General features: G+C 52.1%; 57 protein-coding genes and 1 pseudogene (1 of these 58 cut by a window edge). 32 read left to right on the top strand and 26 right to left on the bottom strand.

What is annotated here, in order from left to right:
- The first annotated feature begins 320 nt into the window (after positions 1 to 320).
- Both sigZ and ACK3CJ_RS09505 read left to right on the top strand, forming a co-directional pair.
- Complete coding sequence (gene sigZ, locus ACK3CJ_RS09510) at positions 321 to 869, top strand: RNA polymerase sigma factor SigZ (RefSeq protein WP_409526177.1); 549 nt, start codon at positions 321 to 323, stop codon at positions 867 to 869.
- A gap of 98 nt (positions 870 to 967) precedes the next feature.
- On the top strand, positions 968 to 1,177 hold the full coding sequence (locus tag ACK3CJ_RS09505; protein ID WP_409526176.1) for a hypothetical protein: 210 nt from the start codon (positions 968 to 970) through the stop codon (positions 1,175 to 1,177).
- A gap of 167 nt (positions 1,178 to 1,344) precedes the next feature.
- Here the strand turns inward: ACK3CJ_RS09505 and ACK3CJ_RS09500 are convergent, their stop codons facing one another.
- Genes ACK3CJ_RS09500 through coxB form a run of 3 tightly spaced genes read right to left on the bottom strand, consistent with a single transcriptional unit; the run spans position 1,345 to position 5,561 of the window.
- Positions 1,345 to 2,181, bottom strand: coding sequence for a cytochrome c oxidase assembly protein (locus ACK3CJ_RS09500; protein ID WP_409526175.1), 837 nt, complete (start codon positions 2,179 to 2,181; stop codon positions 1,345 to 1,347).
- Positions 2,182 to 2,233: 52 nt separating this feature from the next.
- Positions 2,234 to 4,825: a cytochrome c oxidase subunit I gene (gene ctaD, locus ACK3CJ_RS09495; RefSeq protein ID WP_409526174.1), complete on the bottom strand. Its 2,592-nt coding sequence runs from the start codon at positions 4,823 to 4,825 to the stop codon at positions 2,234 to 2,236.
- Positions 4,818 to 5,561: a cytochrome c oxidase subunit II gene (coxB, locus tag ACK3CJ_RS09490; protein WP_409526173.1), complete on the bottom strand. Its 744-nt coding sequence runs from the start codon at positions 5,559 to 5,561 to the stop codon at positions 4,818 to 4,820. The genes ctaD and coxB overlap by 8 nt, the downstream gene beginning before the upstream one ends.
- A 60-nt stretch (positions 5,562 to 5,621) precedes the next feature.
- Between coxB and ACK3CJ_RS09485 the strand changes: the two genes are divergently transcribed.
- Positions 5,622 to 6,101, top strand: coding sequence for a DUF2231 domain-containing protein (locus ACK3CJ_RS09485; RefSeq protein ID WP_409526172.1), 480 nt, complete (start codon positions 5,622 to 5,624; stop codon positions 6,099 to 6,101).
- A gap of 17 nt (positions 6,102 to 6,118) precedes the next feature.
- Here the strand turns inward: ACK3CJ_RS09485 and ACK3CJ_RS09480 are convergent, their stop codons facing one another.
- The 3 genes from ACK3CJ_RS09480 to ACK3CJ_RS09470 form a co-directional block, all read right to left on the bottom strand.
- A complete protein-coding gene (locus ACK3CJ_RS09480) occupies positions 6,119 to 6,535 on the bottom strand; it encodes a hypothetical protein (RefSeq protein ID WP_409526171.1) in 417 nt (138 codons plus the stop codon).
- A 218-nt stretch (positions 6,536 to 6,753) separates the two neighbouring features.
- A complete protein-coding gene (locus ACK3CJ_RS09475; protein ID WP_409526170.1) occupies positions 6,754 to 7,596 on the bottom strand; it encodes a bifunctional transcriptional activator/DNA repair enzyme AdaA in 843 nt (280 codons plus the stop codon).
- A gap of 11 nt (positions 7,597 to 7,607) precedes the next feature.
- Entirely contained in the window at positions 7,608 to 8,372 is a 765-nt protein-coding gene (locus ACK3CJ_RS09470) for an SDR family oxidoreductase (protein WP_409526169.1), read from the bottom strand.
- A 498-nt stretch (positions 8,373 to 8,870) separates the two neighbouring features.
- On the opposite strand from ACK3CJ_RS09470, the gene tnpA reads away from it, so the two are divergent.
- From tnpA to tnpC (ACK3CJ_RS09455), 3 genes are read left to right on the top strand one after another with little or no spacing between them, the layout of a single operon-like run.
- A complete protein-coding gene (gene tnpA / locus ACK3CJ_RS09465) occupies positions 8,871 to 9,164 on the top strand; it encodes an IS66 family insertion sequence element accessory protein TnpA (protein WP_409526168.1) in 294 nt (97 codons plus the stop codon).
- Positions 9,164 to 9,511, top strand: a complete 348-nt coding sequence (gene tnpB, locus ACK3CJ_RS09460) for an IS66 family insertion sequence element accessory protein TnpB (protein ID WP_409523037.1) — start codon at positions 9,164 to 9,166, stop codon at positions 9,509 to 9,511. Before tnpA ends, tnpB begins: the two co-directional genes overlap by 1 nt.
- A 26-nt stretch (positions 9,512 to 9,537) precedes the next feature.
- Positions 9,538 to 11,133: an IS66 family transposase gene (gene tnpC / locus ACK3CJ_RS09455; protein WP_409526167.1), complete on the top strand. Its 1,596-nt coding sequence runs from the start codon at positions 9,538 to 9,540 to the stop codon at positions 11,131 to 11,133.
- Between the two features lie 305 nt (positions 11,134 to 11,438).
- Here the strand turns inward: tnpC (ACK3CJ_RS09455) and ACK3CJ_RS09450 are convergent, their stop codons facing one another.
- The 10 genes from ACK3CJ_RS09450 to ACK3CJ_RS09405 all read right to left on the bottom strand — a co-directional run bounded on the left by ACK3CJ_RS09450 (position 11,439) and on the right by ACK3CJ_RS09405 (position 19,593).
- A complete protein-coding gene (locus ACK3CJ_RS09450) occupies positions 11,439 to 12,095 on the bottom strand; it encodes an OmpA family protein (RefSeq protein ID WP_409526166.1) in 657 nt (218 codons plus the stop codon).
- A 373-nt stretch (positions 12,096 to 12,468) separates the two neighbouring features.
- Positions 12,469 to 13,449: an NAD(P)-dependent alcohol dehydrogenase gene (locus ACK3CJ_RS09445; RefSeq protein WP_409526165.1), complete on the bottom strand. Its 981-nt coding sequence runs from the start codon at positions 13,447 to 13,449 to the stop codon at positions 12,469 to 12,471.
- Between the two features lie 149 nt (positions 13,450 to 13,598).
- On the bottom strand, positions 13,599 to 13,898 hold the full coding sequence (locus tag ACK3CJ_RS09440) for a helix-turn-helix domain-containing protein (RefSeq protein ID WP_409526164.1): 300 nt from the start codon (positions 13,896 to 13,898) through the stop codon (positions 13,599 to 13,601).
- Positions 13,891 to 14,223, bottom strand: coding sequence for a transcriptional regulator (locus ACK3CJ_RS09435; RefSeq protein WP_409526163.1), 333 nt, complete (start codon positions 14,221 to 14,223; stop codon positions 13,891 to 13,893). Before ACK3CJ_RS09435 ends, ACK3CJ_RS09440 begins: the two co-directional genes overlap by 8 nt.
- A 234-nt stretch (positions 14,224 to 14,457) precedes the next feature.
- Positions 14,458 to 14,877 (bottom strand): GNAT family acetyltransferase, encoded by a 420-nt coding sequence (locus tag ACK3CJ_RS09430; protein ID WP_409526162.1) that lies wholly within the window; start codon positions 14,875 to 14,877, stop codon positions 14,458 to 14,460.
- A gap of 128 nt (positions 14,878 to 15,005) precedes the next feature.
- Complete coding sequence (locus ACK3CJ_RS09425) at positions 15,006 to 15,608, bottom strand: DJ-1/PfpI family protein (RefSeq protein ID WP_409526161.1); 603 nt, start codon at positions 15,606 to 15,608, stop codon at positions 15,006 to 15,008.
- A gap of 40 nt (positions 15,609 to 15,648) precedes the next feature.
- Positions 15,649 to 15,951, bottom strand: coding sequence for an antibiotic biosynthesis monooxygenase family protein (locus ACK3CJ_RS09420; RefSeq protein WP_409526160.1), 303 nt, complete (start codon positions 15,949 to 15,951; stop codon positions 15,649 to 15,651).
- 316 nt (positions 15,952 to 16,267) lie between these two features.
- The gene (tnpC, locus tag ACK3CJ_RS09415; RefSeq protein WP_409524409.1) at positions 16,268 to 17,704 is read right to left on the bottom strand and encodes an IS66 family transposase; all 1,437 of its coding nucleotides are present in this window, start codon (positions 17,702 to 17,704) and stop codon (positions 16,268 to 16,270) included.
- 210 nt (positions 17,705 to 17,914) lie between these two features.
- Complete coding sequence (locus ACK3CJ_RS09410) at positions 17,915 to 18,421, bottom strand: hypothetical protein (RefSeq protein WP_409526159.1); 507 nt, start codon at positions 18,419 to 18,421, stop codon at positions 17,915 to 17,917.
- 392 nt (positions 18,422 to 18,813) lie between these two features.
- Complete coding sequence (locus ACK3CJ_RS09405) at positions 18,814 to 19,593, bottom strand: hypothetical protein (RefSeq protein WP_409526158.1); 780 nt, start codon at positions 19,591 to 19,593, stop codon at positions 18,814 to 18,816.
- Between the two features lie 731 nt (positions 19,594 to 20,324).
- Here ACK3CJ_RS09405 and ACK3CJ_RS09400 point away from each other — a divergent pair.
- The 3 genes and pseudogenes from ACK3CJ_RS09400 to tnpC (ACK3CJ_RS09390) form a co-directional block, all read left to right on the top strand.
- Positions 20,325 to 20,564 carry a hypothetical protein gene (locus ACK3CJ_RS09400; RefSeq protein ID WP_409526157.1) on the top strand — a complete coding sequence of 80 codons (240 nt, stop codon included), beginning with the start codon at positions 20,325 to 20,327 and terminating at the stop codon, positions 20,562 to 20,564.
- Between the two features lie 67 nt (positions 20,565 to 20,631).
- A complete protein-coding gene (locus tag ACK3CJ_RS09395) occupies positions 20,632 to 21,882 on the top strand; it encodes an IS256 family transposase (protein ID WP_409522858.1) in 1,251 nt (416 codons plus the stop codon).
- A 33-nt stretch (positions 21,883 to 21,915) separates the two neighbouring features.
- A pseudogene (gene tnpC, locus ACK3CJ_RS09390) lies at positions 21,916 to 23,157 on the top strand (IS66 family transposase); the annotation flags it as partial.
- 11 nt (positions 23,158 to 23,168) lie between these two features.
- On the opposite strand, the gene ACK3CJ_RS09385 reads toward tnpC (ACK3CJ_RS09390), so the two are convergent.
- Positions 23,169 to 24,044 carry a patatin-like phospholipase family protein gene (locus tag ACK3CJ_RS09385; protein ID WP_409526156.1) on the bottom strand — a complete coding sequence of 292 codons (876 nt, stop codon included), beginning with the start codon at positions 24,042 to 24,044 and terminating at the stop codon, positions 23,169 to 23,171.
- Positions 24,045 to 24,839: 795 nt separating this feature from the next.
- Here ACK3CJ_RS09385 and xthA point away from each other — a divergent pair.
- On the top strand, positions 24,840 to 25,655 hold the full coding sequence (xthA, locus tag ACK3CJ_RS09380; protein ID WP_409526155.1) for an exodeoxyribonuclease III: 816 nt from the start codon (positions 24,840 to 24,842) through the stop codon (positions 25,653 to 25,655).
- Between the two features lie 33 nt (positions 25,656 to 25,688).
- Here the strand turns inward: xthA and ACK3CJ_RS09375 are convergent, their stop codons facing one another.
- The 3 genes from ACK3CJ_RS09375 to ACK3CJ_RS09365 form a co-directional block, all read right to left on the bottom strand.
- Entirely contained in the window at positions 25,689 to 26,609 is a 921-nt protein-coding gene (locus ACK3CJ_RS09375; protein ID WP_409526154.1) for a universal stress protein, read from the bottom strand.
- 36 nt (positions 26,610 to 26,645) lie between these two features.
- Positions 26,646 to 26,933: an acylphosphatase gene (locus tag ACK3CJ_RS09370; protein WP_409526153.1), complete on the bottom strand. Its 288-nt coding sequence runs from the start codon at positions 26,931 to 26,933 to the stop codon at positions 26,646 to 26,648.
- Between the two features lie 444 nt (positions 26,934 to 27,377).
- Entirely contained in the window at positions 27,378 to 28,163 is a 786-nt protein-coding gene (locus tag ACK3CJ_RS09365) for an IS110 family transposase (RefSeq protein ID WP_409526152.1), read from the bottom strand.
- A gap of 58 nt (positions 28,164 to 28,221) precedes the next feature.
- On the opposite strand from ACK3CJ_RS09365, the gene ACK3CJ_RS09360 reads away from it, so the two are divergent.
- From ACK3CJ_RS09360 to ACK3CJ_RS09345, 4 genes are all read left to right on the top strand, one after another.
- Positions 28,222 to 28,440: a hypothetical protein gene (locus tag ACK3CJ_RS09360; protein WP_409526151.1), complete on the top strand. Its 219-nt coding sequence runs from the start codon at positions 28,222 to 28,224 to the stop codon at positions 28,438 to 28,440.
- Positions 28,441 to 29,126: 686 nt separating this feature from the next.
- Complete coding sequence (locus ACK3CJ_RS09355; protein ID WP_409526150.1) at positions 29,127 to 30,296, top strand: methyl-accepting chemotaxis protein; 1,170 nt, start codon at positions 29,127 to 29,129, stop codon at positions 30,294 to 30,296.
- 88 nt (positions 30,297 to 30,384) lie between these two features.
- Positions 30,385 to 31,089 (top strand): substrate-binding periplasmic protein, encoded by a 705-nt coding sequence (locus ACK3CJ_RS09350; RefSeq protein ID WP_409526149.1) that lies wholly within the window; start codon positions 30,385 to 30,387, stop codon positions 31,087 to 31,089.
- A gap of 34 nt (positions 31,090 to 31,123) precedes the next feature.
- Entirely contained in the window at positions 31,124 to 31,858 is a 735-nt protein-coding gene (locus tag ACK3CJ_RS09345) for a substrate-binding periplasmic protein (protein WP_409526148.1), read from the top strand.
- 401 nt (positions 31,859 to 32,259) lie between these two features.
- Here ACK3CJ_RS09345 and ACK3CJ_RS09340 read toward each other — a convergent pair whose 3' ends face one another.
- The 3 genes from ACK3CJ_RS09340 to ACK3CJ_RS09330 form a co-directional block, all read right to left on the bottom strand.
- Complete coding sequence (locus ACK3CJ_RS09340) at positions 32,260 to 32,724, bottom strand: hypothetical protein (RefSeq protein WP_409526147.1); 465 nt, start codon at positions 32,722 to 32,724, stop codon at positions 32,260 to 32,262.
- A gap of 258 nt (positions 32,725 to 32,982) precedes the next feature.
- Positions 32,983 to 34,662 (bottom strand): formate--tetrahydrofolate ligase, encoded by a 1,680-nt coding sequence (locus tag ACK3CJ_RS09335; RefSeq protein ID WP_409526146.1) that lies wholly within the window; start codon positions 34,660 to 34,662, stop codon positions 32,983 to 32,985.
- Between the two features lie 30 nt (positions 34,663 to 34,692).
- A complete protein-coding gene (locus ACK3CJ_RS09330) occupies positions 34,693 to 36,120 on the bottom strand; it encodes a YihY family inner membrane protein (RefSeq protein WP_409526145.1) in 1,428 nt (475 codons plus the stop codon).
- 129 nt (positions 36,121 to 36,249) lie between these two features.
- Here ACK3CJ_RS09330 and arsC point away from each other — a divergent pair, with 129 nt between their 5' ends.
- The 15 genes from arsC (at position 36,250) to ACK3CJ_RS09255 (ending at position 48,066) form a co-directional block, all read left to right on the top strand.
- A complete protein-coding gene (gene arsC, locus ACK3CJ_RS09325; protein WP_409526144.1) occupies positions 36,250 to 36,594 on the top strand; it encodes an arsenate reductase (glutaredoxin) in 345 nt (114 codons plus the stop codon).
- A gap of 53 nt (positions 36,595 to 36,647) precedes the next feature.
- Positions 36,648 to 37,196, top strand: coding sequence for an NAD(P)H:quinone oxidoreductase (gene wrbA / locus ACK3CJ_RS09320; protein ID WP_409526572.1), 549 nt, complete (start codon positions 36,648 to 36,650; stop codon positions 37,194 to 37,196).
- Complete coding sequence (locus tag ACK3CJ_RS09315; RefSeq protein WP_409526143.1) at positions 37,193 to 37,576, top strand: DUF2069 domain-containing protein; 384 nt, start codon at positions 37,193 to 37,195, stop codon at positions 37,574 to 37,576. The genes wrbA and ACK3CJ_RS09315 overlap by 4 nt, the downstream gene beginning before the upstream one ends.
- Positions 37,577 to 37,632: 56 nt before the next feature.
- A complete protein-coding gene (locus ACK3CJ_RS09310) occupies positions 37,633 to 38,625 on the top strand; it encodes a nucleoid-associated protein (RefSeq protein WP_409526142.1) in 993 nt (330 codons plus the stop codon).
- 64 nt (positions 38,626 to 38,689) lie between these two features.
- A complete protein-coding gene (locus ACK3CJ_RS09305) occupies positions 38,690 to 39,928 on the top strand; it encodes a YcjF family protein (protein ID WP_409526141.1) in 1,239 nt (412 codons plus the stop codon).
- An 8-nt stretch (positions 39,929 to 39,936) separates the two neighbouring features.
- Positions 39,937 to 41,475: a GTPase family protein gene (locus tag ACK3CJ_RS09300; protein ID WP_409526140.1), complete on the top strand. Its 1,539-nt coding sequence runs from the start codon at positions 39,937 to 39,939 to the stop codon at positions 41,473 to 41,475.
- Positions 41,476 to 41,519: 44 nt separating this feature from the next.
- A complete protein-coding gene (locus ACK3CJ_RS09295; RefSeq protein WP_409526139.1) occupies positions 41,520 to 41,822 on the top strand; it encodes a Trp family transcriptional regulator in 303 nt (100 codons plus the stop codon).
- 43 nt (positions 41,823 to 41,865) lie between these two features.
- Positions 41,866 to 43,281, top strand: a complete 1,416-nt coding sequence (locus tag ACK3CJ_RS09290) for an anthranilate synthase component I family protein (RefSeq protein WP_409526138.1) — start codon at positions 41,866 to 41,868, stop codon at positions 43,279 to 43,281.
- Entirely contained in the window at positions 43,278 to 43,937 is a 660-nt protein-coding gene (locus ACK3CJ_RS09285) for an anthranilate synthase component II (protein WP_409526137.1), read from the top strand. The genes ACK3CJ_RS09290 and ACK3CJ_RS09285 overlap by 4 nt, the downstream gene beginning before the upstream one ends.
- Before the next feature lie 169 nt (positions 43,938 to 44,106).
- Positions 44,107 to 44,868 (top strand): dienelactone hydrolase family protein, encoded by a 762-nt coding sequence (locus tag ACK3CJ_RS09280; protein ID WP_409526136.1) that lies wholly within the window; start codon positions 44,107 to 44,109, stop codon positions 44,866 to 44,868.
- A 166-nt stretch (positions 44,869 to 45,034) separates the two neighbouring features.
- Entirely contained in the window at positions 45,035 to 46,267 is a 1,233-nt protein-coding gene (kynU, locus tag ACK3CJ_RS09275) for a kynureninase (RefSeq protein ID WP_409526135.1), read from the top strand.
- 144 nt (positions 46,268 to 46,411) lie between these two features.
- Complete coding sequence (locus tag ACK3CJ_RS09270) at positions 46,412 to 46,822, top strand: ketosteroid isomerase-related protein (protein WP_409526134.1); 411 nt, start codon at positions 46,412 to 46,414, stop codon at positions 46,820 to 46,822.
- Positions 46,822 to 47,409 (top strand): GNAT family N-acetyltransferase, encoded by a 588-nt coding sequence (locus tag ACK3CJ_RS09265; RefSeq protein ID WP_409526133.1) that lies wholly within the window; start codon positions 46,822 to 46,824, stop codon positions 47,407 to 47,409. The genes ACK3CJ_RS09270 and ACK3CJ_RS09265 overlap by 1 nt, the downstream gene beginning before the upstream one ends.
- A gap of 208 nt (positions 47,410 to 47,617) precedes the next feature.
- Positions 47,618 to 47,797: a PLDc N-terminal domain-containing protein gene (locus tag ACK3CJ_RS09260; RefSeq protein WP_409526132.1), complete on the top strand. Its 180-nt coding sequence runs from the start codon at positions 47,618 to 47,620 to the stop codon at positions 47,795 to 47,797.
- Positions 47,798 to 47,838: 41 nt separating this feature from the next.
- Positions 47,839 to 48,066: a VF530 family DNA-binding protein gene (locus ACK3CJ_RS09255; protein WP_409526131.1), complete on the top strand. Its 228-nt coding sequence runs from the start codon at positions 47,839 to 47,841 to the stop codon at positions 48,064 to 48,066.
- Between the two features lie 89 nt (positions 48,067 to 48,155).
- Here ACK3CJ_RS09255 and ACK3CJ_RS09250 read toward each other — a convergent pair whose 3' ends face one another.
- Together ACK3CJ_RS09250 and ACK3CJ_RS09245 are read right to left on the bottom strand one after the other, a co-directional pair.
- Positions 48,156 to 48,896 (bottom strand): TrmH family RNA methyltransferase, encoded by a 741-nt coding sequence (locus ACK3CJ_RS09250; protein WP_409526130.1) that lies wholly within the window; start codon positions 48,894 to 48,896, stop codon positions 48,156 to 48,158.
- Positions 48,893 to 50,626, bottom strand: a complete 1,734-nt coding sequence (locus ACK3CJ_RS09245; RefSeq protein WP_409526129.1) for an NAD(P)/FAD-dependent oxidoreductase — start codon at positions 50,624 to 50,626, stop codon at positions 48,893 to 48,895. The genes ACK3CJ_RS09250 and ACK3CJ_RS09245 overlap by 4 nt, the downstream gene beginning before the upstream one ends.
- A gap of 118 nt (positions 50,627 to 50,744) precedes the next feature.
- Between ACK3CJ_RS09245 and rlmE the strand changes: the two genes are divergently transcribed.
- Positions 50,745 to 51,365, top strand: a complete 621-nt coding sequence (gene rlmE, locus ACK3CJ_RS09240; protein WP_409526128.1) for a 23S rRNA (uridine(2552)-2'-O)-methyltransferase RlmE — start codon at positions 50,745 to 50,747, stop codon at positions 51,363 to 51,365.
- The gene (rluF, locus tag ACK3CJ_RS09235) at positions 51,362 to 52,402 is read left to right on the top strand and encodes a 23S rRNA pseudouridine(2604) synthase RluF (RefSeq protein WP_409526127.1); all 1,041 of its coding nucleotides are present in this window, start codon (positions 51,362 to 51,364) and stop codon (positions 52,400 to 52,402) included. Before rlmE ends, rluF begins: the two co-directional genes overlap by 4 nt.
- A 23-nt stretch (positions 52,403 to 52,425) precedes the next feature.
- On the opposite strand, the gene ACK3CJ_RS09230 is transcribed toward rluF, so the two are convergent.
- On the bottom strand, positions 52,426 to 55,692 hold the full coding sequence (locus ACK3CJ_RS09230) for a putative bifunctional diguanylate cyclase/phosphodiesterase (protein WP_409526126.1): 3,267 nt from the start codon (positions 55,690 to 55,692) through the stop codon (positions 52,426 to 52,428).
- 318 nt (positions 55,693 to 56,010) lie between these two features.
- Here ACK3CJ_RS09230 and ACK3CJ_RS09225 point away from each other — a divergent pair, with 318 nt between their 5' ends.
- A protein-coding gene (locus tag ACK3CJ_RS09225) for a sensor domain-containing protein (RefSeq protein ID WP_409526125.1) crosses the window boundary here: on the top strand, positions 56,011 to 56,220 show its 5' portion. Its footprint extends 2,496 nt past the window's final position; only the first 210 of its 2,706 coding nucleotides appear in the window; its start codon is at positions 56,011 to 56,013; its stop codon lies off the right edge, out of view.

Raw genomic sequence — 56,220 nt, 5'->3', positions numbered from 1 at the left:
CACATCCAGTTGGCGTGTTTTTACTGCGGTGATCACGTGTAAGGGAAAAGGCTCGGCGTAATCACAGGTTCCTTAGGCTTGATGCCTGCCTTTGGCAGGTTTGTTTGGTACTTGTAAAATAGACCTATGCACTGTTTGCTCATTGGGCGGTTAATGCTGAAGCCTTTGGTGAATACGATTTTGGGCTTGCCATAGCACTCGCATTCTCTGGAGGAGCGGCACTGGCCAGCGCGTTGCCGATCATCATCCATTGGTGATAGCGTCAGTTTGCGATAATGGTTCATTGATGGCCCAACAAATAACTCATCGGATAAATCAACATGCATTCAACTGAAGACATATGGATTAAGTATCACTCACAACTACTTTCTTTTATACGAAAGCGGGTTGATGACATGACAGCGGCTGAGGATATTCTTCAGGATATCTTTGTTCGCATTCATTCGCGGATCGATACCCTGGAGCGCAGCAGTAAACTGGAAAGCTGGCTCTATCAAATCACAAGAAATTCCATCATTGATTTCTATCGCTCCCACAGGCCAACCGAGGAGTTGCCGGAGTGGCTGACACAGCCGCGTGCCAGCACGGATGAAGCTATCAGACGCGAGTTATCATCGTGCCTTATCCCGATGATTCAACAGTTACCAGAAAAATACCACCATGCGGTTCAGCTCTCCGAAATCGAAGGCAAAACCCAAAAAGAAATAGCGGCACAAGAAAATATGTCGCTTTCTGGAACAAAGTCGAGAGTACAACGTGGAAGAGCGATGTTGAAAAAAATGCTGCACGACTGCTGCAAATTTGAAGTTAACTCGATGAATCAAGTCGTTGACTATGATAAAAAAGATGGCGATTGCAAACACTGTTAAAATATTTCACTCATTTTGCGTCCTTTTCATGATAGCTCCGTCTACCTAAGTGAAAGACAGAAATGTTCTGTTTAACTTACATCATAAAGGGGATACACATGAAAGATCTGAACACCAACGAAATTCGTGAAGCGGTACGTAACCACTATAGCAAAACAGCAGCGGGTTGCTGTGGAGGCCCAGCCGCAGAAGGTACTGATGCCTGCTGCGTGGCGGATGCCGACGCTAAGGCTGAAGGTAAAAGCGGTTGTGGTTGCGGCACAACATCATCCAGTGATGACAACAGTATGCAAGGGGTAGAGCCGTAATCTTCACGCTGTTTCTCCTGCTTCACATAATCCATCAGTAAGTGCCTCTTTAGAGGTCATTGTAGGTTCATCATTGCCAAAGGCTGGAGACCGTTCACCGTCATATGGTTCAAGGTTGACCCAGCTCTGGATAATGTTGATGTCCTTTTCAACGAATATTGTGGTCTTTATTGATATTTACCCTCTTCACTATCCGCAGCGATACCACGTAGCCAGCGATACCCCAGCCAAGCCGCGGCCAACATATATGGCAATCCCCCCGGCACCCACATGAGCAAGCCAGCCAGTTGCTGATCATCGAACTGATGGCTGGGATAATACAACAGGGTGTCGGCGAAGGTCAGAATAGCACCCAGAAAACCGGTGTGCATCAGGGTAAACAATAAGGCGAGCAGCGCCCAGCTACGTGTCCGCTCGGTACAATGCAACACAGCCCACCACAGCATGGCTGCGGTGAGCGCAAAGCAGATATGCTCCACCAAGTGCCACCAGGGATGCTCCAGTGCCAGCACGTAAAAGCGTGGGGTATGCCAGAACCAGACGACAGCCGCATGCAGGTAGCCCAGGCTGAGCGGATAGGCTGCCAGCTTCAGCAGTGGTTGCCAGGCAACACGTCCCCAGCGACCGGTAACAGCTGCAAACTGCGGCAAGGGCAGGCTTAATGCCCACAAAGGGGCGATCACAACCATTAACAACATATGCTGCACCATATGCGCGCTGGCGCTGGTTTCTGCCCAGTCATCCAACGGTCCGGTTACAGCAAACGCACAGATCAGACAGCCCGCATGAAACATCAGCGCACGCCATAACCGCGGCGGCCGCTTAATGCTGCCAAGTGCATACAACAGCCAGAATAGCGCCAGCATCATTGCCGCCAGCAGAGCGGCCCAGAAGCTGGCGCCGTCGCTTTGTAAGGGGTTATGCGCCTGTACCGGCAGACTGATACTGGCCAACACCAGCAAGCCTGGTAGCGGGTTTAGCCATTGCCGCTGTTTTAGCTGCATGGTGACAAAACCAACACCGGCAAGCCCCCTGCCAAGGTGGCGACTGCAGCGATCAGATACAACACAGTGCCCCCCACCCCAGTGGCAACATAAAGAACAGCGCGACACTGATCCAGTACACCGCCAGGTAATAGAACCACAGCGGCTTTATCACCTGCGGCTCATAGGGCAAGCTGGCACTGACGTAGCCGCGCGCAACTCTGAGCGCCTGCATGGCGGTTAACACTGTTGCCAGCCCAGCGTGGCCCAGCAGATACAGTAAAATAACCATCAGCACAGCATCATGAGCACTTTCGGTATAATCCAGAGGCGCCATCATAAACAGCACCAGCAACATCAAAAAATGCAGCAACCCAAAACCGGTGCTCAACCATAACTGACGTTGCAACTGCTGAGCGTCGCCCACTGCCAGACGCTGGCACAAACGATGGAACAGCCACAAGGCAATACTGGCGGGCACCCCACACAGCAACAACAGCCAAAGCGGCAAGGGGCCGGTGTCGGGCGCTGACCATTGCGGTGCGGCCGTCCATAGATAAAACCAACCGAACAGCAGCGACATATACAAAGCGCCATTGGCCAGCATTGTGACGATCATGCCCCAGCGCCCGGGGCCATCGATGGTTCGTGATTCCAGCGGCAACTCCTGCCCGGCACCCTTCTGCACTGGCCCCTTCTGTACTGGCTCCTTCTGTACAGGAATCCTCTGCCCTGGATCCGAGGATTGCAAGGGAGCCGCTGATGGATGGCCACCATTTTCCCAGCTCCAGCGCAGCAACAAGCCAATTGTCAGCACAACGGCCAGCAGGGCCAATACATACCAACGGCTCAGCAAACTGATGCACACCACCGCCAGAGTCATAGCGCTGTAAAGTGGCAGCCAGGAGTTTCCGGGCAGATGGAAAAGTCTCTCCCGCTGAGCAGAGATCGCAGAGGTACCATAGGTTTCGCGCAGACCACTGTTGGCCTCGGCCAAGCCCTCTTGCCCGGCAGCAATCCGTTCAGCCAATTGCGGATCATCCCAGAGCGGATGGCGGCTGCTGACAGTGGGCAAACTGGCAAAGTTATACTGGGCCGGTGGCATATCCAGCGTCCACTCCAGCGTATCGGCCTTCCACGGATTAACGCTGGCTCGCTGGCCAAACCAGAAATGCAGTAATAGATCCAGCAACATCAGCCCAATACCGATCGCCATGACAAAGCTGCCAATCGACGACAACAGATTTAAGCTATCCCAGCCTAATCCGGCTTCATAGGTGTACACCCGCCGTGGCATGCCGAGCAAACCGGTTAGATGCATCAATAAAAAGGTCAGGTTGAATCCACCAAAGGTCAGCCAGAAACCCCAGCGCCCGATCACTGGCGAGGGCATCCGGCCAGAGGCTAAAGGCAACCAGTAATACAGTCCGGCGATCAGTGGAAAAAACATCCCCCCTACCAGCACATAATGCATATGAGCGACCACAAAGTGGGTATCGTGCACCTGCCAGTTAAAGGGCACCAACGCCAGCATCACCCCGGTCAGGCCGCCGCAGACAAAGATGACCAGAAAACCACTGACCCACAGCATCGGCAATTGAAAGTCCACCTTGCCTCGCCACAAAGTCGCCAGCCAGGCAAATACCTGAATAGCAGTCGGTATCGCCACCAGCATGCTGGCCACTGAAAAGAAGGCCTGTGCCAGTTGAGGAATGCCCACGGTGAACATATGGTGCACCCACAGCCCGAAGCTGATAAAGCCGGTGAGAATGACCGCGATAACGATCCAGCGATAACCGACAATAGGCCGACCACTGAACACCGGAATAAGGGTCGAGACGATACCGGCGGCAGGCAGAAAGATGATATACACCTCTGGGTGGCCAAATAACCAGAACAGATGCTGCCACAACAGAGGATCGCCACCCGCCGCCACAGTGAAAAACGGCATACCGGCAGCACGTTCCAGCTCCAGCAGAATACTGGCCAGAATTAACGGCGGAAAACCAAACACGATCATCAGCGCCATCACCAGGATGTACCAGCAGAACAGCGGCATCCGGCTGAGCGTCATGCCCTTGGCGCGGCTGCACAGGATGGACACCGTCAGCTCAATACCGGCAGCCATCGCCGAAATCTCAACAAAAGTGATACCCAGCAGCCAGAAATCAGAGCCCGGCCCGGGTGCAAACTCACTGCTGCTCAGTGGCGTATACATAAACCAGCCGGAGTCTGGCGCGATGCCCAGCAGCAGGCTGGACATTATGATAATACCGCCAAATAAGTAGCAGTAATAACCCAACGCGCTGAGCCTCGGAAAGACTAAATCACGGGCACCAATCATCTTCGGGATCAGATAGATCGCCAGCCCTTCCAGCACCGGAATAGCGAACAGAAACATCATCACGCTGCCGTGCATGGTAAATAGCTGGCCGTAGGTCTCGGCACTGACAATATCCTGCTCCGGCAGCGCCAACTGAGTGCGCAACAGCATCGCCAGCACGCCACCTACCAGGAAAAAAATCATCCCGGTAACCATAAAGCGCAGGCCAATAGTGCCATGGTTTACCGCCGCTAAGCTGCCCCAGCCCGGTAAATTGCCCCACACCCGGGCCAGATGACTGACAGCCTCAGACTGCGATGATGCTGGCTTGGCGTCACTCATCTAGGGTTGCCTCATGCACGGCTGGTTTATGTAAGTCTGCCGCAGGTAAGTCTGGCTCATGTCGTTCCTGCTCCGTGGAATTGTGCTCGTTTAGCCAGTTGGCAAAGGCCGGTTCGTCATATGCTGTTACCGTAAATTGCATATGCGCATGGCCAAGTCCGCAATATTCAGCGCACTGGCCACGATAAACGCCCGCTGCCGAGGCTTCCAGGCGCAATACATTGGTGCGACCGGGTAACATATCCAGCTTGACGCCAAGCCTTGGCACCCAGAAGGAATGGATCACATCTTCGCTGGTCAGGTGCAGGTGCACAGGGGTATTGATCGGTATATGCAGCTCATCAATCATCTGCAGGCCATGTTCAGGATAAGCGACCTGCCAGTACCATTGATGCCCCGTCACCTGAATTTGCAGTGCGTTTTCATCAGGCAGCGGCATCATCCGATGCCCCACCGGCACGCCCACGATAAGTAAAACGATGATACTCACTGTCGGTAACGCCAGCCCACCCCAGATAATCCAACGGCTGGTACCTGTTGCGGGAACATGCTCAGCCCGGCGCTTTATCGCGTAATGCCACAGCACCACAACTGCCAGCAGTACCAGCGTTGCAAAGCCGAACATACCCCACCATAACAGCGCCACCTCAGATGCTGCAGGCCCCTGGGGATCGAGTGCTGAATAGGGTCCAGTGCAACCTGTTTGGCTCAACAGCAGGCCACAGGGCCAGATCACTGCTACACTCTGGCGAAGTGGCTTCTTTAAAGCAGCCGTTAACCGTTCTAGAGGTGTGATATGTCGATGGAACCGATTGCCAGCCAAATCCAGATATTTGGCCACCCTATCCACCCTGGGCTTATCCATTTCCCGGTGGCCGCTCTGATTGCTCTGATCGCATCCGATCTCGCATTTTTGTACACCTCCGACCCCTTCTGGGCCAGAGCCAGTTTGTGGCTGGTCGGGGTTGGTGCTATCGGTGGTTGGATTGCCAGTGTCGCAGGGTTGATGGATATGCTGCTGGTAAGCCAGATAAGGCGCCTGATCACTGGCTGGTGCCATGCGATGCTTGCGGTGATGCTGCTGTCGCTGGCGACCTTCAACTGGTTGCTCCGCCTGCCTGACGCTGCCGCTCAGATCATGCCTCAAGGGCTTTACCTGTCGCTGCTCAGCGGATTGTTGATTGTCGCCACCGGTTACCTGGGTGGACGGCTGGTCTTTGAATATGCAGTCGGCGTCAACATCGATGACATGCTGCAGGACGACGCAAAATCCTGAGCTGGCAACAAGGCTGTTTATAAAAACCACAGCAAAGCCTCCTGCTCAGGCTTCAGCAATACCAATACGATAATGCTCAGCAACAACAACAGGATAACACTGAGCAATGCGGTACATTTGCCCGTTACACCACTCACTTTTGGCCGACTGCTGTACAGGATCAGTAACCCCGCTGCCACATGGCAGATCACCAGACAGGTAACCAGGGTCAGCTTAAGCAACAGCCAACTGTTGAGATTACCATCAAGCGCAAAAACAGCCGTGCCGGAGACAATCGTCATCAAGCCAGCGGGACTCGCCAGGCGGGTAAACCACAGCCGTTCCAGACTATCGCCTTTGCTGGGGATATGCAGGCCAACCGAGGCAACGCGTGAGATAAGCAGTAATAAAATACACAAGGACGCAGCCCAGATCACCAGGCTACATATATGCAAAAACAGCAACCAGACCATTAACATATTCCATTAGTTACAGGCAAAGTCAGCAGAACCGTAGGTAAAATGTTAATCCAATGAACATTTTAAACATTGCTGTTAACTGTAGCAGACGAAAACAGAAGCGGGGCCTTGCGGGGAAAAAAAGACTGATGATGCACAAGACTACCACCAAGTCTCAACTTTAATGAGGCCCCGCCAGAAGAAACTCATAAGTGTTAAAGCGCCACTGGTTCATCACGCATTCTTTCCCATGTTTGTACCATAAGCTTCTTGGTCGCCCCCCAACGATAACCTCCCAGCGCGCCACTTTGCTGTATAACCCTGTGACAGGGGATCAGTAAAGCCACCGGATTTGCCCCAACGGCGTTACCAACTGCTCTAGCAGATCTTGGAACACCCAATGCCTTGGCTACTTGGGCATAGCTGGCCACAGCGCCGGGTGGTATTTTCAGCAGAGCTCGCCACACGGCTATCTGGAAATTTGTCCCTGTCACATGGAGCGACAGCGGGCCTTGCCTGGAGGCTGTGCCACTGCTAAAAAAGGCATCAATAGCATGGCGCGTAGATACCAGGTTTTCTCTGATCGAACTGAGAGGCCAAGCGTTATGCAAGTCATCCAGCAACTCCTCCATGCTATTGAAGTCCATAAACGCAGCTCGACAAACACCACGCCGTGTTACTGCCACAAACATGGGCCCCAGTGGAGTAGGATGTACTCCGTACTCGATCTGTACCTCCTTACCTCGATTTTTATATTCGCCGGGTGTGACTGCTTCCAGCTGCACAAAGTGATCATGCAACCTTGAACTGCCGCTTAACCCAAGCTCATGTGAGACATCAAGCAAGGAGCGAGAATTATCCAGCAATCCTTTGCCCCGCTCCAATGTCAGGACCTGTAAAAAGCGCTTCGGCGTAGTGCCTGCCCAGCGACAAAAAAGCCGCTGAAAGTGATACGGGCTCAGATGCACATGAGCGGCTATCTCCTCTAGACTGGGCTGATCAGCCGCCCTGTCGACCAAATAGGCCATAGCGCTTGCGATCCGGTCGTAGTCTGACATGGGGCGTCCTCTCAAACACGATTTATAGATACACCGCCATCGACCAGCATCGCAGATCCCGTGGTGAAGCTGGAAGCATCGGAGGCCAGGTACAATGCAGACTGGGCAATTTCATCTGGCGTCGCCATACGCTTTAGAGCGTGCAGATTATGCACAAACTCCAATGCTTCTGGCGTATTGGCAAACTCACGTCCTGCCGGCGTATCAGTACCACCTGGCAAAAGGGCATTGACCCGGATATTCTGAGGCCCGTGCTCGGATGCCAGCACTTGAGTCAGTCCAATAAGACCCGCCTTACTGGCTGCGTAGGCAGCCATACCTGGCATACCAACTGTATAACCAACGAAGGTAGAGGTGAAAATTAACGAACCTCCCTTTCGAGCAGCCATGGCGGGCAGTTGATACTTCGCCCCCAAAAAAGCACTGGTTAAGTTCGTCGCAATAACCTGATTCCAGTCCGTGTGCGACATCTCCGGGACAGGGCCCATAGCACCCAGAATGGCCGCATTGTTAAACGCGATATCCAGGCCGCCAAAGTAGCTTACTGCCTTATCTACCAACGCTTTGGCAAAAGTTTCGTCGCCAACGTCGCCCACCAGCGCCAGCGCCTTTCCGCCTTCCGCTTGTATTGAGTCGACCAGGTCATCCAACTCCTTCTGTCGCCTTGCAGCCACCACGACGGCAGCACCTTCTCTCGCAAAAAGCTTCGCGGTTGCATAGCCAATTCCGGTGCTGGCGCCGGTAACAATAGCTACTTTGTTGGCAAGTATAGTCATCGTTATTCCTCTAGGATCTGCTTACTATAAAAGGGCATATGCCCGAACAGATGCTATATTAGGAGGCCTAACGACTACTGCCGACCCGAATCTTGCTGTATTTCAATTGCGCTATGTCGATGGTGTTCAGGCGCTCACAGCCGATCAGTTGCTCCGGCTAAGCAAGCTCGAAGAGCGCGAAGCTTATTGATTTAGTTATACGCTATTCATTTTTTCATCGACCAAATAGCATCCCAATCCTTGCGGCTATGAGCTTGGTAATGAATCTTAACGGATACGATTTGTATTCTGGTATCTCGCTTTCGACAGATCGTTTCTCCGACCTGTACTTGGTTTGAATGCGTACCTGTATTGGTGGCGCGTCATTGCCGAATCTGGCCCGGTAGATAGAGAACCAGTGCCCCTGCTGCTCTATCGTAACCGTTCATTCTAAGGCGTTCTGCCCATCCCATATGTCGCGCGCTAAGCTGGTCTCTTCATCTTTCAGGAGACCATCACATGAAGCAGTACACCCGCCGTACCCCACAACAGTGGCAAGTCATTATCGATCAGTGGCATGATAGTGGCCTGTCTGCCTCCCGCTTTTGTGAAGAGACGGCTGTAGGCTATGCCAGCTTCTGCAACTGGCGCAAACGGCTGGCAGCTGAGCGGCTTCCAGCCCCTCAATACAAGAGACCAGAAGACGCGACCTTCATTGACCTCGGTACCTTGTCAGCCAGTAGCCCAGGGAGTGGCTGGTCGATCGTACTCAGCCTGGGCGAGGGCATCGAACTACGCCTGAGTCGCCCCTGATGTTCGCGCCCGGCAATCTGGCTCGGATCTGGCTCTGCACCCAACCGACCGATATGCGCAAATCGTTTCAGGGGCTGAGCGCACTGGTGAAGAACCAGCTTGATCTCAACCCGCTCAGTGGTCAGTATTTCGTCTTCGTTAATCGGCGTAAGACCCATATGAAGGTGCTCTATTTTGAACCGTCCGGCTATTGCCTATGGAGCAAGCGGCTGGAACAGGGACAGTTCCGCGTGAGTCCCTCATCGAGCGGACAACGTGCCTTGAGCTGGACCGACCTGCAACTGATTCTGGATGGCGTTGAAGTGCAAAAAACCCGTCAATACAAACGCTATCAACACCCGATGTAAGACCGGTTCTGGTATAATCCACCGCCATGAAAATGATGTCGACACCCCTTCAAACAACTTGCTCCGATGACGACCTGACGGTCGCAGAGCTGGCACGCCTGAACGCCGAGAACGGTGTGCTGCGTGATGAAAACGCGGCTTTGAAACGTCGGGTTGCCTGGTTCGAGAAGCAGCTGTTCGGCGAGACATCGGAGAAGCGTCCGGTCGACAATCCTCATCAGCCCAGCCTGCTGGGCGAAGTGCCTCCGCTGACGGAGCCAGAAGGCGAACAGGTCACGATCACCTACCAGCGTGGCACAGCACTCAAACAACGTCCCGACGACTGCGTCAACGACACTGGCCTGCGCTTTAATAGCGAGGTGCCGGTTGAAGTGATCGAACTACCCGCACCAGAACTGGAGAGTGCTGACGCGGAGCAGTTCGAGATCATCGGCACCAAAAGCACCTTCCGACTGGCCCAGCGTCCGGCGAGCTATGTGGTGCTGCAGTACAACCGTCCGGTGGTCAAACGCAAGGGCGCTGATCAGCCACTGCCCAGCCCGGCTCCGAGCAATGTGCTGGATCGTAGCCTGGCAGATGTCAGTCTGCTGTCAGGTCTGCTGGTCGACAAGTTCCTGTATCACCTGCCGTTGCACCGTCAGCACCAACGTATCACTCAGGCTGGTATCACGCTGAGCCGGGCGACCCTGACCACGTTGGTCAAACGCGCCATCGAACTTCTGCGGCCAATCGTGGATGCCCAACTGATCAATGTGCTGCGCAGCCAGGTGTTGGCGATGGATGAAACCCCGATCAAAGCGGGCAAGGCCGCGAAAGGCAAATTGAAGCAGAGCTGGTTCTGGCCATTGTATGGTGATCAGGACGAAGTGGTGTTCACCTTCTCCGCCAGTCGGGGACGACAGCATATCGAGGCCGTCCTGAAGAAACAGTTCACCGGCACACTGATCAGCGACGGCTATGCGGCTTATGCCTGCTATGCTGAACAGAATGCTGGGATCACCCATGCTCAGTGCTGGGTACACAGCCGTCGTCAGTTCCTTGAGGCAGAGCAGGACGAGCCAGCGGCGGTACGCCAGGCGCTGGATCATATCGCTGAACTGTACCGAATCGAGGAGCAGATCCGGTCACAAGGCCTGAGCAGTGAGAAGAAACATCTGTATCGACTGGCGTGCAGCAAACCCGTGGTGGACACCTTCTTCGAGTGGTGTGAGCGCCAGTTACAACGCAACGATCTGACGCCGAAGAATCCGTTGCTGCAAGCGGTTCATTACGTGCTGAAACGGAAGACAGAACTACGGGTATTCCTGGAGGATCCGGAGGTGCCGCTGGATACCAATCATCTGGAGCGAACCCTGCGTCCGATCCCAATGGGGCGTAAAGCCTGGTTGTTCTGTTGGACGGAGCTGGGTGCCGAACATGTGGGTATTATCCAGAGCCTGATCAGCACCTGTAAACTGCACGGAATCGACCCCTATACCTATTTGACTGACGTACTGCTGCGGGTAAATGAGCATCCGGCCAGCCGTGTACTGGAGTTGACACCACGTGTGTGGAAGGAGCGGTTCGCGGAGCAGCCACTGCGGTCGGACCTGTACCGAGCGGTAGAGCGCATCACGGATTGACGGTTCCGCTGCATCCCTGCAGCGCTCGTCTCGTCCTGAAAAGGGACAGAGGCTCTCGTCTTGAGAGTTCGGCCGTCCCTGGCCCCTCTGTCTGATATAACCTTATCGCCTGACTATCTGGGTGTATATAGGAAAAAATCCTAAATGCTCAATCGTCCGTTGATATGAGGCATTGCCGGTTACAGTCGTCACAATGTCAATGACGCCTTAGAATGAACGGTTACGCTCTATCTGCACATAAAAAACCCCGATTTAACCGGGGCCTTTCTCGACACTGAACTTGATGCTCAGGTTAATCAGACGCATTACATCGGACGCAGATTGATCTCGACCCGACGATTCTGCGCACGACCCGCCTCGTTGGCATTGCTGGCGATAGGTTGATTAGGCCCAACTCCGTAAGAAGATATCCTCGACGCAGCTACACCATTGGAAGCCAGATAAGAGGCAACACTCTGCGCACGGCTATTCGACAGGTTCTGATTCAGCTCCATCGAACCTGTGCTATCGGTATGACCGACAATATCGATCCCGTTCTGATCAAACTCATTGAACACTGAGACCATAGAGTTGAGGGTCTGGTAGAAGCTGCTGGAAATATCTGACGAGTTGGTTGCGAAAGTGATGTTACCGGGCATGATCAGCCTCAGGTCATCACCATTGCGTTGTACATCCACGCCAGTACCCTGCAGGGTCTCGCGCAATTTGGCCTCCTGGGTGTCAACGTAGTAACCATAACCACCACCCGCTGCGGCACCCACTGCAGCACCGATTGCTGCTCCTTTGGCTCTGTCCTCCTTACTCGAAGTAGCCGCCCCTATCACAGCGCCAGCCACGGCACCAACACCACCATATACCCCTGCTTTACTGGCTTCACGCTCGCCAGTGTTGGGGTTAGTGGTACAACCCGCCAGAAGAGTAATTCCAATTGCAGCAAATGCGAGATTGCGCCATTTAGTCATGCTCGTGCCTATATTTTTTGTTGTTAAAACAGAAATTTATCTGATAATTAGACACCATGTAAGAAGGTAAGTTTTATGGTTGACGATATGCAGCAGGATATCCCGTTGGCTCATGGAGCCCGAACTGTCACCTGAATCAGTGACTCCACCCACCCCAGCCTGAACATTGCCAAGCAGGCGTTTCCTTTTCGCACTCAGGATTAGGGCATCTCATCTTGCCTACCCAAGGCGCATCAGATGCGTGATGCACTACTTTCATATTGCCTCAACACAGTACTCTGCGGCGGTTTTGGAGGAGCGAATCGACTTCAGGATATGCGATTGGCTACCAGGCATCAGTTGGTGCCACCAGGGTGGTATTCATTCGCACTATTTACACACCCTGCCCCAGTATCAGGCTGACATTGCCTTTCTTGCGCCCCGTATCGACGTAGCGGTGCGCCTCGACAAACTGTTCAAATGGATAGCGTCGATCCATGACTGGTTTGAATTGCCCTGCCTCAGCCAGCTCTGCCAGAAAATGCAAGTCCTCTAACCGCACGGTTGCTGGCCCAGCGATAATCTTTTTGCTACTCGTGATTAACACCCACGGAACTTGCAGCATGTCGGGCAAGTCTGCCAAAACCATTAAAAGGCGTCCCTTATTGGTCAGAGAGTTTTTGGTACGCGAAAACGGTGCGTTACCCACAGTATCGACGATGACATCATAGGTTTTACCGTTTTTCGTAAAATCCTCTTTTGTGTAGTCAATGATATGATCAGCGCCCAGAGACACGACCAGATCCTGATTCGCCGTACTGCACACACCCGTTACATCTGCCCCAAAGTACTTAGCGAGCTGCACAACGGCAGTACCAACTCCCCCGGAAGCGCCATTGATCAGTATTTTTTCACCGCTTTGCAGCTTTCCTCTCCTCAAGAAATCCAACGCGGTCGTTCCGCCGAAGGACAGCGCGGCAGCTTCATCAAAGGACAAACTTGGCGGTTTAAGCGCCACCATGCCATCTTCCGACATACATTTGTATTCAGCATGACAACCCATGCCGGTATCATTGAACGCGAAAACCTGATCGCCGATTTTGAAATTCCTGACGGCTTTGCCCACCGACTCAACGACCCCGGCTAGCTCCGTACCGAGTACAGGTTGCCTGGGTTTCGAGATACCAAATACGAGTCGCATGATGAGCCCGAAGCCGGTAGGAACATTCAGGCTTCGCACCCTCCAGTCGCCTGATGTGATCGTTGTGGCATAAGTCTTTATCAGGACTTCGTTGTCTTTTGGCGTCGGTTTTTCGATATCCCTCAACTGAAGCACTTCAGGCGGACCATATCTCTCATAGATAATTGCTTTCATAGTGTTTGTACCAGAGTCTTTAGTCCTTCATCGCCGCAATAACAAGCAGCCCGAAACGATACACCCGAGAGACTTAATGGTGCTCATCACCAGTAAAGACGGTAATGCTGCATCCAGGACCTAGCGTAAGCGCCCGTCCACACCGCTTGTTAACCTCTGAGTTCGAGGTCTTCCCGAATGACTTCCGGATGACGGAAAGCTATCTCAATCAGAGCCTTTGCCGGCCCAGAGGGCTTACGTCGGCCTTGCTCCCATTCCTGCAAAGTACGCGGAGAAATATGCAATACCTCAGCAAACTCCCTCTGGGTCAAGCCTGTTTTACCACGTGCCTCTGCCACCTCATTAGGCTCCACATGGCTGACTCGTGCGATTTTTCCCGCTTTCATTTCTTTTACGGATTGAAGCAGCTTGTTACCAAGTTCCTCAGCATTCAGAGTCTCGTTACTCATTTTCCAATACCTCACGAATCGACTTCAGGATATGCGCGGGTATATTGTCCTTAACGGCTTTTTTGTAGATCACCAACAACCAGATCTCACCATTTGCCAACCTGGTGAAGTAAATAATCCGCACCCCACCACGCTTCCCTGAACCCGCTACCGACCAACGAACCTTTCTACACCCACCACTACCAGGGATGGGATCACCTACTTCCGGATTGGCTGCCAACCAAGCGAAAAAAGCGCTCCGCTCCTCTTCAGCCCAAATGTTCCTGGCGTCTGCTTCAAATGTAGGGGTTTCGATGATGGTAAACATAACGTCAATATACGTCATTGACGTAGTTTTGCAAGATAAGTATTCAGGTGAAAGACAGCGCGGCAGCTTCCTACATATGCAGGTGGTGGTCGCGAACATCGTTTAGAGACTTACACAGCAATGGTTGGATTCTCTTCCACTTGACACTCCTTGATGAAATATCTTCTCTAACACAGCCAGAACAGATCGGGCGTCAGCGAGTCCAGCCCGAGTATTTTACCAACGTTGTGCCTGATCTTACTTAACACTTTGTTACGAATCATATTCAAGCCGCTTACCCAACCCAACGACATTATCATTGCCGTACCCGATAGCAGAATAGAACTCAATGACAGCCTTGTTAGACGAGCGAACTTGCAGGTTTATTTTTGGGCAGCCTTTCCGCCTGATGAGCGTTTCAACAGCCTGCATGATAGATTGACCATAGCCCTTGCGTTGCTGCGAAGGCTTCACTGCCAAATAATTAATCCAGCCTCGGTGTCCATCGTAGCCACCCATTACTGTCGCTATGATCGTTTCATCGACAAACCCAATAAGAAAAAGATCAGAATCCACTTTCATCTTTCTCTCAATATCCTTGGCTGGATCATTCTGAGGGACAACCAGACCACACTCCCTCCAGAGCTCAACCACATCATCCTTGTATCTGCTTTCAAATGCTTTTATTTCCATTCTGTGTCAGTTGTCCCTATATAGAGTGTTAACAAGCCTGCCGGATCTAATACTGTGAATATCAAAATCCCCGGCATCAACAGCTCGCCCTTGATTCAGATGATTACTCACAGATCAAGCAGACGCGCTCAATCATCCAGATAAGGCTGAATATTCTTCAGCGCATTGGCAACAAAAGACTCTTTCTCGCCCACAGGTGCAACGTAATCCAGCGCGGCAGCTGCGGCGTCCAGCCCTTCCAAGCTGGCGATGATCCACGCAGCTAAATAGGATGAAGCCAGGCACCCGCCTGCAGTTGCGATATTGCCTTTGGCAAAAAACGGCTGATTCAGCACCTCTACGCCTGCTTCCTGCACCCATGGTTTTGTAAGCAGATCGGTACATGCCGGAACAGCGCCTAACAACCCAAGCTTGGCCAGAATCAGCGTACCCGAGCATTGTGCGGCAATCAGTTGTTTGGTGGGATCAAGTGACAGACGACCCATCAAATCAGGATTACTGACGATGTCACGAGTTTGCATGCCGCTACCGACAATCACAGCATCTGCCGTGGTCGCCTCCTCAAGCATCGACTGCGCGTGCACGGTGACACCATTCATCGACGTCACCTCTGCGTCGGGGCAACAGAGCGTCACTCGCCAGTCTGGTTTCTTGATACGGTTCAACACACCCAGAGCAATCAGTGAATCGAGCTCGTTGAACCCCTGAAAAGTAAGAATCGCTATATGCATGATCGGTACACCTTATGAGGGGGCAAAATGACGTGCCTTGTTACAAGGCATTGCTATACACGCTTTGGTAATGCTCCACATCAGGGAACGGATCATAAAAATGATGAAGCAACCGGCGCCATTCCTGATACTCGGCTGACTCTCTGAACCCAACTGTGTGGTCTTCCAGCGCCAGCCAATTGGCGAGCAGTATATACCGGCTGGGCTTTTCCATGCATCTCTGGAGTTGGTAAGAAACGTAGCCGTTCATGCTGGCAATGATATGTTGAGCTTCGCCGAAGCTGGACTCGAATTCAGTTTCGAGACCGGGCTTTATATCGAGTATTGCTACTTCCAGTATCATTGTTGGATCCTTGTTTTGTACTGCAGTTTATCATCCGAAAATCCAGAAATTTTTGTTTAAAACATTACTGGACTTAAGTTTTTCGATAATTTCCACCTAAATGACGACCAAAATTACTTGTTATACACTGGCAAGCCCTCTCACCGTGTATAAAAATCCCAAGCAGGAAGATATTTAGCATTTTTTAACGCAGCAAATCAAAACATGTCTCGCCGCCTTGTATTGTTAGGACATGTGTCCGAATATAGCTCCGTAAACTAACAGTAGGACACCAAAAAATTGAAGTAACTATTCAGCCATTATAGACCCAGCAGGTTTATTTATTATCATCGGCAGCATTCATAAAAGGTAACAGCTCTCCTTTAAAAAGTGATGCCATAGCCTGCGAGCCGCTGACTCCTTGCTTGCGTGCAGTCGATAAATAACTCCGGACACGACAGAAGATATGAGCACCTTCCAGCGACCGGAAGCACCCTGATATTTTCTGCTGCACCTTGAGCATCCGGATATCCCGTTCACCTTGGTTGTTGGTAAAGGGCACATGGGGATCCTCTAAAAATCTAAGCACATCGGCTTCGAAGTTCCTCAGCCTCTCAAGTAGATTTCGTGCCGTTGAGCGCTTAAGGCGACCGCGTTTGCCGTCTCGTTGTACTTCATCGGGTGGCGGACATTCAATATCCGCTTTCTTTAAACAGTCTCTATAAGCTTTACGCCAACCTTCCGCTTGATCGGCAGGTACTGACCCGCCAGCATTGATGACGGCATCATTCATGGTGCACAGTAATGTCTGCATGCGCTGTGCCCAGGCTTGTTTGTCCTGCTCCCAGACGCGTTCAAGTTCACGCAAATGGTGAGCATTACACAGTGCATGCTGGCAATCGGTATAGCGGTAATAGGGTTTCCAGTGATCATGACACAGCGTACCGGTAAAGCGCGGTAAGATGCCGATCTGATCCATGGCTTCACTGCCTCGTTTTGAGTGAGGTGCTAACCACGTGAGTGACTCATTGGATGCACAATGCAGCCAATGACGCTTTCCACCAATATTGATACCGGTTTCATCGGCATGGATCACCTGCGCCTGAGTCAGACGCTGTTTGACCCATGACTCAAACGGCGCGGCTTTATCGAAGGCTTCTTTATTGAAGTTAAATAACGAACCGACACTTAACGGAATACTGAGCTGATCTTCAAAGTACTCACGTACGCGGTCATACGGCAGTAACTGATACAGGGATAAGTAAACCGCATGAGCCTTTAATACAGGGCCATATTGAACTGACGATTTCACACCCTCTGGAAAGGGCGCGGTGACACGATTACCCTGTTCATCTTCAAGGATTTCAGCACGGTACTCTGTGACGAGACGACTGATATCGATATCAAAGACCTGCCGAGTCTCATAGCCAGCGAACGTGTAAGTGCTCCCCTTGGGCAAGGTGCGACGATCGATTTTAACAACGTTGATCTCATCTGGATCATCCACGGGTTGTAATGTTTTCCCGATACGCCCCTGTTGGCCGCCGGGTTTACGATCACTTTTAGCGCGTTCTTTTTTAACGCGATCAGGATCCTGAGACGGGGGTTTGCTGCTATTGCGACTGTTGGTGTTGACGCGTCCTAGCAGGATTGGAATGATTAACAGGAGTATCTCAAACGTTGATCGTAACGATGGAGAAATAGATGCATCATCTTTAAGTTGCTGCCTTGCATTCGCTATGATCGCGTCGACATCAATATCACTGATCTTCATGAGATAGACCTGAATCCTGCTGTTTGATGGCTTATTATCGCACGCTTTTTTCAGATCGGATTTTTCGCTCTGTGATGCGTTCTAAGCGGTTTTAAGCATTCATCCTCGCAGGGAGTGATATCGTCTGATCTGTAACGACTGCGGGGCTAAATGGTGCGCTTGGTAAGTACATATGATGGAAGCCAGGGCGGCGATGAGATCTGGACGTTTTTAGCCAAAAACACTGTCAAGTACTTTTTTAGTTATTTTGGGCTGAATAGATACAAATTGAACTTTTATTCCACCAATAGAAATTTTTTCTACTTTGTATTTTGTTTCATTAATATATTTTTGAAGTTCCACATATCTATCCTGATCATCATTGTAATTATGGTCAACAATTTTATTTAATTCAGTGAACTTTCCGTTAACTTCTTGCCTCAGGTGAGCAACATCTTCCTTGAGATGCTCAATTTCTTCTTGAATCGTTTTGGGGATATTTTTTGTTTCAACCTTTACTGATCCAGATGAATAGCTACTTTCGGTTGAAGAAACATTCATGGTAGTTGGTTTGGTCATCAAGGGAAAAGATTTTATATACACAACAACCTCATTTAATATACCATTGCCTCGCATGATGCCTAAGTTGCTATCAATGGAGTAAAGAACCAGGAGGCCACCGACAATTTGGCTCCCCAATTCAATGATCGAGTTAATTATCTCTGCTATTACAGGCATTAATGTAACAAGCACATAATGTATAATCAGGATCACACAAAATATAAGAATCGGCCATGATTTCCAGAGCCATTTCATGCATCTATAAAGCATAAACACTACTCCTAATAAGCCTGTCTGACTAGAAATTTTAAAATAAAAAACCCAAATAAACAGCCCGTCAAGCTAGGTTCAGGCTACCGCCTAGCAAGCAATTCAGGGCCTTGGTGATCAGTCGCTCTGTCATGCTGGCATCCAAAGGCCAGCCGTCTTTTACTCTGGATATCAGCAACAATTCTATAAGTCCGTAGAGGTCAAACTGAACTGTTGTTGACAGATGGTGTGCTTTCATTACAGTCATTTGGTACTAGGGTAAAAAGTACGATTTAGTCACAAGCTCATTAGGTTTTAGATTAAAAACTCATTTCACTAATATAGTTTATAAACTCAACACCAAGACCATTTAAATTTGTTTTATATATAATCTTTTTATCGGGTAATTCAGAGAAAGGGACTTCAAGACCAACAACTCCAATATCAGTATTTGTAATACTCCCTACTCTAACCACATCAACACCTGTGGTTAGAACCAATTGTATGTCATTAACCAAATTATGATGAGATAAGTCTTGCACTATCTTCTGAAAAAACAACCGTTCACAAGAGAGCTCCGGAAATAGCTCAAACAGTTTTTTCGCTACAAAATACGGATATCTAGATTCGGTAGTTTCTTTATCAACCCCCCACAGAATACCATTATTAATCAAGCGCAACACGTTTAAGTGAGAAACGGTTAGTTCATCGAGAAGGGTCAAAAAAGTGATTTTTTTATCATAACTCAATGATTGATTTGTAATTCCATTAATAACAGCATTTTTGAAATATGATACCTTCTCAGGCTGATGATGCTTTAACACCAATTGATTTGCAGAAATCAGTAAGCTTTGAAACTCTTCTCCCATAACTATATATTCAACACAACCTTGCCTTTCTGCCAACTCATTAAGCGCATCAATAACATCAGCCATCCATTTTTCTGCTCGAGATTCTACAGGAGGCCTCCATAATAAATTGAATGCTTCCAGTATTGTCCCACTTGCTATTGGCGATAAGCCAATAGATGCTCTGATAATTCTATGAATTTTATCACCAGCATCCTCCACGCTCGGCATATGCTCTTCTTTATTCAACATATCCTTCCTATAAACTCAAAAAAAAACTGACAAACCATACTCTTTTTAATAAAACAAAAAAAGCACCAAAAACCCATTTTTTATTATAACAATCAACAGTCGATCAAACTGATTAAAAAATCAGAAACCCTAATAACCTGAATCAACTTATTTAGGATTAAAACAAGCTTATACATGATATTTTTTGCTCCACAAAACCAGTGACTAAGTTAAACTTCCTCACTGAGACACAATCACTGTGATTATGAGTAGAGCTGGGCTCGCCCCTATGGCCCCACACTACTCGATTCTATTCACAGGCATCTCAGTTGGGTCTTCAAACCACGAAAAATAACGTTCAGCTCCGTGAATCCCTTCCTCAATCAATGCTTGCTTCTTATATTCGGAAATATCGAAATCGACTGTGCCAACATCAAGTGTATTTATATAGACAGTCCGCTGCCAGTCGTCGCTATGTAAATGTATATGTATCTATTCAGCCCAAAATAACTAAAAAAGTACTTGACAGTGTTTTTGGCTAAAAACGTCCAGATCTCATCGCCGCCCTGGCTTCCATCATATGTACTTACCAAGCGCACCATTTAGCCCCGCAGTCGTTACAGATCAGACGATATCACTCCCTGCGAGGATGAATGCTTAAAACCGCTTAGAACGCATCACAGAGCGAAAAATCCGATCTGAAAAAAGCGTGCGATAATAAGCCATCAAACAGCAGGATTCAGGTCTATCTCATGAAGATCAGTGATATTGATGTCGACGCGATCATAGCGAATGCAAGGCAGCAACTTAAAGATGATGCATCTATTTCTCCATCGTTACGATCAACGTTTGAGATACTCCTGTTAATCATTCCAATCCTGCTAGGACGCGTCAACACCAACAGTCGCAATAGCAGCAAACCCCCGTCTCAGGATCCTGATCGCGTTAAAAAAGAACGAGTTATAACTGAATCTGGTGTTCGGAAGAGTTGAAAAAAAGCGGCGTATCTGGTTGATTTGTAATCGCCAAAAAACGAATCAACAGAAGAGATACACCGCCATGAACAAGAATACCCTTGTTGAGTTTGCCCGTCGAGATCAGACAAGAGATCCGTTATCTGATCTGTTGCGCCAAGGAGCGCGGGATCTGATCCATCAAGCGATTGAGGCAGAGCTAGCTGTCTTCATGGAGGCGTACCAGGATCGCCGATTGGATGATGGTAGAGCCTCCATCGTCCGTAATGGCTACTTGCCTGAGCGCGAGATCCAAACCGGCATTGGCCCGGTTACAGTGAAAGTGCCCAAGGTTCGCAGCAAGGATGGTGAAGCGGTGACCTTTCGGTCTGCACTGGTGCCGCCGTATGTTCGCAAGACCCGGAGTCTGGAGGCTGCCCTGCCTTGGTTGTACCTGAAAGGAATATCGACTGGTGAGATGGAGGAGGCGCTGTCAGCTCTGGTAGGGCCTGAAGCAAAGGGGCTATCTGCCAACACGGTGTCACGACTGAAGCGCCAGTGGGCCGATGAGTATGAGGCGTGGCGCAAGCGATCGCTGGATAAGGACCGCTGGGTCTACATCTGGGCTGATGGCATCTACAGTGGTCTGCGATCAGAGGAGAGTAAGCTATGCGCGCTGGTAGTGATGGGCGTCAATGAGCGTGGCGAGAAGCACTTCCTGGCCATTGAGGATGGTGCACGCGAGTCGACACTAAGCTGGAAAGCCGTGCTGGAAAGTCTCAAGGGACGCGGGATGAATGCACCCGAGTTGGCCGTAGGCGATGGCGCGATGGGGTTCTGGGCAGCGCTGGAGGACGTGTACCCATCGACACGTCAGCAGCGCTGCTGGGTGCACAAAACGGCCAATGTCTTGAATCGACTGCCGAAGTCAAGTCAGCCTAAAGCCAAGCAGGCGCTGCATGATATCTGGCAGGCTGAGACACGAGCCGATGCTGAAAAGGCGTTCGATACCTTCATCAGAACGTATCAGGCAAAGTACCCTAAGGTGGCTGAGTGTCTGCTAAAGGATCATGAAGAGCTGTTGAGCTTCTTCGACTTCCCGGCCCCGCACTGGCAAAGCATAAGGACGACGAACCCGATTGAGTCAACGTTCGGTACGATACGCCACCGGACCAAGCGCTCAAAAGGTTGCCTGTCGAGAGCGGGCATGCTGCATATGATGTTCAAGCTGGGCATGTGTGCTGAAGGAAAATGGAGAAAACTACGGGGCTTTGACTATCTTGCCAAAGTCATTACCGGAGTAAAGTTCAGGGATGGAGAAGAGGTGCCAACATCCGACCAGAGGAGCGCCGCTTGATCAGGCTGCTGAACACCAGATTTGACAATAACTCAAAAAGAACGCGCTAAAAGTGATCGTAAACCCGGCGGCCAACAGGGGCGTATCGGGAAAACATTACAACCCGTGGATGATCCAGATGAGATCAACGTTGTTAAAATCGATCGTCGCACCTTGCCCAAGGGGAGCACTTACACGTTCGCTGGCTATGAGACTCGGCAGGTCTTTGATATCGATATCAGTCGTCTCGTCACAGAGTACCGTGCTGAAATCCTTGAAGATGAACAGGGTAATCGTGTCACCGCGCCCTTTCCAGAGGGTGTGAAATCGTCAGTTCAATATGGCCCTGTATTAAAGGCTCATGCGGTTTACTTATCCCTGTATCAGTTACTGCCGTATGACCGCGTACGTGAGTACTTTGAAGATCAGCTCAGTATTCCGTTAAGTGTCGGTTCGTTATTTAACTTCAATAAAGAAGCCTTCGATAAAGCCGCGCCGTTTGAGTCATGGGTCAAACAGCGTCTGACTCAGGCGCAGGTGATCCATGCCGATGAAACCGGTATCAATATTGGTGGAAAGCGTCATTGGCTGCATTGTGCATCCAATGAGTCACTCACGTGGTTAGCACCTCACTCAAAACGAGGCAGTGAAGCCATGGATCAGATCGGCATCTTACCGCGCTTTACCGGTACGCTGTGTCATGATCACTGGAAACCCTATTACCGCTATACCGATTGCCAGCATGCACTGTGTAATGCTCACCATTTGCGTGAACTTGAACGCGTCTGGGAGCAGGACAAACAAGCCTGGGCACAGCGCATGCAGACATTACTGTGCACCATGAATGATGCCGTCATCAATGCTGGCGGGTCAGTACCTGCCGATCAAGCGGAAGGTTGGCGTAAAGCTTATAGAGACTGTTTAAAGAAAGCGGATATTGAATGTCCGCCACCCGATGAAGTACAACGAGACGGCAAACGCGGTCGCCTTAAGCGCTCAACGGCACGAAATCTACTTGAGAGGCTGAGGAACTTCGAAGCCGATGTGCTTAGATTTTTAGAGGATCCCCATGTGCCCTTTACCAACAACCAAGGTGAACGGGATATCCGGATGCTCAAGGTGCAGCAGAAAATATCAGGGTGCTTCCGGTCGCTGGAAGGTGCTCATATCTTCTGTCGTGTCCGGAGTTATTTATCGACTGCACGCAAGCAAGGAGTCAGCGGCTCGCAGGCTATGGCATCACTTTTTAAAGGAGAGCTGTTACCTTTTATGAATGCTGCCGATGATAATAAATAAACCTGCTGGGTCTATAATGGCTGAATAGTTACATGTATATTTTCCTGCGTGTTCATTAGTGCAGCGATCAGGGCACGAGCATAATCAGTAAAAGACTTTATCCGCTTTCCAGAAAGTGGCTCATCGTACCGATAAAGGCCGATCTCTTCTTTCGTGTCTAGTCTTAGACCGAGCGTCTGGCGATTGTAGACATACGGGCTTCGATCCGGGCGTTCAAGTTGGAACCGTGCATTCTCCTTATTATAGTACTCAGTCTGTCTTGCCGCTCTGGGCTCATTCATCATGTCGATATACCGTTCGCGATCAAATATTTTTACCGGGTAATTGAGCTGAACACCACCATCGACGTAAACATCTTGACGCGCTCCATGACGCACTGTGGCAAAAAAGAGCGGGATAGACATCGAGATGCGAATGGCCGTAGCGAGCTCCATAGACGAATGCCGCTCTGCGGAGAAAACTTCGGCGTACCCCGTTGATAGATTCGTACCAATGACATAGAGTCCAGGATGGCCTCTATCAAGCAAATCTCGGAACGTTGCTCTCCGGTTGCCAAGCCGCTGTTCTATGATATCTCCAATCCAGTTTGCGAAGTAGTCACCCTTATGCCAACCGAAATCTCGTGCAAGTCGGCGGATATCACGTATTACACCAAATGAGTCATCCATAAAGTTCCGGAACTCAGTTGAGCGAAGTATCTGCTGCTGTTCGGATATGTTATAACCGAGTGCAAAAATGAGGGCATTGATAGCGCCAGCGCTAGTGCCACCTACCCTTATTATCCCTGTTAGGGCACCTCGGGCCTGCAGTATCTGCATAGCGCCAACATATGCTATGCCTTTCACGCCACCTCCCTCGAAAATCAGATTTCGAAATTGTATTGTCATGGACTTTCCTCCCCATGAAGGTGTCTCAATAATGGCTAGCAGGCCACCTTGCACCCAACAAGCCTGTAGAAAAACTGCTGCACAATAAATTTTACTAAGCCATTATGATAGTTATCTCAACCTGGCCCTGTTGCTTTAATTAATTTTGACGTGTTATAGAGATCTGGCGAATATTTGAAAAAAGTAGCGATTATAGTAATTCATATTGGTTTCTCTGCTAAAGCCGAGGCATCTACTGCTCGCCCTTAACTCTGATTATTATTCCCCGCTCGAACCGGTGAACTCAATCACCATTCAAACAAGCTGTATTCAGCATATAATGCAATCAAAACAGCTGCATAAGCGCCAGATGCTCTCCTAGTGCATAAGTACATACTTTGGTATCTGTATTACTTTGGTGGAGTTCTTCGATGTGGCTTTACAGGGACTGTTTTCGGCCCTGGTTTAGGAGATGGTTTCGGTGGAGTCGATGGCGGAGAGCGACGATGTGGTTTAACGGGGACTGTTTTGCTAGCCATTCTAATATCCTTTTAGTAGAGATTATGGAGTGTGCGTCCACATATATTCATATTCGTGATGAGGCAAAGGAAAGTAAGGAGATACATCACAATTCAACCTCCCGACACGCTACCGCCCGGCCCGTGCTCCATCACAGCAAGTCGGTACTTCCAGATTGTACATTTGAAATTAGACTATGATTTCTATGTGTGCAATTTTTTGCTGAATTTGCCCCAGCCCCCATCGCTGACTAGAATAGACCGCCTTGCACACGAACTTTTAAAGGCAGACGTCACCATGAGACTGGTTTCATTCAATACCAACAGTATCCGCATGCGGATGCACCAGCTGGAAGCGCTGATCAATACTCACCAACCGGATGTGATCGGTATTCAGGAAACCAAGGTGACTGATGAAGATTTCCCGCTTGCGGATATCGAGGCGCTGGGCTATCACGCGCATTTTCATGGTCAGAAAACCCATTACGGTGTTTGCCTGCTGTCTAAGCAGCCGGCTGTCATGGTTGAAAAAGGGTTTGTCACCGATGCTGATGATGCGCAGCGCCGCCTGATTCTGGGTGAGTTTGTCAGCCCCAAGGGCAATCCTTATATTCTGATCAACGGCTATTTCCCGCAGGGTGAGAGCATTACGCACGAGATCAAATTCCCGGCCAAGCGCAAGTTCTATGCGGATCTGCAACAGATGCTGGAGACGCGTTTCAGCCCGGATCAGGCGATTATTGTGATGGGGGATCTGAACATTTCCGGTGAGGATTGCGATATCGGTATTGGTGAGGCGAACCGTCTTCGCTGGCTCAAGACCGGCAAGACAAGCTTCCAGCCGGAGGAGCGTGAGTGGCTGCAGCGAATGAAGGACTGGGGGCTGCAGGACAGCTATCGGGCGCTTTATCCTGGGCGTGATGATCTGTTCAGCTGGTTTGATTATCGCAGCAAGGGGTTTGAGGCGGAGCCGAAGCGTGGCCTACGGATCGATGCGATCATGGCGACTGCGCCGCTGATTGAGCGCTGTGTTGATAGCGGTATCGATTATGCGGTGCGGGGGATGGAGAAGCCGTCGGACCATGCGCCAGTGTGGACTGAATTCGACTTCTGATGTTTAGCTGCTGACAGCACTGACACAAGCCGGTCAAGACACCGGCTTTTTTACGACCATGATGTCGCAGGGCAGTGAATCCAGCATCCGCTCGACGCTGCTGCCGATCAGCAAGCGGTCAATAAAGCCGCGTGCGAAGAATCCCATTACCATGATGTCGATCCGTTCCTCTTCGGCAAAGCGTGGCAGTACTTTGTGCGTTTCCCCTTCCAGCAGGTGGATACAGCTCGGCTCCAGATCGGGATCGAACTCGGTGATAATCTGATGCAAGCGTCCCTTATGGCGCTCGCTGACCTTCTCCTGCAGGCTGCGATAGTCCGCTACCCCGCCCTCTTCGATAATCGCCGATTGCGGCAGCACATTGAACACATGCACCACATGCAGTTCGGCCCCCAGCAGGGTTGCCAGCATCTCGGCGGTATCCAGTATCTGATTATCCAGTGAGCCCTCTTCATCGTGTAGATGGAAGGGGTCGATCGCGGCGGCTATGCGCAGATGTTCGGGCCAGGGGTTATCTTTGGTCAGCAGCAGTGGGAAGGGACATTCACGCAGGATCTGCCAGTCCTGAGGGGCCAGCAGGTAGTGCAGTAGATAGGGGTGTTGTGCGAGTTGATGCAGCACCAGATCGGGTGCGTAGCGCTCCACCTTGGTGATCACCCCTTCCGCCTGATGGCGCGACCAGGTCACGTCGGTATCTGTCGCGATGCCGCTGCGATTGAGCCGTTTGGCCAGTTGATCCAGATGCGCTTCGGTGCGTTGCATCTGTTGGTGCTGCACACTTTCGCGCGCTTCACTTTTCAGCAGGTTGAGCGAGCTCAGCGCGGCGTTGTAGCAGCACTGAAACAGTTCGATATGTGAGCCGGTCATTGCTGCCAGGATTTTCGCCTTATGCAGCAGCACATCATGGTCTGCCTCGTCGCTGAGGTTGACCAGCAGCCGGGTAATCGTGTCCATGGTACACCTCTATCAGCGTGAAGCTGTCTGGTGGTTCTATTCTCGCTCTCGCAGAATACTGAAGGCTGTATATTGGTTATCCCACTCCTGCAGTGTCGAGACCACTTCGGCTACATTGGCCAGTTCTGGCCCTTTGTTGAGCCAGGCCTCGACATGGCGCACACTTTTCTCCTCGCCACAGAGCAGCGCCTCTACGCTGCCATCCGGTCGGTTGCGTACCCAACCAGTCACCTGATTGGCCTCGGCCTGTTCCTGTGTGAAACGACGAAACCAGACGCCCTGCACGCGGCCTGTTACTATGGCATGCAAACAGATCTTAGCCATCTATTAGCCCTCTGATATAGGCCCTCTGATATAAGCCCCCTGCTATCCTCAACTGATATTAGCCTCTGCTGATTAAAAAGATATTATCATTTAGCTTAGTTCAGACAGGCTCAGAGGTCGCGGAATCAGATCGTCATTCCTGAGCATATTGTACTAGCCTTAACTATGTAGATATCCTACTTAAGGGTAAGCAATGAGATGGACCCCTCCTCACCTCACCGGCATCTATTGATGCCTTATCTCTAGGCATCAGACCCTAATGGGCTATTCGCGCACTGGATCCCAATCGCTTACACGAACTCAAGGCTCTTCATTCATAAAGGGTTTTTCCAATGCCGGTTCGACCTGTTTGCCATCAATCAAAATGCAATGCAATCTGGTGCTAGACGTCTCCTGTAAGGTTTCCGGTTATACTCAGGCGCGCGCTACTGTCAGGCTACCCGTTCATGCGCCAGTTGCTGCAAGCCCATCATCATAAGCCGCCGCGTTGTGTACCAATGCCCAGGCAATGCGGGCTGTTTTGTTGGCCAGTGCACCTGACAAAGCACTGGCTGTGAGCGGTCCTACGCCGCGCAATGTCATCAAACGCTTCGCCACAGGGTCTAGTCTGACATTCTCGGTAATCCGATCGTCAAGCGCTTTAATGCGGTCATCCAGATGACGGAGATCCTCAGCCAGCCCATTAAGCAGAACCCGGAAGCTATCGGTCAGCCCGTTCTCGGCGTCTTCAAGCCATCCCGGTAAGGCGCGGCGAAGATGCTGAATGCCTACCGAGGCGATAATACCGTACTCGCCCACCAGTCCTCGTACCTGGTTGGCTTTAGCCGTCCGCTGCCCCACAAGCTCTTCCCGAATACGGTGAGCGGCCTGAATGTCCTGCTGGGCAACAGTCTTGGGAGCAACAAACCGCATATTTGGGCGACTCATGGCTTCGCATATTGCCTCTGCGTCTACCCGATCGTTCTTGTTGCTCTTGACGTAGGGTTTGACAAACTGGGCCGCGATCAGCCGGACCCGATACCCTCGCTTCTGGAGCTCCCGCGCCCAATGGTGAGCTGAAGTGCAAGCTTCCATGCCAATCTCGGTGCCGGCCAGCACTTTCCGGCTGAGTGCATCAAGCCACTTGCTACGCGAGTACTTGCCTTGCCATTGGGTTTGATCGTAGCGGTCTACGCCATGCACATGGAACACTGACTTGGCAATATCAACACCGACGCGGATAATGTTCATTTGGGCTTCTCCTCATCTTTAAGATGGTTGACTGTTCACTCACCATTTTGGCACGTAGATGCCGGTGAGGTGCGGAGGAGTCCATCCCATTGCTTACGTACATCTGGCTGAAGGTGGACTAGGTCAGGATCTGAATGGCTATACTCGTCTACAGGTGATTCACGATGCGCTGCATGAGTACCAACGCCATCTGAGATCCCTTTCACTGGCGTCGAAAAATGGCAATCTGGATACCATTCCCGGCCATGAACCGGAACCCATCAACGCACTGATCTGACAGCCGTTCATTCGTCTGCCCTCAGGCTCTCTCATCCACTGGTGAGAGAGCCTTTTCGGTTTTGATTTGTGCTGGGGCGACAACTCACACTGCGATTTGGTCGGCACATGCAATCCACTCGATTTGGGGTGGCAAAATCACTGACTCAGGTAATAAGCTGAATAACCGCTGACTGAAATGTCGTTTTTATACGACAAAAAAATCAATAAACGCAATATTCCACCTCTTGCCCGTGATCAGGACAATGACCATGAAGCTAGATGCCGGTGAGGTGAGGAGGAGTCCATCCCATTGCTTACGCAGGCAGTCACCCTGGAGTCCACATCATGTCCCGGCGCTATCATTCACTGACTCTGAAATTTAACCTTTGTGCAGTCTCTGTCATTGCCGTTCTCCTGATCATCGGCTCTTGGACCTATTATCAGAGGAGCGCTGCCAGTTGGCACCAGACTCTATCAGCGCAGCAGGAAGATATTTCTGCTTTTCTAGGCCTATCTTTGCCGGAAGCCCTGTGGAACTTCGAATTAAACACAGTTGACCGTATCCTGAGAGCGACTATAGGCAGCGAAATCATCAACGGCGTGTATCTGGTTGAGAGTGGCCGCCTCAGCAAAGGCCTGGTGCTGGGTTCCGGTGGTGAAATCGTTACCGCTGAGCAGTTGCCGGATATCGGATCATTGAGAGAGGTGGCCCTGTTTTTTGAAGAATCCGGAAACGAGCCCATTGCATTAGTTTACCTTGAGACCAATCTCAACTATCTGACAGAGCGGCTTCGTGGCGTCATCTATTTTTCCGTTCTCAGCACCCTCGTGCTCATGTTTTCCCTGACCATTATTGTACACACGCTTCTGACCTTCCTGGTCAAGCGCCCTATTGTTCAGCTACGTGATGCTATGCGTGATATGGCCCAGCAAGACGGCGATCTCACCAAGCGTATACCTGTGAAGCAGCACAATGAAATCGGCAGCCTTATCAACCACTTCAATGAGTTTGTTGATAAGTTACAGCAATCCATCAGCTCAGTGGGGCGGGTGGCGCATGGGGTCGATGGTGCAGTAGAAAGAATGGATGAATCCTTTCATTCCAGCCGCAGGCTTGTGTCAGATCAGACCGTTGAGATCGACTCCATTGCGGCAGCTATAACTCAGAGCAGCACGACCAGCCAAGAGGTTGCAAACAATACTCAATCTGCAGCCGTTGCTGCAGAGAGCGTCGTCACCAGTGCAGACAAAACGCGCCAAGCCATGCAGAGCACCGTTTTAATTATTGAGCAGTTGTCTGAAAAAATCGGGAGAACAACGCTAGCCATGTCTACTTTGCAGGAAGATGTAGACAGTATTGGAGATATCGTAACAGTCATCAGGGGGATTGCTGAGCAAACAAACTTACTGGCGCTTAATGCCTCCATTGAAGCAGCTCGCGCCGGTGATCAGGGGCGTGGCTTTGCAGTCGTGGCAGACGAGGTGCGCAGCCTGGCGGCGCGCACGCAGGACAGCACAAAAGAAATTGAACAAAAAATGGAACGCTTGCGACTCAGCTCCGAAAGAGGGAGAGCCCAGGCCCTTGAAGGTAAGGAGTCGAGCAAGGCCTGCATGGATCAAACTCAAGATGCAGAAAGATCACTGAGTGTTGTTTTTGAAGCAATGAATCAGATTAACGACATGATGTCGCAGATAGCCACCGCCGTTGAGGAGCAATCACAGGTCAGTCAGGAGATCAGCCTGAATATCAACCGACTTTCTGAGCTGTCTCAGCAATCCAGTGATCAGCTTGATGAATCGGCATCGGTCAATAAGGAGGTACGTGAGCAAACTCATGCTTTAAAACAAAATCTTGCCAGTTTTCGCTGGCAGTAGAACATCAACTTTCGAATGAACTCGTGCTAAGGATACTATTATGCAATTGAAATCAATAAAAAAATCGAGGTGGGTGTACCATCTGACAATGATCCTGGCTTTATTGTCCTCTGTTATGCTGAGCCATGCTCAGGCATCACAAACCGTCACTTTTGCCAGCGGTGAGTGGGAGCCATATCAGGGTGAAGCGCTTGACGCTGGTGGGCCAGCGGCAAAGGTGGTATCAGAAGCCTTTGCCAGCCAAGGGTGGACTGTAAAGTATCAATACCTGCCTTGGGCACGCGGCTTGGAGGAAACCAAGGCGACAGGACTGGATGGAACCTTTCTTTATAGTTATAACGCCGAGCGTAATAAGGACTTTATCTACAGTGAACCGGTCATTGAGCTGGAAACTGTGGTTTTCTACTGGAATGAGCGCCCCCTGAGCTGGAAAAACCCTGAAGACCTCAAAGGAAAAACCTTGGGTGCGGTAGTCGCTTACGAGTACGGCTTCGTTACCGAAGAGGCTGGCTACAAGCTGGACAGAGTTGGTGTGCCTGAAAACAACTACCGGAAATTACAAGCAGGGCGTGTAGATGGTGTAATGGAGGAGATCCAGGTTGGCTTGTCTCTCGCACGCGCTGTAGGTGTGGCAGATAGCATGTCATACGACCCTCAGCCCATCAAGGCTGTGCCCTATCATTTGATCGTTTCCAGAGCACATCCTCAGGCTCAGGCAATTATCGACACTTTCAATGCAGGCCTGGAGCATCTGAAATCCACAGGACGCCTTAACGAGATTCTGTACCAATAATACAAATAACCCATATCACTGAAGGTGAACCAAAATGAAGAGACACGCCCTGGCTTTTGCAATCGCAGCTTCATTGCTAACGCTGACATCATTTTCGAAAGCAGAAACGATTTATTTGACCTCCCTGGACTGGCCGCCTTATTCCGGTGCAGAGCTTTCTAGCCAAGGTGCATCAGTTGCTGTAGCCAAGGCTGCATTTGAAGCTATGGGTCATACATTGGTAGTTGAATTTTACCCATGGTCACGTGCTGTCAATATGGCAACCAACAACGACAAATATCTTGGCTATTTCCCGGAATATTTATACGACTCAGATGAATTTCTGTTCTCAAATCCAATGGGAGTTGGACCTTTAGGCTTCGTCGAGAATGCAACCAAGCCTATCGCCTGGAACAACATGAGCGACATCACAGCTTTTAGTATTGGTGTGGTGCAAGGCTACGTGAATACAGAAGATCTCGACGCTATGATTGCAGATGGAAGTATCAAAGCCCAGGCCGTGACCTCTGATGCTCAGAATGTATTAAAAGTTGCTGCTGGTCATATAGATATGGCAGTCATCGATAGCAACGTTCTGGATTACCTTCTCAAAAACGATCCTCAGGTAAGCGCTACCGCCGACAAAGTAAGGATGAACGACAAACTACTAGTAGACAAAGAGCTGTTTATGGCGTTCAAAAACAATGCCAATGGTCAGAAATGGCTAGATGTTTTTAATGAAGGCCTAACCAAAATAGATGTAGAAGCCATCATGGCACAGCATATGTAATGTCACCTGATGCTCAATAGCAATTCTACCTGAGTACGCGATTTAGTCCGTTACGACGTGCATGATCTCAGCAACCGATGCGGGTAAAGTCGTCGAGCAAACGCACGGGTTCGCTGCTAGCATGTGACGGGCCATGGTCAAATAGTACCGAGGGGTGATTGTCGAGGCAGAGCCCCTCACTGGCGCGTCCAGTCGACTACCTGTTGGCTCCAGAGGGGCTGATTCACATGTGTTACGTTATTCTTTGTTGCCAAATTTAGATTTACCAACCTTAGCCAAAAGAGCCACTATGGTAATGACCAGCATTATCAAAAAAGCGTATTGGCCAAAAATCTGGAAAGCACCCCATGCCAAAGCAGCGATCACCACACAAGCTATTAAAATCAATATGTTATTTAACATTATGCGTATTCGAAGCTTGAGGGTGAACTTTTAGCCCGAATTCCAAAGCTGTTTCTGAAGCTGTGGCCTTTATTCAAAACTTGTGGATTTTTTGTATAGAAGGCAGCGAACCCGTCAAAATGCAGCTTATTTTGGCGTGTAAACACAAAGAAATCTGCTATGCGAGAGCCGCACGCCAATGAACGACCACTTGCGACTGCGATACTCCCGATAGCTGCTCCTGTATATGCCGCTGCGCCAAATGAAGCCGCAACAGCTAATTTCTCCAGACCTACAGTTGCGCCAATTAGCTCCCCTATTGTGGCTCCCTTACCTAAGGTTGCCAAAGTTCCCACAAGAGTAGATGCTGTTGCTACAGCCGTTTGATATGTATCGAATAAACTTGAGGGCACAGGCAACCCTAATGCCTTCATATTTTCGTCAAAGTACTTTTTGAAATCACCTGGTTTATAGCACTGGCTCATGACGCATCCCCTGCCAGGCTGTCAATAAAGACACCATTGGAACCACAGGTACAGGTGGTCGGAATGCTATGACTGGTAGTAAACGAATAGACGTGCTTTTCGCCTAAGTGTACGGCGGGCTTGATCATGAAACGCTCCTTGTTGATAAAGCTCATGCCGAACCCCGCATGAGCCTGCCAATGACGTGTGTGGCAGTGGCCGGACTATAACGCGATTTGAATTGTTTGCCAAATACAGATGCTGCGTGTTGGCAGGGGCTCAGGAGAGCCCCAGAATATTCCCCTCCTCATCCAGACTGATCTGCTCTGCCGAGGGTTTGCGCGGCAGCCCCGGCATGGTCATGATATCGCCGCACACCACCACTAAAAACTCTGCCCCACCGGACAGACGCACTTCCCGAATCGGCACCTCATGGCCATAGGGCGCGCCCTTGAGGTTGGGATCGGTGGAGAAGCTGTACTGCGTTTTGGCCATGCAGATCGGGAAGTGTCCATAGCCGGCCTGCTGGTAGTCGGCGATCTGCTGGCGTACTTTTTTGTCGGCCATGATGTCGTGAGCGCCGTAGAGTGTGGTGGCGATCACTTTGATTTTGTCCCAAAGCGGCAGGTTGCTGTCATAAAGGGGCGCAAACTGGCTGGTGCCGTTCTCGGCAATCTGGACGACCTTCTGCGCCAGCTCCTCAGCACCCGCACCACCCTCGGCCCAGTGGTTGCAGATCGATACCTCGGCTCCATGCTCCTGCACAGCCGCCAGCACAGCATCCAGTTCTTCCTGTGTATCACCAGTAAAGCGGTTGATCGCGACCACAACCGGCACGCCAAAGGCTTTTACGTTACGAATATGCCGGGTGAGGTTGGCGCAGCCCTTGGTGACGGCTTCGACGTTTTCTGCAGCCAGGTCTGCCAATGACACGCCACCGTGCATCTTCAGCGCCCGCACGGTCGCCACCACCACCGCGGCCGATGGTTTGAGCCCGGCTTTGCGGCATTTGATATTGAAAAACTTTTCGGCTCCGAGATCTGCCCCGAAACCTGCTTCTGTGACCACATAGTCACCAAGCTTGAGCGCGGTGGTGGTTGCCACCACGGAGTTGCAGCCGTGCGCGATGTTGGCAAACGGGCCGCCGTGCACAAAGGCTGGCGTGTTCTCCAGCGTCTGTACCAGGTTGGGTGAGAAGGCATCCTTGAGCAGCACAGTCATGGCGCCATTGGCTTTAAGATCGGCCGCCGTGATCGCTTCGCCATCGCGGTTGCGCGCGACAATGATTTTGCCCAGCCGTTCGTTCAGCTCGATCAGATCCCGCGACAGGCAGAAGATCGCCATCACTTCGGACGCGACCGTGATATCAAAGCCATCCTCGCGCACAAAGCCATTACCTACGCCGCCCATGCCGTTGACGATATGGCGCAGCGCACGGTCATTGATATCAATGACACGCCTGATCTCTATCCTGCGTTGATCAATGCCGAGCTCATTGCCCCAGTGAATATGGTTGTCCAGCATCGCGGCCAGCAGGTTGTTGGCGCTGGTGATGGCATGAAAATCGCCGGTGAAGTGCAGGTTGATATCCTCCATCGGCACTACCTGGGCATAGCCACCACCGGCCGCACCACCCTTGATACCGAAACAGGGCCCGAGGCTTGGCTCACGCAGGCAGATCACGGTTTTGTGGCCCAGCCGCTTCAGCGCGTCGCCCAGCCCCACGGTTGTGGTGGTTTTGCCTTCGCCGGCGGGTGTCGGCGTCATGGCGGTGACCAGTATCAGCTTGCCATCTTCCCGGTTGTGCAGGTCACGGATGAAGGCATTGCTCAGTTTGGCTTTGTAGGGGCCGTACTGCAGCAGTGCTTCAGCCGGTATCGTCAGACTGTCAGCAACCTGGCTGATCGGTTGCATCTTCGCCGCACGGGCGATCTCAAGGTCGGAGGGGACTTGAGGCATGAATTTACTCCCTTAGTTCGTACTTTATTATTATTCGGTTTTCAGCGGGTCATCCTGCTTGGCGAAGCCCGTTTTGATGGACGCTGAATCGGCCTGTTCGGCTTCTTTGAGCATGGATTCCTCCTGCTCTGTTTCTTCCTGTTTTGACTCGTCCCGATCTGACTCATCGGGTGCAGAGCTATCTGACAAAGATTGCTCTGATAAAGAATGATCTGGCCCAGCCTCGCTGGAAAAAAGCTTCTGCAGCGGCAGGTCGAGCATGCTGGTGCGCGTATCCCGCACACAGCTCAAGCGCTTGCTGACCTCTGTACACCAACCCGGTATTGGTGAGTCTATCTGATCCGGCAATGGCCAGGGCAACAGCGCCTGTAACTGATCGATCGTGAAGCTGCTCAGATCGCGCGAGAGTAAATAGCTCCCCTCCTCTGTACGCCTGATCACGCCGCCTTCGGTCAGCAGCTGCACGTAACGATCCCAACGCCCTTGATCCAGGCTTTCGGTACGTTTGAGCAGTGTACTGTCTTGCAGTGGCACCCCACGCTGCTGCGCCTGCCAGAGCTGGTACAGCACCGACAACACGGTATACAGATGTGGCTCACGTTTCTCGTTGCCGGCTTTGTGATAAATAGTCAGATATCGGGTCAGCTCGGCTCCCAGCAGAATGATCACCCAGCAGATAAATATCCAGGCCAGAAACAGTGGCACGGCGGCAAAGGCGCCATAGATCAGTTGATAGGAGGGGAACTGTGTGACAAAAAAGGCAAATCCGCGTTTGGCCAGCTCGAAGGAGATGGCAGCCATAACGCCACCGATCAGCGCATTAACAAGCGGTACCCGACAATTGGGGATCGCTGCATAAAGCAGGGTAAAGGCAACGGCAGACAGCAGCATGGGAATGAACGACAACACACGACCATGCCCGACGACATCGGTGGCAGTGGTATAAAAGGGTAGCGCCGTGACGTAGGAGGTCAGCAGGATACCCAGCCCCAGCAGCAGCGGCCCCAGGCTCAATATCGCCCAGTAGAGCAGAAAGCTCGACATCCCTTTGCGTGGCTCGGTGACTCGCCAGATGCGATTGAACGCAGCCTCGATATTTTTCATCATCATGATCGAGGTCACGACCAGAAACACGACCCCGATTGAGGTCAGCGCCCGCGCGTGCGTGGTGAAATCGCGCATGTAGTCATACACCACCTCGCCGGTCGCAGGCACAAAATTATTGAACACCCACTGCTGCATCGTATCGCCGACGCCCTGAAAGGTCGGAATCGCCGACAGCATCGCATAGGACACGGTCAACAGCGGCACCACTGCAAACAGCGTGGTATAGGTCAGTGCGGCTGCATTCAGCACCCCTTGGTTATCACGAAACTGCCGTGCCAGATCGATCAGAAATTGCAGGGCCGGCGGTATCGACCAGTTTTTAACAGTTACCGACCAGTCTTTAAAACTCACATATCTCTCCTGTCTGCCACTCACCCTTAACTCTGTAGTGTTGATGTGAGTGAGGTTCCTTTATCAACGCTTCCTCTGAGGTATACAATAGGCCGCTTTGAAACTCAACGAAAGAGGCATCCGTCTGACATGATCCTGTATCACAATCCACGCTGTTCCAAATCCCGTCAGACCCTTGAACTGTTACAGAGCAAGGGCGTTGAGCCAGAGGTCCGTGAATATCTGAAGGATGTGCCCAGTGTTGACGAGCTCAAGCAGGTGTTGAAAGCCCTGGAGATCGCCCCACGTGAGCTGCTGCGTCGCAAAGAGGACGAGTACAAGATAGCAGGCCTGGAGGATATGAGCCTGAGTGATGAGGATGTGATCGAGGCGATGACGCGCTACCCCAAGCTGATTGAGCGCCCGATTCTGATCAATGGTGACAAAGCCCGCATCGGCCGCCCACCTGAAGCGGTGCTGGAGATCCTGGCGTGAGTGATCCCTATCTGCTGATCCTCTATTACAGCCGTCATGGTGCAACGCGCAGCATGGCGCAACAGATGGCACGCGGTGTCGAGATGGCGGGGATTGAGGCGCGTCTGCGCACGGTGCCGCCCGTTTCAGCCACTTGCGAGGCGACGGCTCCGGCCATTCCTGAATCCGGCGCGCCTTATTGCACCCACGATGATCTGAAAAACTGCGCTGGCCTGTTACTCGGCAGCCCGACCCGCTTTGGCAATATGGCGGCGCCACTGAAGTACTTTATCGACTCCACAAGTAGCCTATGGCTCTCTGGCGCAATGATCGACAAACCGGCCGGGGCTTTTACATCCAGCTCCAGCCTGCATGGCGGTCAGGAAACCACGCTGATGACCATGCTGCTGCCATTATTGCACCACGGCATGGTGATTGCCGGCATCCCCTACAGCCAGGATGAGCTGTTCCAGACCACCGCCGGCGGTACGCCTTACGGTGCCAGCCATGTGGCCGGTGAGGACAGCAATCGTGAACTGGACCCGCGCGAAATAGCGCTGTGCCAGGCGCAGGGCAAGCGGATCGGCACACTGGCACTGAAACTGTTAAAGGACAGAACATGACACTGGCACAGAAAACCACCCTCAGCCGAGCACTCACCCAGATCAGTTACTGGGGTTTGCTACTGTTGCTCACACTCTGGTTCATGTGGATCAGTCCGGCGACCAGCGATAACCCTTCGGTGATCTGGCTGATTCATGTGCTGCCCATCGCGGCCTTTGCCGGTGTGATCATCAAGGGCACGCCTCGCGGGCACGCCTGGCTCTGTTTTGTCATACTGGTTTACTTTATGGAAGCAGTGCTTGCGGCACTGACTCCCCATTCGCAGATCTTCGGTATTCTGTATGTCGTGCTGGTAACAACGCTGTTTATCAGCGCCATGCTCTATGCACGCTGGTATAGCCAGTGGCAGCGCAGCCTGAATCAGCCAGCCACCGACTGACACCCTCTCGCCAGAACCCAGCGCCAGAACCCAGCGTTATTCAGGAGTTACACTTAATGTCCGTCAGCCAGTTTATAGTTCACAACATCGACAAGACCGATATCACCCGCGCCGCAGAGGTGATCTGTCGCACGGAAGAGAACCCGACGGAGCCCTATGGCCTGTCGATTCTGAGCGAGTTCAAGCGTATTCAGTCTGGTCGTGCCAACCGTCAGTATGGCGCTTTCAACGATGAGTCCAACGCCTTCAAGGCACTGGTGCTGCAATGGCGCGAGGGTCAGATCCCGTTCAACGGTTTTGCCGAGCGCGTCAGCCGCCAACTGGGCCTGTTGCTGGATAATCAGGAGCAACTGGTCAGCGGTAACCTCTTCTTCCTGCTCGAGAAGCTGGATCGTGGTGATCGCCTGTTTGTCTTCATTCTGCGCCAGACCGGCGCCCTGACGCTGAACAATGCACTGGAACTGAGCCGCATCGAGTATCTTGATTTCAGCGAAGTCGGCTTTGGGGTCTGTATCGACCTGACCGAAATGGAGGCGGATGCCCCCAAATACCTGACTGTCAGCTTCGGGCGTGGCGATCGCGGCCTGCAGCCGGTGCTGATGGAGTGGCTGGGCTATATTGATAAGGTCGATAAAAAGGCCGAGACCGAGCAGTTCCTGAAGCTGGTCGATGCCTACTGCGACAGTCTGCCGGAAGATGAGGTCGCGCCGATCAAGGAGAAGGTGATCGATTTCTGTGTCGAGCAGGACAAAGCGGGCGAAGCGGTGGTATACAAGGATCTGTCAGCGCAGGTGGATGAGAAGGCACCTGAGCGCTTCGAGGCGTATCTCCGCGACAATCAGCCGGTAAAGAAGGAGGAGCTGATTCCGGATCGTCGACAATTGCGCCAGTATATTCGCCTCAGTGGTCGCAGTGGTGATCTGTCGATCAGCTTCGGCACAGGGAGCCTGGGCAAGGGCGTGCAATTCAATCCGGATAATGAGACGCTGGTCATATCCAGCCTGCCCCCTTCGCTGCTGAAACAGCTGAAAAAACTGCAGGAGGGCTGATTTTAAAGCAGGTATTAGAACAGTGAACCAGGAGCATCCGTAACATAACCAGGAGAAACAGCCGATGGATTTTAATCTTCTGAACAGAAACTGGAAACGTATCGTTCAGACAGTATTGAATCCAGCGCCTGATTCAAAGGCTGATTCAAATACTGAAGTTGTAGTTGCCGAGCAGGCTCGGAGCCAGGCACCCGCGCTCTGGATGCTCGGCAAGGTGCAGTCAGGCAAAACCTCCATCATTCATGCCATCACCCGTCATCCGGAAGCGGAGATAGGTGCTGGCTTCAAACCCTGCACCCGCCATACGCGCCAGTTTGAGTTCCCGCCGGAGTTGCCACTGGTGCGCTTTATCGATACACGTGGCATGGATGAGCTGGGCTATTCCTATGAAAAAAGCCCGGAAGACGAACTTGACGAGATCGGACAGAAAGCAGATGCGGTTCTGGTTGTGGTGCGAGCGCTGGATCCGCAGCAGGAGAATGTTCTGCAGCATCTGATTCGGATCCGCCAGCACCATCCCGACTGGCCGGTGATACTGGTCCAGACTCGACTCCATGATGCCTATAAAGATGATCGCGATCATCCCGACTATGAGCAACTGCTCATCACTCCCGACCTGATCGATCTGCAGCGCGCACTGAAAGCACAGGTTGAGACCTTCAGTGACCTACCGGGCAAAGGCCCTTTTCTGTCGGTCGCGGTTGATCTAACCAAGCCGGAAGATCAGTTCACTGAGCCGGATTATGGTCTGGATGCGCTGCTGGATGCGATGGATCAGGTACTGGATGAAACGCAGCGACTGCAAATCAGAAGCCTGCTGCTGAACGAAGGTGATCAGCGTCTCCAGCAGGTCCACCCTCACCTGATAGGCTATTCAACAGCAGCGGGAATCACCGATATGATCCCGGTCGCCGGTTTTATCACTGTGCCAACCCTGCAAGGGAAGATGTTGCACTCCATTGCCAGCATCTACCAGTGCGAGTGGGACAGGCGCACCCTGACCGAGTTTGCCACGTCGCTCGGTTCCGGCACGCTGCTAGGCATCGGTGCCAGCTTCGGCGCACGCCAGTTGGGCAAGCTGGTGCCGATCTATGGGCAATCCGTGGGTGCTGTGGCGGCAGGTACGGCCAGCGCAGCGGTCACCTATGCACTCGGCAGAGCCGCCTGCTACTATTTGCAGCAGAGAGCGCTTGGCAAAAATGATCCAGACGGTGTCGCCCGCGCCTATCGCGGCTCATTGAAGGAGGCGTATCAGATGTTCCATGATCGACTCAAACGCCAGAAGACAGATCATGACGAGTAGCTATCTCTATGAGTAAAAGACCTACCCGCCGCCAGACACTGCTGCTGACGATCACTGTTCTACTACTGATCACATTGCCTGCCCTGATGCTGTTGCCGGCGGGGCTGATCTGGCTGTGGCAGACAAATCTGATCTACCCCTGGCTGGCCACGCTGATACTACTGACCCTGACCGGCTATCTGATCGCTCTGTGGATGCAGCGCCGCCTGACACCTGATAAGCCCCCCGCCTCCTCCGATCAATCCGAGGCATTGCAGTCACCCGTAACACCGCCGAGTGATAACTGGTCGCCACAGGAGCTGGCCGCCTGGCAGGAGGTGCTGAAACTGGCGCAATCCTCCGACAAGAACATTCTGGGTAGTTGGACACTGCTGCAACAAAGCGCACGACAGGTGATCGAGCAGGTTGCCCGCCATTACCATCCGGATCATAAGGACCCGGTCTGGAACTTCACCCTGCCGGAAGCACTGTTGCTGAGTGAGCGTGTCAGCCAGCAGTTGCGTCTGGTGCTGCTGGATCAGGTGCCGGCTGCCCATATGATCCAGGTGGGTCAGATACTGCGCCTGTGGGAGTATCGTGAAGGCAGCATGAAGCTCTATCGGGGAGCCACTATGGCTTACCGACTGGTGCGGCTGATCAACCCTCTGTCGGCACTGCTGGCTGAAGCCCGCGATCGCATACTGGGCATCGCTTTTGATGAAACCAGCGACTATCTGCAACAGCGCGGTGTACGCATCTGGATTGAAGAGATAGGCCGCGCCGCGATCGATCTGTATTCCGGTAGGCTCCAGGTCGATTCAGTTCAGCTATCGAACCTGGCAGCCAGTGACAGCATGACACAGCCACCAGCAGGCCCGGTTCAGGTACTGATTGCGGGACAGGTCAACACCGGAAAATCCAGCCTGGCTAATGCACTACTGAAGGACACTCAAGCCGCAGTGGATCTGTTGCCGATGACGGCAGACAGCCGCCGCTACCGACTCAGCCAGGATGACGAAACTCTCGCTGTGCTGATTGACTCCCCCGGCATCGATAATGATGCTGCCCTGAAACGCCTGGCAGCGCAGTGTGCCGATGTCGATTGCATTCTCTGGGTCATTGCCGCCAACCGCGCTGATCGCGAGATGGATTTTCGTGCACTGGAGATGATCCGCGACTGGTTCCGCGACAACCCCAGGCGCAGCATGCCTCCGCTGTTGCTGGTCGTCAGCCATATCGATCGACTGTCACCGGCACGCGAGTGGTCACCTCCCTATGACCTGATCGCCCGCACTCAACCCAAAGCAATCGCCATATACGAGGCGTTGCAGCAGATCGCTCAGGATCTGAAAGTGCCAGATACCGATCTGCTCCCGGTGCGGCTGGATCAGGGGCCGGATGGCTATAATATCAACCTGCTCTGGGCACTGCTGCAGGAGCGACTGGAACTGGCAAAGAAAGGCCGTTCACAGCGGTTGCAACTGCTGGCCAGAAAGAGCGACTGGCGAAAACTCCTGCAACAGGCCAGAGGCACGGGCCGCTTGATCAAAAATGTACTGAAGCGCTGAATCTCCGCTTGACTCAACAGTATATTGTGATAGCGTACTAGTACATGAATACACACAACCCAGATAACCCAGACAACCCACAAACCGCTGATGCAGAGATGCACACTCGGGAACTGCTCGACTATCTTCTGGCCGTCAACAGCCATGACGAAATGTTGCAGGTTCTCGAAAGCCTGCTGACCCCCGCCGAGTTGAGCGAGATCACCAAGCGCCTGCAGATCTTCCGCATGCTGGAGGCCGGTGTTCCGCAGCGCAAGATCGCTGAGCAACTGGGGGTCGGTATCGCAACCGTATCGCGGGGATCACGTGTGCTCAGCACTCAGGGGCGGAAACCGTCAAACACATAGACCGCACGTCACAGACATACACAGATTACAAGCAGAGTCAGATATGCCGACCGATAAGCCAAGCAAGCCCCAGAAAATAGAGCTACCCCGCAAGCCGCATTACGTCACCCTTGCGGCAGACTGCGATTTCTTCAACCTGTTTCAGAAGATCGAGAAGCATTATGACACCTGCTTCATGCTCGAATCTCTGGGTGAAGACAGCCACATATCACGCTATTCGATCATCGGCTTCGACCCCGAACTGATCATCTCAGCCGTGAAGCGCACGCTGACCATCACCCAGCGCGATGGCAGCAGCGAAAGTTACGAGAGTGATAACCCCTACTATCTGCTGCGCGAGATCATGCCGCAGAACATCATTTCACGTAAGTATGCCGGTGGCCTGACCGGCTACCTTGGCTATGATTGCATGCAGTATTTCGAGCCAACGCTGTCGCTCAAGAGCAACGACTACTTCGATGCGTTCCGCTTCGGCCTGTATAAAGATGGCCTGATTCTGGACAAGATGACCGGCGAGATCATCTACTTCTACTACAGCGAAAACCGCATGGAGCGGGTCAACGAACTGATCCATGCCGAGTATGAGGGCAACGGCCCGCTCAGTATCACTTTCACCGGTGAAACCATGTCACGCGAGGAACACGCCAGAGCGGTCATGAAAGTGAAGCAGGATATTATCGATGGCAAGGTGTTCCAGTGCGAAGTCGGATTCAAGAAGCATCTGAAACTGCAGGGCGACACCATCAGCATCTACGAACAGTTGCGCGAGGTGAACCCCTCCCCGCAGATGTACTACATCAAATTCGGCGATCAGAAGATCATCGGCGCCAGCCCCGAGTTGCTGTTCCGTTTGCGCCAGGGTGAGATGGAGACCTTCCCGCTGGCCGGCACCACCCGCCGTGGCAAAGATGCGACCGAAGATACCCAGTTCGCACGCGCCCTGCTCAATGATCCGAAAGAGATTGCCGAGCACAATATGATCGTCGATCTGCACCGCAACGATATCGGCCGCGTTGCCCGCTTCGGTACCGTAAAAGTGCGCAGCCTGATGGATATCAAACGCTTCAGTCATGTGCAGCATATCTCCAGTGAGATCGTCGGCATCATTGATGAGTCCGAAGATATGTTCTCGGCACTGGCCAGTAACTTCCCTGCCGGCACCCTGACCGGCGCACCGAAGATCGAAGCGATGAAGATCATTGATGAGCTGGAAGTGGATGGTCGCGGCCCTTATGGCGGTGCGGTCGGTAACTTCTCCTTCAATGGCGACTGCACCTTTGCAATCCCGATCCGTACCGTGTTTGCCAAGGGTGAGAACGCCTATGTTCAGACCTGTGGCGGCAATGTGTACGACTCCAATCCGGAAGATGAATACGAAGAGATCCAGCGCAAATTTGCCGGTACGCGCAAGGCACTGGAGCGATTTACCGCAGCGGCTGAACAGGAGTCCGCCCAGTGAAAGTTCTGATTATCGATAACTACGATTCGTTTACCTACAACCTCTATCAGTTCATCGGCGAAGTACTGACCAGCGCCCGACTGAAAGAGGAGATCGACGACTTCACTATCATCGTCAAGCGTAACGATGAGGTGACGCTGGAAGAGATCCGCGCACTCAAACCCAGCCGCATCATCATCTCCCCTGGCCCCGGTTCACCGGATGATGAATCCTACTTCGGCGTATGCGCCGATGTGATCCGCGAACTTGGCCCGGAGATTCCATTGCTGGGCGTCTGCCTTGGTATGCAGGGTATTGTGCATGTGTTCGGCGGCAAGATCGTCAAGGCCAATCTGCCGATGCATGGCAAGATCAGCCCGATCAGCCACAACGGCCGCGATATCTTCCGCGACATCCCGGACCAGCTCGAAGTGATGCGCTACCACTCCCTGATGGCTGAAGCCGCCAGCTTCCCCGCCAACCTGGAGATCACCGCACTGGTCGGCGAAGCAGATTTGAGCGCGCTGAATGACACAGAAAAGGCTCGTGCAGGCGGCCCGTTCGAAATCATGGGCGTGCGCCACCGCCACCTGCCGATCCAGGGCATCCAGTTCCACCCCGAATCCTTCGCCACCGAAGGCGGCAAAGAACTGATCCAGAACTTCCTGTTCGGCTGAACAAGCCTCGGAAAAGGGGTCCGGTACCGAACCCCTTTTCTCCGCTTTCCCAACACTCCTTTTGACAAAACGCCATTCGTTAACTTAGCTCAATAGCAGAATGCGACTTCCGGGATCCATCCTTGGTATTTGGGTCGTAGGAGGTATGAATCAACACAGGAGCGTTATCATGCGTGTTAACAAAGCTGCCGGCACTGTGCTCGGCACCCTGCTTTTCTCATCCATCGCCCAAGCTGGGATCACGAGCACGTCTCATGTCTATGAAGTGAACGGGATCGCTTACGAGGGCTATGTCGCCTATAACAGCAATGTTGAGCAGACGCGCGGAACGGTGATGATTATCCATGACTGGAATGGCGTGGATGGCTATGAAATTCGCCGTGCCGAGATGCTGGCCGCCGAGGGGTATACAGCCTTTGCCGTGGATCTGTTCGGTCAGGGCAATCAGCCACAGTCGATGGAGGAGAACCGTCAGCGCACTGGCGAGTTGTATGCCGATCGTGAGGAGTTCCGGGCACGGCTGATGGGATCTCTGGCTCAGACGAGCGAGATACCCGGTGCCACCGACAAGGTGGTGGTGATGGGTTATTGCTTTGGGGGCGCTGCGGTACTGGAGATGGCCCGCGCGGGTGCCGATACCCAGGGTTTTGTCTCCTTCCATGGTGGGCTGGGATTGCCGGAGGGTCAGAATTACGACTCTGTTACCGCGCCGCTACTGATCCTGCACGGTTCTGCCGACCCGGTGTCTGGCATGCAGGATCTGGCCAGCCTGCTGGATGCACTGCAGGAAGCAGGTATCGAGCACCATGCTCAGGTGTATGGCGGCGCTCGACACTCCTATACCGTATTTGGCAGTGGTGATTATGACCTGGCCGCAGATCGAGCGTCCTGGTCTGCCCTGCAGGCATTTCTGGCCAGACAGCTACACTGACATGCCACTATTGAAGATCAATGCCAAGGCCAATGCCTCAATCATCCCGGATGCGAAAAAATACCTGATTTGCATTTATTGATGATCAGACACCAATAAATGCATGCATATGACATCCACTTTAGCGTAATATTTCAGGTGTAAAGTAATATGACGGGAGAGAGAGATGTCAGTCGCACTGGAATCAGTTAAGGATCTGGATCGTCAGGATCCGCTGTTTGCATTCAAATCACGCTTTGCCCTGCCAGAGGTGATGATCTACCTGGATGGCAACTCGCTTGGCGCGCAACCGATCGCCAGCCACGAAGCGGTCGAAGGCACGCTGGTTCAGTGGCGTAATGAACTGATCAAAGGGTGGAATCAGGGTTGGTTTGATGCTCCGGAGCGCCTTGGCAATCTGCTTGCACCGCTGATTGGCGCTCAGGATGGCGAAGTCGTCGTGACTGATAATATTACCCTCAATATTTATAAGCTGATCGGCTATATCACCGAATCACAGTCGCGCAAGCGCCCGGTCATTCTCAGCGAAGGCGGCAACTTCCCGACCGATGGCTATATCGCACAGGGATTCTGTCATTTCACCGAGTTCGAGCACCGTTTTATTCCGGTGGGCGGTCAGGTTGAAGATTATCTGGATGATCAGGTCGCCGTGGTCATCCTCAGCCATGTGCACTATCGAACTGGTCAGGTACGCGACATGGCCGAGATCACTCGCAAGGTGCACGCCTGCGGTGCCGAGATCATCTGGGATCTGGCTCACTCGGCCGGTGCGCTGGAAGTGGATCTGCATGCACATGATGTGCGCTTTGCTGTCGGTTGCACCTACAAGTACTTGAACGGTGGCCCCGGTGCCCCCGGATTCCTCTATGTCAGCAAGCCTAACCAGAACAAAGGCTGGCAACCCCTGACCGGCTGGCATGGACATGCGGCTCCTTTTGCATTTGATGGCGATTATGCCCCCGCCTCCGGTATGACACGCTTCAGAACCGGCACCCATTCAGCGCTGATCTACAGTGCGCTGGAAGCCTCACTGGCTCTGTGGCAAGAGGTCAATCTGGCAGAGCTGCGCGCCAAGAGCCTGAAGATGACCGAGCTGTTCCGCGAATGCATAGCCGATACGCTGCAGCGCCACTCGATTGAAGATATCACGCCGCCTGCAGAACAGCGCGGCAGCCAGGTATCGCTGATTAATCAGCAGCATGGATACGCTATTGTGCAGGCACTGATCGAACGCGGCGTTATCGGCGATTATCGTGAACCGGGCCTGCTGCGCTTCGGCTTCACTCCCCTTTACCTCAGCTATGAAGATGTCTGGCAGGCTGCAAAGCACTTCTGTGATGTAGTGGAAAGCGGCGAGTATCAAGCACCACGCTTTCAGGTTCGCTCATCAGTGACCTGATCCACAATATGCCCTATCACCTTTGCGACCCCCTGTTTCATATATGCGTCAGCCACTTATGAAACAGGGCCTTCACCATTTCCATAATCTGCACTTCTGTGCCAGCATTAAGTGACTGAATCAACCGCATGAAAGGATAAACTGATGGGCATCTCCACACGAGATCTGATAGCGGACTACTATACGGCTTTCAACGCTGGCGATACTGAAGATATGATCGCCATCGTCAGCGATGATATTTGCCACGATGTGAATCAGGGAGAACGGCGTATTGGCAAAGCGGCATTCATCGAATTCAATGCACACATGACGCGCTGTTACAAAGAGCAGCTGACCGACATCGTGATCATGGTGGATGATGAGAACACATCTCGCGCCAGTGCTGAGTTCATCGTCAATGGTGAATATATCGCTACCGATGATGGCTTGCCGGAAGCCAAAGGACAGACCTACCGTTTGCCGGCCGGTACGTTCTTTGAACTGGGTAAGGGAAAGATCACCCGTATCACCACCTACTACAACCTTCAGGATTGGATTGCTCAGGTTGCAGGTTGATGTCTGATATTCGGATCAAAATACTGGATCATCAAGCGATAAAGCAGTCGCTTGATGCTTTGGCAGCGCTGCGCATTCGTGTTTTTTATGACTTTCCATATCTGTACAAGGGTGATCTGGCTTATGAACGCGAGTATTTGTCGCACTATTTGAATGATACGGCTGTGTTTGTGGGTGCCTATGATGGCGATCAACTGGTCGGCGTTGCGACTGCCAGTGCACTGAATAAGCACGCAGATGCTTTCAGCCAGAGCCTTGAGCTGGCCGGTTATGATCCCCGACAGCTACTCTATTGTGGCGAATCCGTCCTGCTGCCTGAATATCGCGGCCGTGGTATTGGCCACCGTTTTTTTGAAGAACGAGAGGCACATGGGCGCAAACTAGGTCTGACTTACAGTTGTTTCTCTGCTGTTGTCCGTCCGGATGACCATCCTCTTAAACCTGCCAATTATCAGCCGCTGGATGCCTTCTGGAACAAGCGTGGCTATCAACGCCTTGAGGGTGTTATGTCACATTTCAGCTGGCAGGATATTGACCAGCCAAGCGAAACCGAAAAGCCAATGCAGTTCTGGCTTAAACCTCTGTAAAGAGGTCTGCGAAGCAGCACCCAAGTGAAGCTGATTACTGCATAATCTCCAGTCCGCTCTTTTTACGAGACACAGTACACTGTATCTTTGATTAAGTGAGGACTGACACGGCCCAACTCATTATGAGAACTATTATTGGCGGGAATTGTCTTGAGTAAGGTATGATTTAATTCAAATGGAACAACTACATGTCAAAAGGATACATCACATGTTCAGTTTAGAAGTTTCCGGGCTGCTGGGCCTGATTGTTCTGGCATTCAACATCTATGCCATCATCAAAATCGTTCAGAGCAGCGCTGGCACCGGGATCAAGGTGCTCTGGGTGCTGATTATCCTCCTCCTGCCTGTGCTGGGTCTGATACTCTGGTTTCTGCTGGGCCCAAAATAAGCATTTAATCCAGAATATTTCCGATAAGACCCCGGAGTGATATGAGTCACGAACAACCCGATAACCCACTGCATGGCGTGACGCTCGAAGCAGTGGTTGTAAAGCTGGTGGACTATTATGGCTGGAGCAAGCTGGCAGATCAGATCAATATCAACTGCTTCAAGAGTGATCCTTCTGTCAAATCCAGCCTGAAGTTTCTTCGACGCACGCCCTGGGCAAGAACACAGGTCGAAAACCTCTATATATCAACCTTTTCAAGCCAGAAATGATTCAGATGTACTGATTGCCAATCCGGTGAGATAACAGCACCCCAACAGTTAACTTGAGCCTATGCTGACCCTGATGAGCGCGTCAGTGCTCAGCGCTGACGCTCATACACACTCAGATTGACCGCCGTGGCAAGATTAAGGGACTCAATCAGGCCAGCACCAGGGATGGTGAACGCCTGTGCGTTGAGTGCCAGTAACTGCTCACGTGGTACGCCGCGCGCTTCATTGCCGAACAGGTAGCAATCGCAAGCCTTGAAAGCTGCTGAGCTTAAGGGCTCCCCCTGCATATCGAGGCAACCGATGTGGGCGTAACGCTCAGCCAGAGACTTGATCGGTACATCCAGCTCCAGCGGCACATGAAACAGTGCTCCCATGCTGGAGCGGATCACTTTGGGATTGAACGGGTCGACACTGTCGGGGCTGAGCAGGCAGCGAAAGCCGCCAAACCAGGCCAGTGTGCGCAGAATAGTACCGAGATTACCCGGATCCTGGATCTGATGCAGATAAACGGCAACCTCCGCTGAGGAACCCGTTGGATGAATCGCCGCTATAGGGGCAATTGCAGCTATAGGGACAACCGCCAATATCCCCTGTGGAGTCTTGGTATCGGCGATGGCAGCCATTTGCCGATCGCTGACCTCATGCTTTTGAAAGCGGCTTGGCCAGTCACGATAAGCCGCCGTGACATACAACTGCGCAGATTCCAGCGCAGGCTGAGTAGCAGCGGCCTTTTCCAGCTCCAGCACCAGATGCTCACCCTCAACCAGACAGTGGCCCAGCTCCTGACGATACTTCTTCTGATGCAGTTTTTTGATATCGTCCAGTTTCATGCCGTTTGCGCGCCCTGCTCCTGCAACATTGCCAGAGCAACCGCCTCGGCAACCTTGATGCCATCAATGCCCGCCGACAGAATCCCACCGGCATAGCCAGCCCCCTCACCCGCCGGATAGAGTCCACGGGTATTCAGGCTTTGGAAACTCTCGGCATCACGTGTAATACGGATTGGTGATGAGGTGCGTGATTCGATGCCGGTCAGGATCGCATCGTCCCGATCAAAACCGCGGATCTTCTTGCCGAATGCCGGCAGCGCCTCGCGTACTGCATCGATGACATAATCAGGTAGCGCGTCGGCCAGATCGCAGAGCTGGACGCCCGGTTTGTAAGAGGGCTCAACTTCACCAAGCGCCGTGGAAGGCTTTCCGCGCAGAAAATCACCTACCAGCTGCGCTGGCGCACGATAGTCACAGCCACCGAGCTTGTACGCGATCTCTTCCAGACGCTCCTGAAGCTCAATGCCGGCCAGTGGGCCGCCGGGATAATCCTGCTCGGGGTTGATACCCACCACAATACCCGAGTTGGCATTGCGCTCATTACGAGAATACTGGCTCATGCCGTTGGTCACCACGCGCCCCTCTTCCGAGGTTGCCGCCACTACTGTGCCACCGGGACACATGCAGAAGCTGTAAACGGCACGACCATTTTTGGCATGGTGGATCAGCTTGTAATCCGCTGCGCCCAGCTCAGGATGACCGGCATATTTGCCCAATCTCGCCCGATCAATCAGTGACTGCGGATGCTCAATACGAAAACCGATGGCAAAAGGCTTGGGCTCAATGAACACTTCGTGACGATGCAGCATACGGAAGGTATCCCGCGCACTGTGACCAAGTGCCAGCACGACATGACGGCTCAACAGTTCGGTGCCGTCTGCCAGCACAACACCCCGCACCGACTGATTATCCAGCAGCAGATCAGTAACTCTGGATTCAAAACGTATCTCGCCACCCAGTTCGATGATCTCTTCACGCATTTTTGCGACGATACCCGTCAGGCGGAAGGTGCCGATATGGGGTTTGTTAACGAAAAGGATCTCGTCAGGGGCGCCGGCACGCACAAACTCCTGCATCACCTTGCGACCGTAAAACTTCGGATCCTTGACCTGGCTGTAGAGTTTTCCATCGGAAAACAACCCAGCTCCACCCTCACCAAACTGCACATTGGACTCGGTATTGAGGGTATTCTGACGCCATAAGGCCCAGGTGTCTTTGGTACGCTGACGGACCTCGCGCCCACGCTCCAGCACGATCGGCTTGAAGCCCATCTGGGCCAGTGTCAGCGCTGCGAACAAGCCGCAGGGACCAAAACCAACCACCAGCGGGCACTCAGTCAGATCAGCCGGGGCCTGTGCCACAGGATAATAAGCCGTATCAGGTGCTGTCTTGATATGAGTGTCATCGGCAAAACGCGCCAGCACGGCTTCATTGTCGCGGGTATCGAGATCAATGATATAGACAAAGGTGATCTCAGTATTTTTCTTGCGCGCATCATAGCTGCGCTTGAACACTGTAAAGTCGAGCAGCTCATCATCCGCCAGCTTGAGGCGTTGCAATATCGCCTGGCGAAGCGCCGACTCAGGGTGATCAAGAGGCAAAGACAGTTCAGTAATGCGAATCATGGTGAGGGTTCCGGCCGATATTTTCGGCAAAGGATGACAGTAGCGACGAATTATACCTGCCATGCTGTGATAAGTCAGCGCACCGGCTCCTACACCAACCTGCACGTCATCCTCCACGCCATTCTGTCAGACTGTCAGAAGCATGCGCCTTTGCTGATCCGCACCAGGCAGGTACAATAGCGCCTTTCTCTCGGCGGTATCAGTAAGGCGGTATCTGTAAATTATGACCCGATCCAAAAGCAATAACCGTTGGATGGATGAACATATCAACGACCCTTTCGTCAAACAGGCTCAGATTGATGGCTATCGTTCACGCGCGAGCTACAAGCTACTGGCGATCAACGAGAAGGACAAGCTGATCAAGCCGGGCATGCTGGTGATGGATCTGGGTTCAGCGCCGGGTGGCTGGTCGCAGGTGGCCTCGAAACTGGTCGGTGCAAAGGGCAAGGTTATCGCTTCCGATATTCTGCCGATGAACTCCTTGGCCGATGTTGAATTCATTCAGGGAGATTTCACCGAGCAGAGCGTGTTCGATGAGATCATGGCGGCCGTAAATGGTGTGCCGGTGGATGTGGTGATCTCGGATATGGCGCCGAATATCAGCGGTGTGTCCACTGCGGACCAGGCGTCCTCCATCTATCTGGTGGAGCTGGCGCTCGATATGGCCAGCCAGGTACTCAAGCCCAAAGGCAGTTTTGTGGCAAAAGTGTTCCATGGCGAAGGCTATGAGGAGTTTGTAAAAGCGGTGAGAGTCCATTTTGATTCAGTCGTGGTGCGCAAACCTGAAGCCTCCCGCCCCCGCTCCCGCGAAGTTTATCTTGTCGGCAAGGGATTTCGGGGATGAATTTCAAAACCTCCACGCGCATCAATAAATACATCAGCGAAAGCGGCCTGTGTTCAAGGCGAGAAGCGGATCGCTATATTGATCAGGGCAACGTGTACATCAATGGCATGCGCGCCACAACGGGTGATCAGGTTTTTCCCGGGGATATGGTCAGGGTTAATGGCCAGGCGATCGACCCTCAGGAAGAGGATGATTTGATTTTTATCGCCCTGAACAAACCCGTCGGTATTGTCAGCACAACTGAATCCAGTGAGCGGGGCAATATTGTCGATTTCGTCAATCATGGTGCCCGCATCTTCCCGATTGGTCGTCTGGATAAGGACTCACAGGGCCTGATCTTTCTGACCAACAACGGGGATCTGGTCAACAAGATACTGCGCGCCAGCAACAATCACGAAAAAGAGTATCTGGTGACGGTCAACAAACCGATCACCGACGCCTTCATCAATGGCATGAGCAACGGCGTGCCGATACTTGGCCGCATCACCAAAAAATGCAAGATCGTGAAAGAGTCGACCTTTGTTTTCAACATTACGCTGATTCAGGGGCTTAACCGCCAGATCAGACGCATGTGCGAACACTTCGGTTATGAGGTCACCCGGCTTGAGCGTATCAGAATCATGAATGTGTCGCTGAAAGGGCTGGCACTGGGTGACTGGCGCGATCTGACCGAAAAAGAGATCAAGACGATCGCCGCCCTGACGGAGCAGTCCTCTTCTGATGCGGTACCCACTGGCGCGCAGGCGCCTCGCAAGCCGAAGGCTGGCAATCGTTCAGGTACCAGAGCTGGCGCCAAAACTGATCGACGCTCAGATAAACCGGGCAGACCCGCAGGCAAGGGTTCATCCAAACCTGCAGTAAAAGGACGTAGCGGCGCAGATAAAGCAAAGCCAGGTGGAAAACCACAGCCAGGCACCCGCTCCGGCAGCGGCGGCAAGGCACAGAAGCCCGGTGCAGCCAACAAGCCAAGAAGCAATCCCGGATTTGCGCAGAAGCCCAAGGCTGGTACCCGCAAAGGCGGTCCGAAACGCCCTTGAGCCCTGCTCGTCTTAAGCTGTTTTCAGATAGTCGTCAGTCTCAGTTGATTGACTCTCAGGTGCTCAGGCAGCTTTTCTGCCGGCATGGGTCTGGCGATATGGAAACCCTGCAACACGTCGCACCCCATCACCTGAAGTTTGATGATCTGCATCGCCCCCTCTATCCCTTCTGCCACTATTTCAAGATTGATCGACTTGGCCATCGCAATGATCGCCTTGATCACCGCTGCGGACTTCACATCATCCATATGACTGACGAAATAGCGATCAATCTTGATCACATCGATCGGGCAGTCAATCAGACGCTTCAGCGATGAGTACTCTGTCCCGAAGTCATCTATCGCGATCATAACGCCCATCTGACGCAGCTCGACCAGATTGGCAATCGCCAGATCACTATTGGTCAGAATTGCACGCTCAGTGATCTCCAGTTCCAATCGATCTGCCGGCAAGCCGCTGGATGCCAGTACATTCAGAATACGGGTCACAAAGTCAGGATGAGAGATCTCTGTAGGTGATAGATTAACTGCAACCCGACCACATTCAAGCCCCTGATCCAACCACTCTCTAGCCTGATAGCAGGCTGTCGTGATGACATATTCATCAATAGCCGCGAGCAACCCGGAGCGAGCGGCAATATCCAGAAACTCTTCCGGCAACAGAAGCCCCTGTGTCGGATGTTGCCACCTGACCAGAGCTTCAACGCCAGAGACACCTCGCCTGTGGCAGTAGTGCCGGGGCTGGTAATGAACCGTCAGTTGCTGCTCCTGCAGCGCGACCTTAAGTTCAGACTCTCTGAGTTTGCGCAGCTTGACCTCATCGTGCATGGTCTTGATGAAGAAATGATAGGCGCTACCTCCCTCCTCTTTGGCCTGATACATCGCAAGGTCCGCATGTAGTAACAACTCTTCTGGGTCCTGAGTATCACCGGGGCAAGTCGTAATGCCGATGCTGGTACCGGTATGAATCAGGTGGCCGGCAATATGAATCGGCTGACTCAGCATGTCGATCACTTTCTGGGCAGCCACAGCCGCACTTTCAGGCTCTTGCAGATCATTCAGTATGATGGCAAACTCGTCTCCACCCAGTCGTGCCACCACATCCGTATCACGAACGACTTCTCTCAGCATGCCGGCTACCGCTATCAGCAGCTCATCACCCACACCATGACCATAGTGATCATTAACCGCCTTAAACTTATCGAGATCAAAAAAGAGCAAGGCACAGCAGCGCCCTTTTCTGGTCGCAAACCTTACTGCATCCAGCAGACGCTCATTAAATTCGAATCGATTGGCGAGACCGGTCAACGCATCATGTCCAGCGAGGTAGTGCGCCTTCTCCTGTGCAGCACTACGTTCGACGATCTCATCCTTCATGCGATCGTTCGCCTCGGTGAGTGCCTGAGTGCGTTCAGAGACCAGGTTTTCAAGGTTTGCCTTTATCTCCAGCAGTTCAGCTTCGGTCTGGCGACGCTGGCTCACCTCCCCTTCAAGGCGCAACAGATTTTTACCCACTGCATCGGCCATCTCATTAAATGAGGTGGCCAGCTCACCCAGCTCATCTTGGCTCACTTCCTTGAATCGGAAGCTTCGATCGCCACGCCGGAATCGGTAGATCCCCTTAACCAGCCAACTGATTCGCCCAGACATATACGAAGCCATCCAGATCGCAATCACTACCACCACCACAATCATAGCCATGGTGGAGATAGACAGGCTTCTGGCAGTTTCACCCAGGTTCTGATCAATCGCCATCTGGGTGGCATCACTTAGCTGCAACATCTGCTCATCCGCACGCGCCACTATCTGATCGAGCCGTTCTTTCGACTCATTAGCGGCCTTATGAAACTCCTCGACATTGGCTCCGATCGTCACAAAGCCGAAACCGCGAGGTGTCTCACCATATTGACCGGTAAAATAGGGTATGGCCGCTGCTGTGGTTAATTTCCACAAACCACTCCATAGAATCATGAAAGAGCCGGAGCCGCCCTGTTCCGTCAGGTTATGCCAGCCAACACACTGCGGTGCAAAATTCAGATATCGGCAATCCAGCCCAACCTGCCCGGCACGTACCTGATCCAGAGCGGGTCTTTTGAGATGACTTTGCAACAAAAACTCCGGCACCAGCCCGATAAACTCATCATAAGCCAGTCCACTGGACTGCCAGGTGTCATAGTGTGCATCTTCAAGCCAGACAGGAGCAGGACGTCCGGTTTCAGGATCATATCCTACAATCGAATGATGCCTAGGGTGCGCTATGCTGCGCGATTTATGATCCCATATGAAGGCGTAGTTACCGGATGATGCGTCTGTAATATCCGTGTAACGCTCGGGTGTCGGCACAATAAAGTCAGTAAAGGCCATGATATGGTCATGATCGAGCGCCAGCGTAACCCAACCAATCATCCTGCCCTCTTCCATCACCGGCATTGCCCATCGCACCAAACCCTCAAAGCGCTTCCCAACCGGGTTCTCCTTGCCAGCATAAGCGCTCTCGTATGGCGCAAATTCAACACCTGCCTTTGCCGCACTTACCGGCGTATAGGGGCCGATCACAGATGCACCAACATACGCACCGATCACATCCGACACATACACTTCACCCGGCTGAAGCTGTTGCAGCTCAGAAAAATAGTGTTCGGCCTTGATATAAGTGTTGGCAGGATCAGCGATATTTCGAAGCTCAGAGCTGACCCTGTCGGAGGTGGTTATCTTGACCTGCTCCTGGCCCTGAAGGTCAACAAAGGTCATCTCCAGATACAATGGCGCACTGACCCGCTCAAAAGCAAATGGGGGCTGGTAATTGAAGGCTCGGGCATTATCTTCACTGCCCCAGTCCACTACAGACGCCTCAGGCAGGTGCGTATCCACAGGCTCCCAGGTATTTTGATCGGCAGAAAGTTGCCATTGTCCGTGGCGAACCAGGTGTCGCGAACGGCTTTTGACGAACTGATCATAAACAGTTGCATCTGCAGGTAGCGCAGCGGCCAAAAGCAAGTCACTGTCTCGCTCATACAGAAATGTTGCAATCGCTTGAGCCACATCGGTAGTCTGCCGCTCAATGTCATCTCTGGCGCGAGTATCCAGTGCATCGACTGCATCGGCTATTGCTACCCGACCCACTTCGTCGACAGAACGTGTTGCTGTTCCGAGCAACTGGTCAACACCCTCGGACAATTGCATCCCGAGATTGTCTGCCTGAGTCCATGCGAACCAGCCAAGCAGCAACAAGGGAATCACCTTCATCGCAACAAATAACAGAACGAGCTTGCCCCGAATTCCTATTTGCATGCCTTTATTTACTCTTATTATTGGCTTAGGTATCTGTTGCACTTGTTTGAAATACTTGTTTGGCAATTTGTTTGAAAAAAAAGTAGAAACAGGAAATATTTCCACTAATAGCAACAGAAATCATATGTTCAATGCAAGCACTTTTGTTTGATAATTTGCAACACCAAGGGTTTATATATACATTTATTGATCCAAGTCTGCATAATAACAACAAAAATTGTGTAGCCTATCGCGTCCTCAAATCACGGCAACAGTGGCAGTGTCAAGGATGTATAAGGCCAGCAGTCGCTGCTGATCTATCAGTAGCGTGGAGTCATTATGATAAAAAACACTACCATCAAGGTTGTCCTGTTCAGCTTACTGATCAGCGCCTTGTTGATACTGCCCATTTCTCATGGCTATGTCAGAGCGAATGAGCAACTGCTCTCCTCCCTGCTCAGCCAGCACTCCACCATCATGCTGTTTATTGATCCTGCCAGTGGTGCCATTGTTGATGCCAATCAGGCCGCCGCCCGTTTTTATGGCTTT

The sequence above is a fragment of the Nitrincola salilacus genome (genome assembly GCF_046271865.1).
In the GTDB taxonomy this organism is placed as follows: Bacteria; Pseudomonadota; Gammaproteobacteria; order Pseudomonadales; family Balneatricaceae; genus Nitrincola; species Nitrincola salilacus.
Note: the sequence above shows the minus strand (reverse complement) of the source record. Positions and strands in the feature narration are given on the sequence as shown.

Excerpts from the sequence above, each read along its gene's own strand:
- ACK3CJ_RS09395 (WP_409522858.1), top strand. The coding sequence starts at position 20,632 with ATGAACAAGAATACCCTTGTTGAGTTTGCCCGTCGAGATCAGACAAGA.
- ACK3CJ_RS09370 (WP_409526153.1), bottom strand. The coding sequence starts at position 26,933 with ATGGCTAAGATCTGTTTGCATGCCATAGTAACAGGCCGCGTGCAGGGC.
- ACK3CJ_RS09310 (WP_409526142.1), top strand. The coding sequence starts at position 37,633 with ATGTCCGTCAGCCAGTTTATAGTTCACAACATCGACAAGACCGATATC.
- wrbA (WP_409526572.1), top strand. The coding sequence starts at position 36,648 with ATGGCGCAACAGATGGCACGCGGTGTCGAGATGGCGGGGATTGAGGCG.
- ACK3CJ_RS09340 (WP_409526147.1), bottom strand. The coding sequence starts at position 32,724 with ATGAGCCAGTGCTATAAACCAGGTGATTTCAAAAAGTACTTTGACGAA.
- ACK3CJ_RS09255 (WP_409526131.1), top strand. The coding sequence starts at position 47,839 with ATGAGTCACGAACAACCCGATAACCCACTGCATGGCGTGACGCTCGAA.
- ACK3CJ_RS09400 (WP_409526157.1), top strand. The coding sequence starts at position 20,325 with ATGAAGATCAGTGATATTGATGTCGACGCGATCATAGCGAATGCAAGG.
- kynU (WP_409526135.1), top strand. The coding sequence starts at position 45,035 with ATGTCAGTCGCACTGGAATCAGTTAAGGATCTGGATCGTCAGGATCCG.
- ACK3CJ_RS09430 (WP_409526162.1), bottom strand. The coding sequence starts at position 14,877 with ATGGAAATAAAAGCATTTGAAAGCAGATACAAGGATGATGTGGTTGAG.
- ACK3CJ_RS09450 (WP_409526166.1), bottom strand. The coding sequence starts at position 12,095 with ATGACTAAATGGCGCAATCTCGCATTTGCTGCAATTGGAATTACTCTT.
- rlmE (WP_409526128.1), top strand. The coding sequence starts at position 50,745 with ATGACCCGATCCAAAAGCAATAACCGTTGGATGGATGAACATATCAAC.
- ACK3CJ_RS09475 (WP_409526170.1), bottom strand. The coding sequence starts at position 7,596 with ATGTCAGACTACGACCGGATCGCAAGCGCTATGGCCTATTTGGTCGAC.
- ACK3CJ_RS09270 (WP_409526134.1), top strand. The coding sequence starts at position 46,412 with ATGGGCATCTCCACACGAGATCTGATAGCGGACTACTATACGGCTTTC.
- tnpC (WP_409526167.1), top strand. The coding sequence starts at position 9,538 with ATGAAAATGATGTCGACACCCCTTCAAACAACTTGCTCCGATGACGAC.
- ACK3CJ_RS09440 (WP_409526164.1), bottom strand. The coding sequence starts at position 13,898 with ATGAGTAACGAGACTCTGAATGCTGAGGAACTTGGTAACAAGCTGCTT.
- ACK3CJ_RS09485 (WP_409526172.1), top strand. The coding sequence starts at position 5,622 with ATGTCGATGGAACCGATTGCCAGCCAAATCCAGATATTTGGCCACCCT.
- ACK3CJ_RS09335 (WP_409526146.1), bottom strand. The coding sequence starts at position 34,662 with ATGCCTCAAGTCCCCTCCGACCTTGAGATCGCCCGTGCGGCGAAGATG.
- ACK3CJ_RS09265 (WP_409526133.1), top strand. The coding sequence starts at position 46,822 with ATGTCTGATATTCGGATCAAAATACTGGATCATCAAGCGATAAAGCAG.
- tnpB (WP_409523037.1), top strand. The coding sequence starts at position 9,164 with ATGTTCGCGCCCGGCAATCTGGCTCGGATCTGGCTCTGCACCCAACCG.
- tnpC (WP_409524409.1), bottom strand. The coding sequence starts at position 17,704 with ATGAAGATCAGTGATATTGATGTCGACGCGATCATAGCGAATGCAAGG.
- ACK3CJ_RS09405 (WP_409526158.1), bottom strand. The coding sequence starts at position 19,593 with ATGTTGAATAAAGAAGAGCATATGCCGAGCGTGGAGGATGCTGGTGAT.
- ACK3CJ_RS09410 (WP_409526159.1), bottom strand. The coding sequence starts at position 18,421 with ATGCCTGTAATAGCAGAGATAATTAACTCGATCATTGAATTGGGGAGC.
- ACK3CJ_RS09500 (WP_409526175.1), bottom strand. The coding sequence starts at position 2,181 with ATGCAGCTAAAACAGCGGCAATGGCTAAACCCGCTACCAGGCTTGCTG.
- ACK3CJ_RS09425 (WP_409526161.1), bottom strand. The coding sequence starts at position 15,608 with ATGCATATAGCGATTCTTACTTTTCAGGGGTTCAACGAGCTCGATTCA.
- ACK3CJ_RS09290 (WP_409526138.1), top strand. The coding sequence starts at position 41,866 with ATGCCGACCGATAAGCCAAGCAAGCCCCAGAAAATAGAGCTACCCCGC.
- ACK3CJ_RS09445 (WP_409526165.1), bottom strand. The coding sequence starts at position 13,449 with ATGAAAGCAATTATCTATGAGAGATATGGTCCGCCTGAAGTGCTTCAG.
- ACK3CJ_RS09305 (WP_409526141.1), top strand. The coding sequence starts at position 38,690 with ATGGATTTTAATCTTCTGAACAGAAACTGGAAACGTATCGTTCAGACA.
- arsC (WP_409526144.1), top strand. The coding sequence starts at position 36,250 with ATGATCCTGTATCACAATCCACGCTGTTCCAAATCCCGTCAGACCCTT.
- ACK3CJ_RS09365 (WP_409526152.1), bottom strand. The coding sequence starts at position 28,163 with ATGAACATTATCCGCGTCGGTGTTGATATTGCCAAGTCAGTGTTCCAT.
- ACK3CJ_RS09435 (WP_409526163.1), bottom strand. The coding sequence starts at position 14,223 with ATGACGTATATTGACGTTATGTTTACCATCATCGAAACCCCTACATTT.
- ACK3CJ_RS09350 (WP_409526149.1), top strand. The coding sequence starts at position 30,385 with ATGATCCTGGCTTTATTGTCCTCTGTTATGCTGAGCCATGCTCAGGCA.
- ACK3CJ_RS09315 (WP_409526143.1), top strand. The coding sequence starts at position 37,193 with ATGACACTGGCACAGAAAACCACCCTCAGCCGAGCACTCACCCAGATC.
- ACK3CJ_RS09420 (WP_409526160.1), bottom strand. The coding sequence starts at position 15,951 with ATGATACTGGAAGTAGCAATACTCGATATAAAGCCCGGTCTCGAAACT.
- ACK3CJ_RS09300 (WP_409526140.1), top strand. The coding sequence starts at position 39,937 with ATGAGTAAAAGACCTACCCGCCGCCAGACACTGCTGCTGACGATCACT.
- xthA (WP_409526155.1), top strand. The coding sequence starts at position 24,840 with ATGAGACTGGTTTCATTCAATACCAACAGTATCCGCATGCGGATGCAC.
- ACK3CJ_RS09345 (WP_409526148.1), top strand. The coding sequence starts at position 31,124 with ATGAAGAGACACGCCCTGGCTTTTGCAATCGCAGCTTCATTGCTAACG.
- ACK3CJ_RS09470 (WP_409526169.1), bottom strand. The coding sequence starts at position 8,372 with ATGACTATACTTGCCAACAAAGTAGCTATTGTTACCGGCGCCAGCACC.
- ACK3CJ_RS09360 (WP_409526151.1), top strand. The coding sequence starts at position 28,222 with ATGCCGGTGAGGTGCGGAGGAGTCCATCCCATTGCTTACGTACATCTG.
- ACK3CJ_RS09375 (WP_409526154.1), bottom strand. The coding sequence starts at position 26,609 with ATGGACACGATTACCCGGCTGCTGGTCAACCTCAGCGACGAGGCAGAC.
- ACK3CJ_RS09260 (WP_409526132.1), top strand. The coding sequence starts at position 47,618 with ATGTTCAGTTTAGAAGTTTCCGGGCTGCTGGGCCTGATTGTTCTGGCA.
- ACK3CJ_RS09295 (WP_409526139.1), top strand. The coding sequence starts at position 41,520 with ATGAATACACACAACCCAGATAACCCAGACAACCCACAAACCGCTGAT.
- ACK3CJ_RS09505 (WP_409526176.1), top strand. The coding sequence starts at position 968 with ATGAAAGATCTGAACACCAACGAAATTCGTGAAGCGGTACGTAACCAC.
- sigZ (WP_409526177.1), top strand. The coding sequence starts at position 321 with ATGCATTCAACTGAAGACATATGGATTAAGTATCACTCACAACTACTT.
- ACK3CJ_RS09280 (WP_409526136.1), top strand. The coding sequence starts at position 44,107 with ATGCGTGTTAACAAAGCTGCCGGCACTGTGCTCGGCACCCTGCTTTTC.
- ctaD (WP_409526174.1), bottom strand. The coding sequence starts at position 4,825 with ATGAGTGACGCCAAGCCAGCATCATCGCAGTCTGAGGCTGTCAGTCAT.
- ACK3CJ_RS09385 (WP_409526156.1), bottom strand. The coding sequence starts at position 24,044 with ATGACAATACAATTTCGAAATCTGATTTTCGAGGGAGGTGGCGTGAAA.
- rluF (WP_409526127.1), top strand. The coding sequence starts at position 51,362 with ATGAATTTCAAAACCTCCACGCGCATCAATAAATACATCAGCGAAAGC.
- ACK3CJ_RS09230 (WP_409526126.1), bottom strand. The coding sequence starts at position 55,692 with ATGCAAATAGGAATTCGGGGCAAGCTCGTTCTGTTATTTGTTGCGATG.
- ACK3CJ_RS09250 (WP_409526130.1), bottom strand. The coding sequence starts at position 48,896 with ATGAAACTGGACGATATCAAAAAACTGCATCAGAAGAAGTATCGTCAG.
- tnpA (WP_409526168.1), top strand. The coding sequence starts at position 8,871 with ATGAAGCAGTACACCCGCCGTACCCCACAACAGTGGCAAGTCATTATC.